Genomic DNA, 57,671 nt, shown 5'->3' on the forward strand with positions numbered 1-57,671 from the left:
CAGCCAATGGATTCCCAGCGGTCTGGTCGCCGTGGTGTTTTCCACCGCCACCCTCTGGAATGCCTTCAACGCACGGGTGTTTTTCGGTCAGAAAATCGCTCGCAACGTATTGATGGGCGGTGCATTGGGTTTGCTCGGATTGGGCCTGTTGTTCTGGCCAGAGCTGGCCGGTCATACCGCCAGCCCTGAAACCATGCTCGGGTTGGGCTTGGCGCTGCTCGGAACCTTATGCTTCTCGGCCGGCAACATGCTGTCGAGTCTGCAACAGAAGGCCGGCCTGAAACCCCTGACCACCAATGCCTGGGGCATGGCTTACGGCGCGGCGATGTTGACGGTGTGGTGTCTGGTCAAAGGCATCCCGTTCGACATGGAATGGAATGCCCGCTACATCGGGTCGTTGCTGTACCTGGTGATTCCGGGCTCGGTGATCGGCTTCACCGCCTACCTGACGCTGGTCGGGCGCATGGGCCCGGAGCGGGCAGCGTACTGCACCGTACTCTTTCCGGTAGTGGCGCTGAATGTGTCGGCGTTTGTCGAAGGCTATCAATGGACGGCACCGGCGCTGGTGGGGCTGGTGTTGGTGATGTTGGGGAATGTGCTGGTGTTCCGTAAACCCAAGGCGCCGATCGTGCAGGGGACCGGCAAATTTGCCTGATGCTTTTCAAAGATTGACCGCGTATTACTCCGCGCTCGATCCTCAACGCCCATATTCTCCATACTCATTATCCGCAGGGGGGTAAGTAAGGAGAATCCATAGCGCTCAATGCCAGTCAGTTAAGGCGCGGAACCTGTGGGAGCGGGCTTGCTCGCGAAAGCGGTGTATCAGGCAACATCAATGTTGACTGTGCCGCCGTCTTCGCGAGCAAGCCCGCTCCCACAGGTTCTGCGCCTTAACTGACTGGCATTGGTCCATAGCGCTAGGTTTTTTCGTCTGCACGTTGTGTAACGAGTGGGCAGGCGTTTGAACCGCCTGCCCTTATTTCGTCAGCCTTTCCAAACTTGTGGGTTCACCAGATCTTGCGGCCGCTCACCCAACAAGGCACTGCGCAAGTTGGCCAAGGCACGGTTGGCCATGGCTTCACGGGTTTCGTGGGTCGCCGAGCCAATGTGCGGCAATGTCACGGCGTTTTTCAGTTGGAACAATGGCGACTCGGCCAGCGGTTCTTTCTCGTAGACGTCCAGCCCGGCGCCGCGAATCCGGTTGTTTTGCAGCGCTTCGATCAGCGCCGGTTCGTCCACTACGGGGCCGCGGGCGATGTTCACCAGAATGGCGCTCGGTTTCATCAGCGCCAGTTCACGGTGGCTGATCAGGTGCCTGGTTTTTTCGCTGAGCGGCACCACCAGGCAGACGAAATCGGCTTCGGCCAGCAACTGGTCGAGGCTGCGAAACTGCGCACCGAGCTCCTGTTCCAGTTCGGTCTTGCGGCTGTTGCCGCTGTAGATAATCGGCATGTTGAAGCCCAACCGACCGCGACGGGCGATGGCCGCGCCGATGTTGCCCATGCCGACAATCCCTAAGGTTTTGCCATGCACATCGCTACCGAACAACGGCGCGCCGACGGTGGCTTGCCATTGGCCGGCCTTGGTCCAGGCATCCAGTTCGGCGACGCGGCGGGCGCTGCTCATGAGCAACGCGAAGGCCAGGTCGGCGGTGCTTTCGGTGAGGACGTCGGGGGTGTTGGTGAGCATGATCCCGCGTTCGTTGAAGTAGGCGAGGTCGTAGTTGTCGTAGCCAACGGAGACGCTGGAGACCACTTCCAGTTTGCTGGCGTTTTCCAGCTGCGCGCGACCGAGTTTGCGGCCGACGCCGATCAGGCCGTGGGCGTGGGGCAGGGCCTCATTGAATTGGGCATTGATGTCGCCGTTTTTCGGGTTCGGCACGATCACGTCGAAGTCTTGTTGCAGACGTTCGATCATCGGTGGGGTGATACGGCTGAAGGCGAGGACGGTTTTTTTCATTGGAGGCGGCTCGTCGGGCTTGGAGAATGCCAAGCACGCTAACATTCTTCTCGGACATTATGCGAGCGCTCGGATTGCCGGGTATACGCCATCCAAACCTGTAGGAGCGAGGCTTGCCCGCGAAGGCGGCCTCACAGCCAACCAATTTCTTGCAGATGTACACGGCTCAACTGTGGGAGCGAGCCTGCTCGCGATGGCGGTGTGTCAGGCGACCTCAATGTTGAAATGTGAGAAAGCCTTCGCGGGCAAGCCTCGCTCCTACAAGGGGTCAGCTGTGTGGCGCGGGTTTGGGTACGTTGAGGTTATCCAGCATCCGGTTCACCGCCAGCTCGGCCAGCATGACGATCTGCTGAATCGCCATGGCCGTATTCCGATGCGGTCCTTCCAGATACCCCGCAAAATCAGTCGCCATCACACTGGCCTGGGCCAACGATTCACAGGTGTGGGCCAACAGGTCTTCGTCTTTGATATCCGGCGCAACCATATACATCGTGCTTGGCTTGCGAGCCACGGGGGATTTGAGAGCGGCTGGATTGAGGTAGTGATCGAGCGCGCGGTTAGCGGCTTCGTGGAGCTTTTTTGAATCGAGGGATTCGTAGGGGGAAACGTCGTCGGTTTCAGGAGGGTTCGGTGTTTCTTTAATCATGCGGAAGTTACTCAATGGTGATGAAGTGGAGCCGCCATCTTTCGCTTTCCAGACGAAAGGGTGGCAGCTGTGCACGGACTGGAAAACCGGACCACCATCAAACCCGGCAGACCCGAAGGTCTCCCGCGCACAGCCGCCATAACAAGGAATTGCGTGCAGAAAAAAGCGCCGCAGTATGCCATGACGTGTGATGAAGGCTGTCAGGTTTCCAGACCTGATCGCTGATTTTGCAGCGACCCCCAAAGCCTACCCATTTCGTTTCCGAAGCAACAACCGTCAAAACCTGTGGGAAACATCCTCAAAAATCACCCCTTCTGTAGGACCTGCCGAAGGCTGCGATTTTTTGATCTTCCGGCGCTATCAATGACGTAAAGACGGAAAGATCACACCCCTTCGGCAGCACCGACAGTGTCGCCATCATGAAAACTCGGACTTCCCCTACACGCAAAAGCGATTCGCCCGGCATCCCCCCTTGAGTCCACTCGCCAAAGTCTCCCATTTCCAAGGAACGGGACGCGAGCGTGACCAGACTCATCCCCCAAAACCAACTCGCCGGCCAACACGGCCAGGTGCTAGACAGCCATCAAGCCGTCACCGACCTGCGCCAGGCCCTGAGCTATCCCTACGACCTGCAGGGCTTCGACGATCTGCTTGGCGCGATCGACGCCAACCGCTCCAACTACATGCAGGCCGCCAACCAGCAGAAACTCATCAACGCTGTTAGCAACGGCGATTGGGTCATGGTGACGCCCCGCATCGATCCCGATAACGGCGGTGCTTCATGGAATGCCTTCAAACCCGAACCACCACCGGCGCAACATCTGGTCGAAGAACACGCCTTCGCTCTGCCCAAACCCGTGGAGTCGGGCTTCTACATCATTCAGCAGCCCATGACCCTCGAAGCCCTTGAGCGCTCACTGTACGAAAACCCGCCAAGCGATGCGCTGCGCCGGGAATTCCGCTCGCTCAATCGCCATCTCGGTGAGCGGGTGAAACCGGGGCAAATGGTGATTTTCAGCGATTCACGGCATTACATGTGCCGCCGCGAAGAGGCGCAAATGATGATCGCGGCGCAGAAGGTCAACGAAGCGCTTAAGGACCTGAGCGAAGAAGAGGCTTCGTTCATGGTCGAAAATCATGAAGTGATTGAGCCGTTTTTGGAGGTGTCGGCGGGGTCGTTGGGTGTGGCGTCCTTCATGGTCGGCCAACACCTGGAAAACCTCAAAGGTACGCTCATCGAGTTAGAGAAACTGCATCAGCAACAATACCGTCAGCACGGCCACTTGCGATCGAGGGATTTCTTTACCCATCGCAAACGGATGATGGCAAAGATCAATGCCAGCCTTGGCCCGCTGGTACGTAAAGGCACAGGCATTCCTGATCATCCCAGGCTTAAACGAGCATTGGGTCTTTCTACTCGCAGAACAATTCACCATTGGAACAAGGCTGGCGCCCCTACCCAACTGCCGGGCTATGCAACGAATATTCAGGGCGTATCCAGAGCGGTGAAGTACTTGAAGGCAGGAGGCTATGTTGGTATTGGATTGGCGATGGGGGCGGCGGCGATGAGAGTTGATGAAGCCTGTCGCAGTGGAAGCAAGGATGAATGCTCCCAAGCTAGATTCGTAGAGGGAGGCAAGTTGGCAGGAAGTATTAGCGGAGGTGTTGCCGCCGGATATGTAGCGAGTAGCGCACTGAAATATGGAGTGTGCGCGGCAATAGGTGTGGAGACATTGGGTGTTGGTGGAATCGTTTGTGCGCTGCTGGTGTCGGGTGCTGTCGCCAGTGCGACGGGAACCAAAGGCTCAGAAATTGGCGGAGAAATAGGTGAAAAAATATATGAGCTCACACAACCATGAGTGGCGCTGAGAATGTGCATTTGATTGGTTGGGTACTTGTTTTTCTGATGATTTTGCTCAGTCAGACCCTCTTATTATTGGGCGCCTACTTCAAACTCGACCAAATTGAAGGTCACTTCAACGCGTCTCATTTGGTGAGTATCAATCGAAACACGGCGGGTGACGGCCCGTTTGGACGGATGAACAGACTTAGGTTGATTGGCGCTTTAACGGGCAGTTTCTATCAACATCAGATGTTGGACCCGTATGCGTTTATGGAGGCTGAAATCTTGCCGGCGCGTCTGAGAAAATGGGCTGAAACTCCAAAAAAAATGATGCGGATTGCGGTCGTCAGCGCTGGACTACTGTTGCTTTGGAGTGGTTTTGTGTCTTTGCGTACGACAATTTCAAACCCGATGAGTGACCTGAAACTACTCTACACAGCCATCCTGATCGGCTTTTTCGCCCTGGTTTCTATCGTTTCGCTGCTGCGTGTGTACATCTGTTTTTTTAAACTCGAAGAACTCGAATTTCACCTCAACGACTCTTACTTCGTTGGGCGCAACCGTCGGGTCATGGGGGATGGTCTGTACGGGCGTCATTACCGCTTGACTCATCTCTCGACCATGCTTCGTGAGGATGATGCATTCCTGCTGAAAAGCGACCCGCATTGTATCGATGAAATAAAGCACTTTCCTTTACACCTACGACGCTGGGTCGTCATTCCCAATCTGATGTTTGCCTATTCAATTGTTGGCCTTTGTGCGTATTGGCTCTGCGGAACGTACGCTGGACTGCTGGGCTAACCCGCAGTCCACACACCTCAATTCGCCAACCGCGCCCCACCCAAACTCCCACTCAACTCATACGCCGCCAATTCCGCCTGATGCGCCGCCAATATCTCCGGCAACGACCCGCGCAAGTATTCCACCCACGTCTTGATCTTCGCATCCAGATACTGCCGCGACGGGTAGATCGCATACAGATTCAATTCCTGTGAGCGATAGTTCGGCATCACCCGCACCAACGTGCCGTTGCGCAGCCCTTCTATCGCCGCGTACACCGGTAAAACGCCAACCCCCATGCCGCTGGTGATTGCAGTCTTCATCGCATCAGCGGAGTTCACCAAAAACGGTGAGCTGTTGATGGTGACCATTTCCTGGCCGTCAGGGCCATCGAAGGCCCATTTCTCCAGCGGGATGACCGGGCTCACCAGGCGCAGGCAGGCGTGGTTGAGCAAATCGCTGGGTTTGTGCGCGCAGCCGTTGGCTTTTACATAGGCGGGCGACGCGCAAACGATGCTGTAGGTGATGCCCAAACGCTGGGAGACGAAGCCCGAGTCCGGCAGTTCGCTGGCAAGCACGATGGACACGTCGTAGCCCTCGTTGAGCAGATCCGGCACGCGGTTGGCCATGGTCAGGTCGAAGGTCACGTCCGGGTGGGTTTTGCGGTAGCGGGCGATGGCGTCGATTACGAAGTGCTGACCGATGCCGGTCATGGTATGCACCTTGAGTTGCCCGGCCGGGCGCGCGTGGGCGTCGCTGGCCTCGGCTTCGGCTTCTTCGACGTAGGCCAGGATCTGCTCGCAACGCAATAGATAGCGCTTGCCGGCCTCGGTCAGGGCGATGCGGCGGGTGGTGCGGTTGAGCAGGCGGGTTTGCAGGTGGGCTTCCAGGTTGGAGACCGCGCGCGAGACGTTGGCCGTGGTGGTGTCGAGTTGCACGGCGGCGGCGGTGAAGCTGCCGGCCTCGGCCACGTAACTGAAGGCGCGCATGTTTTGCAAAGTGTCCATGGGGTGCTCTCTTGGCGAATGGCAAATTGTGACACGAAGTTGCTGATTCTTTACAGGCGACTAAAGACGAGACCAAGGGATTATCGCGTTAACGGTAACAAAGATTCACAAAAATCCCGGCTTATCGCCAACAAGGCCCACCCCTAGAATTGCGCCGGTCCCATGTAGGAGCGAGGCTTGCCCGCGAAGGCGTCTTATCAAGCGACAACATGGTGCCTGTGAGGATGCCTTCGCGGGCAAGCCTCGCTCCTACAGGATCTCCCCCTATTTTAGGAATTTGCAGCAGTGCCGCGTCGCATCAACAGAGCGCTCAAGACGCTCAGTGTTTTGGCTTTAACCCTGGCAATCAGCGGCTGCATCGGCACCGCAGGTATTGCCCCGCAAGACAAGGCACTGGAGGCCAATTCATTGGCCACCGACGATGCCATTCAGAGCGCCGAGCAAGACGCTCATTGGCCCACCGCTCAATGGTGGCAAGCCTACGGCGACCCGCAACTGAACCGCTGGATCGACCTTGCCCTGCAAGGCAGCCCGAGCATGGCCATGGCCGCCGCGCGAGTGCGTCAGGCGCGGTCGATGGCCGGCCTTGCCGAGTCCGCCGAGTCGTTGCAGATCAATGGCCAATCCACCCTCAAGCGCCACAACTGGCCCACCGATCAGTTCTACGGCCCCGGCGAGTTGGCCAACACCACCACTTGGGACAACAACGCCGCGCTGGGTTTCAGCTATGCCCTCGACCTCTGGGGGCGCGAAAGCAACGCCACCGAACGCGCGGTGGACATGGCCCACATGAGCGCCGCCGAAGCACGGCAGGCCCAGCTCGAATTGCAGAACAACATCGTGCGCGCCTACATCGAGCTCTCGTTGCATTACGCGCAACGGGACACCGTTGCGGCAACGTTGAAGCAGCAACAGCAAATCCTCGACCTGGCACAGAAGCGTCTGGACGGCGGCATCGGCACCCATTTCGAAGTCAGCCAGGCCGAAACACCCTTGCCGGAAACCCATCGGCAGATCGATGCCCTGGACGAGGAAATTGCCCTAAGCCGCAACCAACTCGCCGCGCTGGCCGGTAAGGGACCGGGGGAGGGCGCACAGTTGCAACGGCCGACGCTGTCGTTGGGCGCGGCGCTGAAGTTGCCGTCGTCTTTGCCGGCGCAACTGCTCGGTCAACGCCCGGACGTGGTTGCCAGTCGCTGGCAAGTGGCGGCGCAGGCGCGGGGCATCGATGTCGCTCACGCGGGCTTCTACCCCAACGTCGATCTGGTCGGCAGCCTCGGCTACATGGCCACCGGCGGTGGTGCGCTGGAGTTTTTGACTGGCAAGAAGCTCAACTACAGCGTCGGCCCGGCGATTTCGTTGCCGATCTTCGACGGCGGCCGCTTGCGTGCGGAGTTGGGCGAGGCCTCGGCGGGTTATGACATCGCGGTGGCGAAGTACAACCAGTCCCTGGTCAACGCGCTGAAGAACATCTCCGACCAGCTGATTCGCCGCGAGTCGATGGACAAGCAACAAGCCTTCGCCGCCGAGTCGGTGGCCACGGCGCAGAAAACCTACGACATCGCGATGATCGCCTATCAGCGCGGGCTCACCGATTACCTCAACGTGCTCAATGCGCAGACCTTGTTGTTCAAGCAGCAGCAAGTGCAGCAGCAGGTTCAGGCTGCACGCTTGAGTGCTCATGCGGAATTGGTGACTGCTTTGGGCGGAGGACTCGGGGCTGGCAACGACGGGCCGAACGCCGAGAAAACCCAACCCCCGAAAACCCCGGTTCTTTTGCGTTGAACACAAACCCTATGGGAGCGGGCTTGCTCGCGAAAGCGGTGTGTCAGGCGAAATCCGCATTGACTGACACTCCGTCTTCGCGAGCAAGCCCGCTCCCACAGGGGCCGAGTCCTCGCTGCACAAGACCATTGAGCAAAATTCCATGACTCCCTTGCCCGCACCTTTGCGCTGGCTGTATTCCCTTGAATGGCGCCGGGGTTTCTTCGACTGGGCACGCAGCGACGGCGTGACCTGGGTGTACATTTTCAAGGTGCTGTTCGCGGCGTTCCTGACCTTGTGGCTGGCCATGCGTCTTGAATTGCCGCAACCGCGCACCGCGATGATCACTGTGTTCATCGTCATGCAACCGCAAAGCGGTCAGGTGTTCGCCAAGAGTTTCTATCGCTTCCTCGGCACGTTGGCCGGGTCGGCGGTGATGGTCGCGTTGATTGCCCTGTTTGCGCAGAACACCGAGCTGTTCCTCGGCTCGCTGGCGATCTGGGTCGGCCTCTGCTCGGCCGGCGCGGCGCGTTATCGCAACTTCCGCGCCTACGGATTTGTGCTCGCCGGTTATACGGCGGCGATGATCGGACTGCCTGCACTGGCTCACCCCGACGGCGCGTTCATGGCAGCCGTCTGGCGTGTGCTGGAAATCTCTCTGGGGATTCTCTGCTCGACGCTGGTGAGCGCCGCGATCCTGCCGCAAACCGCCAGCGCCGCGATGCGCAATGCCTTGTATCAGCGCTTCGGCGTGTTTGCCCTGTTCGTCACCGATGGCTTGCGCGGTCGCAGCCGGCGCGAGGCATTTGAAGCGAACAACGTGCGGTTTATCGCCGAGGCGGTAGGTCTGGAAGGACTGCGCAGCGTCACAGTGTTCGAAGACCCGCACATGCGTCGGCGCAACGGGCGGCTCAGTCGCTTGAACAGCGAGTTCATGGGCATAACCACGCGCTTCAATGCGCTGCATCAGTTGCTCGAACGCCTGCGCAACAGTGGCACCGATCATGTTGTCGCGGCGATCAAACCGGGTTTGCAGGATCTGGCTGAAGTGCTCGACGGCTTCAGCGGTCGCGCCTTGACCAGTCCCGACGCTGCACGCCTGGCCAGCGCTTTGGCGACCTATAAGGAAAACTTGCCGGCGCGGGTCCGCAGCCTGCGGGCGAGCTTTCAGGAGAGTGATCCGAGCGACGCCGAGCAGCTGGATTTTCACACCGCCTACGAGCTGCTTTATCGCTATGTCGACGACCTGCACAGTTATGCACAGACCCATGCGTCCCTGGCCGATCACAGCCACGAACGGGAACGTTGGGACGAGCCCTTCACCCCGCAAACCAATTGGCTGGCCTCGGCGGCATCGGGCATTCGCGCAGCATTCATTCTCGTGGTGCTCGGCAGTTATTGGGTGGCCACCGCGTGGCCGAGCGGGGCGACCATGACCCTGATCGCCGCCGCCACCGTCGGCCTTTCAGCGGCGACACCGAACCCCAAACGGATGGCGTTTCAGATGGCCTGCGGGACGTTGCTCGGGGCGCTGATCGGCTTCGTCGAGATGTTCTTCATCTTCCCCTTGATCGACGGTTTTCCGTTGCTCTGCGTGATGCTCGCGCCGGTGATCGTGATCGGGGCGTTCCTGACTTCACGGCCGCAATACGCCGGGGTTGGCCTGGGGTTGCTGATCTTCTTCAGCACCGGTTCGGTGCCGGACAACCTCACGGTTTACAACCCTTACGCCTTCATCAACGATTACATCGCCATGATCATGGGTATGTTGGTGTGCGCGGCGGCCGGGGCGATCATTTTGCCGCCCAACAGTCGCTGGTTATGGCGGCGCCTGGAGCAGGATTTGCGCGGGCAGGTGGTGTACGCCATCAGCGGCAAACTCAAAGGTTTGGCATCGAGTTTCGAAAGTCGCACTCGCGATCTTTTACATCAGGCCTATGGCCTCGCAGCGGGACAGCCGCAGGTGCAACGGGACTTATTGCGCTGGATGTTCGTGGTGCTGGAAGTCGGCCATGCGATCATCGAGTTGCGCAAGGAACAGGCGATTCTGCCGGTACACCCGGCCTATGCCGAATCCCAACCGTGGCGTCAGTCAATCCGGGCGATGGGGCGTTCGCTGGTGCGACTGTTTCTGCAACCCGGCCCGAGCAATCTGCAGCGTGCGCTGGTCGCGGTCGACCACGCGATAAGCCGCGTGCAGGCCACCGATGAGCCCTTCGCGCCGCACTTCGATACCTCGGCGTTGCGTCGGGTGAAGAGTTACCTGCACTTCATCCGCACCTCGCTGCTTGACCCGCAATCGCCACTGGCCGGCTACATAAAAGCTAGTGCCATCGCCAAGCCCCAAGGACTTGAACATGCCTCGTGAAATCGCCTTCCACGGCGTGTACATGCCGACCATGACCCTGATGTTTTTCATTGCCGCGGCGCTGGCCTGGGCGCTGGATCGGTTCCTGTCCGGGTTCGATCTGTACCGCTTCTTCTGGCACCCGGCGCTATTGCGCCTGAGTCTGTTTACCTGTCTGTTTGGCGCTCTTGCGCTGACTGTTTACCGTTGACTCTCTACCACTGAGAATGCCCTGATGAAAAAGCTTTTCAGCCTGCTCGCAACCCTGTTGGTGTTGGCCCTCGCCCTGTGGATCGGCCGGACCCTGTGGGTGCATTACATGAACACGCCCTGGACCCGCGACGGCCGGGTGCGCGCCGACATCATCAACGTTGCCGCCGACGTTACCGGTGAAGTGGTGGATGTGCCGGTGCGCGACAACCAGTTGGTGAAAAAGGGCGATTTGCTGATGCGCATCGACCCCGAGCATTACCGCATCGCGGTGAAACAGGCACAGTCGCTGGTGGCCTCGCGCAAAGCCACGTGGGAGATGCGCAAGGTCAACGCCCATCGCCGCGCCGACCTCGACAACCTGGTGATCTCCAGGGAAAACCGCGACGATGCCACCAACATCGCCGACTCGGCCCTGGCCGATTACCAGCACGCCCAGGCACAGCTGGAAGCCGCCGAACTGAACCTCAAACGCACCGAAGTGCGCGCGGCTGTGGACGGCTATGTGACCAACCTCAACGTCCATCGCGGCGACTACGCGCGCATTGGCGAAGCGAAAATGGCTGTGGTCGACATGAACTCGTTCTGGGTTTATGGCTTCTTCGAAGAAACCAAACTGCCGCATGTGCGCGTGGGCGATAAAGCCGACATGCAATTGATGAGCGGCGAAGTGCTCAAGGGGCATGTGGAAAGCATTTCTCGCGGCATCTATGACCGGGATAATCCCGAAAGCCGCGAGCTGATCGCCGATGTGAACCCGACCTTTAACTGGGTGCGCCTGGCGCAGCGGGTGCCGGTGCGGATTCATATTGATGAAGTGCCGGAGGGTGTGCTGTTGGCGGCGGGGATTACTTGCACCGTTGTGGTGAAACAGGCTGTCGAGGGGTAACTGACAGACCGAGCCGTCTGCTTCGCGAGCAAGCCCGCTCCCACACTTGATCTACTTTGTGCACATATTTTGTGTTCACTGAAGATCAAATGTGGGAGCGGGCTTGCTCGCGAATGAGGCAACTCGGTCCCTCAGGTAGATGTTCGACAGTTCACTCCTTGCAAAACGTCTCATGCAAATGCCGCCAAACCACCTTGCCATCGGCCAGTTTCTCGAACACCACCGAAGACCGTCGATCAGAATGCAACCCCGTCGCATCGGTCTGCTGCTCGCGGTAACTCACCACCGCGCCACCGTCGTATAGCGCAACACCGCGCAACTCGCTGAGCTCAATCCTGAACCCGAGCTTCTTCCCGCCCGCCAGCAGAAACAGTTCATTCAACGCCTCGAAATCCAGCACCCGGCCCAACGGCGAGATCATGGAAAACTGTGGTGAAAAACGCATGAGCAATTGTTCAAGCTCGGATTCGTCCCGTTCTTCGGCCAACCAGTGCTCGATGGCTACGTGGGCCTGGATCACTTCGTCAAAGTATTCGGTGTAGTCGGTCATGCTGTTTCCTGAAGTTCTGTGGTGTCTGTTCCGACGCCTTCGCGGGCAAGCCTCGCTCCTACAGGTTATGCACCCATTTTGAGATGGCGCTCATCCTGTAGGAGCGAGGCTTGCCCGCGAACGCGTCAACCCGGTTTCAAAGCTGCCCGCGCAACCCGAACCGCTTCATCAGCCCCGACTCCAGCAACCCTTTGGGCAACAACCCCGCCATCAACGGCAACGCCCGGCTGCCATTACCCAAACGCACCAGACGCGGCGGTTTATTCTGCTGCACGGCCTTCAATAAACCGGCGGCAAATTCACTGGCCGGCGTCGGTTTGTCCTGAGACGCCTTGGCCCGTGCGCGAATACCTTCACGCAGCGGCCACCATGGCGATTGCTCGGTGATCAGTTGCTCAGCCTCTTGGCCGGCGTTCTTGGCGAAGCTGGAGGCGATAGCCCCTGGCTGAACTTCCATGACTCGCACGCCGAACGGTGCCAATTCCATGCGCAGCGCATCGCTCAAGGCATGCACCGCGGCTTTCGAGGCGCAGTAGGCGCCGGCAAACGGCGTGACCAGAACCCCGGAAACGCTGCCGATGTTCACCACCAGGCCCCTGGCCCGGCGCAGCACCGGGAACATCGCGCGAGTGACGCCGACGATGGCAAACACATTGGTTTCGAATTGCCGCTGCATGGCCGGCACACCGCCGTCGAGCAGCGGCCCCATGGCGCCGTAACCGGCGTTGTTGATCAATACATCAAGGCCGCCGCGTTGCTGATTGATCCGCTCGCTCAGTTGTTCGAGGGCCGGGCCATCGTTCACGTCCAGTTGCACGGCGGTGAACCCGGCGGCGGTTAGAGCGGCTACGTCTTCGGCTTTGCGGGCGCTGGCCCAGACTTCGTACCCGGCACTTTTGAAAGCGTCGGCGAGGGCGCGGCCAATGCCGCTGGAACAACCGGTAATCAACGCAACGGGCATGGCGCGGTCCTTGTGCAAAAAGAAAAGGGATCAGTCGGAGAAGCTACCCTGCAAACGCTCGGCGCGAAACTCCAGGGTTTGCGGGCGATAACCGGGGCGAAGGGGCGGCATAGGCAAGCAGTCTTCCCAATTGCCGCCGGCCTGCAATTCGCCGGGCCCGCGATAGCGCGGTGCGGCGTATTGATTGTCAGCCAGATTGACCGTATCGCCCGGTGCATAAGCGGCGATTCGCCAGCGCAGTTCGGTCAGCGGTACGTCGTTGCCGTTGTTCATCGTCAGCTTCAAGGGGCGATCCGCCGGGCAGTGCTCGGGCGCGTAGGTGATGCGCAGCTCCAGGCGCGCCAGTTGCTTGACCTCGCGGGTGTCCAGCCAGAACACCCACACCGCCACCAGGCCCAACCCGACAGCGGCGGCCATGGACACCGGCACGGCCTTGGACGGGTAGCGCAGCAGCAGGATCAGCCAGGTGATGACCAGCAGGACGCCGATGAACATGTGTGAACGCTCCTTGAACTCATAAACACCATCCTACCGAAGGGGCGCGGGAATGGACATTCGTGGAGCAAGATCGGTGGCCGTTGGTCGGTACTCTCATTTCTGATAGTAGCCAGGCATGTCCACGAACAGTTAGATGAGGACATACAGGCATGCAGGTCTTGACGATGGGAATGCACCACAAAACACCAAAGTTGTCCGTCGTCGACCCGCGCGGCTTGACCATCCGTACGGTGGACTATTGGCGTGCCGTCGAAAACCTGCCCACTGAAGCACGCATCAATCGCACGGCCCATGATGCTGCGGGCCACCCGATAAAACAGTGGGATCCGCGACTTTGGGCATTGCAGGTTGAAGATCCTCTGACTCCCCCCAATTCAACGACCGTGCATTCGCTGTCCGGCCGTGCGCTGTGTACCGTCAGCGTCGATGCTGGATTGCAACTGAGCCTGCCCGGTCTGGGCGACGAGATTTTGCTGGCATGGGACAGCCGAGGTACACGACGCGAGGTTGAATACGACGAGCTGCTTCGTCCTGTGGCAGTGTTCGAGCAGGGCGCAACTGAGGCGCGAAGGTCCGTTGAACGCATGACCTATGGCGGTCCCGATCAGGGCGACCAGAATCAATGCGGGCAGTTGATCCGTCATGATGATCCCGCCGGGACGGTGCTGTTCGAGGCATTTTCGATCACCGGCCAATGCGTGAGGCAAGTCCGTCACTTCACCCTGGACCCTGTTGCCCCCGACTGGCCGGAGCTGGAAGCCGATCGCGAACGGCTGCTTGAGCCTGGTGACGGTGCGTCGTCGACGTGGCGTTTCGGTCCACAGGGTCATGTGCTGGAACAGGCCGATGCCAAGGAGAATCGCCAGGTCTTCCACCTGACGCTTGATGGGCAGTTGCGTGAGGCGCGACTGCAACTCCATGGGCTGACCACCTGGCAAACGCTGGTGCGCGATATTCGGTATAGCGCGCAGGGGCAGGTCGAACACGAAACCGCTGGTAACAACGTACAGACGACCCTCGTTTACCGCCCCGAAGACGGTCTGCTGATGGAGTGCCGGGCACAGGATGCCAGTGTCGGACTGTTGCAACACCTGATCTACGATTATGACCGGATGGGCAATGTTCTGAGCATCGAGGACAGGGCACTGTCGGTGCGTTACTTCAACAATCAGCGCATCGATCCCCTCAGTCGCTTTATCTACGACAGCCTGTATCAATTGATCGAAGCCTACGGCTGGGAGGAGGGCACTCTCCAGCAAGGGCCGGCGTCGGTGGGACGGGTCGATCCGGCGGCGGTCAGCAACTATCACCAGACCTACCGCTATGACGAGGGCGGGAACCTGCTGACGCTGACACACGTCGGCACGCAGAGTCGGGGGCGCGAACTGAAAGCGGCGCGCTACAGCAATCGTTGTCTGCCCTGGCACAACGGCGTGCCGCCGACCGAAGAGGACATCGCCGCGGCGTTCGACGCCAAGGGCAATTTGCTGGAGCTGGATCAGGGGCGGATCCTGAATTGGGATCTGCGTAATCAGTTGCAGTCGGTCAGCCCGGTGGAGCGCGTCTCCGGGCTCAATGACCGGGAGTCCTATGTCTACGATGGCGGTGGGCAGCGGGTACGCAAAATCCGCTCATTGCAGACCAATGCCCGGACCGTGGTGGCTGAAGTGCGTTATCTGCCGGGGCTTGAGATGCGCAGCGATAACGGCACGGGAGAAGTATTGCAGGTCATCACCGCCCAGGCGGGACTCAATAGCGTGCGGGTGCTGCATTGGGAAACAGCGCCACCGTCCGGTATCGCCAACGATCAATACCGCTACAGCCTGGTCGATCACCTGAAATCCTGCACGCTGGAACTCGCCGATGACGTGCGAATTATCAGTCAGGAAACCTACTATCCCTTTGGCGAAACGGCTTGGTTTGCCGGGGCGGGCGTCGTTGAAGCGAGTTACAAAACGATTCGTTATTCGGGCAAGGAGCGGGATGCGACGGGGCTTTATTACTATGGGTACCGCTATTACATCCCGTGGTTGCAGCGCTGGGCTAATCCGGATCCGTCGGGTGATGTCGATGGTTTGAATCTGTTCTTGATGGTGCTGAATAACCCGGTGACGTTCATTGATTCATTTGGCCTGCAACACGATGTAGTAGGGAATTACGAAATCGACATCGGCAGGCTTCAGCGAATGGGATTGAAAGCTAAGGCACTGAGCGCAAAAGTCATGATATTTGACGAAAAGACCGAAAAATTCAAACCCAGCTCCGGGTTCAAAGCGGTGGAGGTGGGTGTGGATATCAAGTACGCCGTTGGCAAGGATGAGCTGAAACGCAGCTTGACGGAGTACAAGCGCGTGTTCAAGCATGCTTCGAGGATGTTTATGGACTCCGAGACAGGTGACACCCGGATGAATCTGGTGCTTGGAGAAGGCATCTCATCAGAGATGTTGAAGTTGGCGAATAAGGATTTTCAGAAGCCCCAGATTACCGAGGCGGATCCTGGAGGTGCCTGGCCAAAAAAAATCGTCGAGAACAGGTTCTTTGCGATTTTGAAGAAAGAGGACAAGCTGAAAGCTGCGGGAACCCGGCAAATCTACGCAATTGCGGCAATTTCCACCACGACGCGCATGGGGGCGGCCAGTAATGACACAGAGGCCAAGGTGGAGTATTTGGTGGCCAACCCCGCTTCCCAGCTGAAGGCAAACGAACTGAAAATTGCCGCGGATGTCGGGGTCATGTCGAAAGACGTCTCGAATGTACGAGGCGTGGGCAACTTTCTGACGCTCAAATCGCTGAACAGAATAAACAAGACCAGCAAGTTGGTAAAAATTACTACCCGAGCGGTCAACCCAAGGTCAGCGGCCATTGCCTCGAAATCGGGTGCCATCTGGATGGGATAGAAAAAGCCCCCGCCCAACCCACTGCGGATAGGGAACGCAGCGGGCTGGATGGGGGCTTCTTGTCTTACTGAGCGTTACTGCGCGATGGTTTTCACCGACACGCCACGCTCGATGGGGTTGGAGCGACCGTAGATATCTTCAAACCGCTCGATATCGTCTTCACCCAGGTAGCTGCCCGATTGCACTTCGATGATCTCGAGTGGAATCTTGCCTGGGTTGCGCAGACGGTGAACCGAGGCGATCGGGATGTAGGTCGATTGGTTTTCAGTCAGCAGGAACACGTTTTCGTCGCAGGTCACTTCAGCAGTGCCACTGACCACGATCCAGTGTTCGGCGCGGTGGTGGTGCATCTGCAGCGACAGGCATGCGCCCGGCTTGACCGAGATGCGCTTGACCTGGAAGCGACCGCCCATGTCGACCGAGTCGTAGGAGCCCCACGGACGATAGACTTCGCAGTGGGTCTGGGTTTCGCTGCGGCCCTGCGCGTTGAGGGTGTTGACCATCTGTTTCACGCCTTGGACCTTGTCCTTGTGGGCGATCATCATGGCGTCCTTGGTTTCGACGACCACGATGTTTTCCAGGCCGATCACCGACACCAGTTTTCCGTTGCCGTGGATCATGCAGTTCTTGCTGTCCTGGATGACCACATCGCCTTTGGTGACGTTACCGTTGGCGTCTTTTTCATTGACTTCCCACAGCGACGACCAGCAACCGACGTCGCTCCAGCCTGCGGTCAGCGGCACGACGCAGGCGCGCTGGGTTTTTTCCATCACCGAGTAGTCGATGGAATTGTCCGGGCAGCAGGCGAAGGTGGCAGCGTCGATGTCGACGGTGTCGGCATCCTGTGCGCTACGTTCCAGCGTCAGTACGCAGGTGTCGTAGATGTCCGGATCATGCTTTTTCAGTTCTTCGAGGAAACGGCTGGCGCGGAACAGGAACATGCCGCTGTTCCAGAAGTAACCACCGGACTGAACGAATTCGGTGGCGCGTTTCACGTCAGGTTTTTCGACGAAGTGCGAGACACGGCTGACGCCTTCCGGCAGCAGGGCATCGTTGGTGGACTTGATGTAGCCGTAACCGGTTTCCGGTTTGGTCGCCGGCACGCCGAACAGCACCATCTCGCCACGCTCGGCTGCCACAGTGGCCAGGGCCAGGGCGCGTTGCAGGGCTTTCTGGTCTTCCAACACGTGGTCGGCCGGCAGCACCAGCATCAACTCGTCGCGACCTTCATTGACCAGCATCATCGCGGTCAGGGCCACGGCCGGCGAAGTGTTGCGGCCAAAGGGTTCCATCAGCACGCGCTGCACGTCCAGGTTGCGGGCGCTCAACTGCTCGTTGACGATGAAACGGTGTTCCTTGTTGCAGACCACGATCGGGGTGTCCATGCCTTCGAACACCAGGCGCTCCAGGGTTTGCTGGAACAGCGTTTGTTCGCCGGTCAGGGCGAGGAATTGCTTGGGGAATTGCTTACGCGAAAGCGGCCAAAGACGTGAGCCGCTACCACCTGACAAGATCACCGGAATCATGTTGTTACTCCTTCAAAATCGATTGGTTAGAGCTACTGCGTTCTGTCGTTTCACTCTTGTTCTTGTTCCGTGTCCGAATTGACACCTCGGTCCCTTGTGGGAGCGGGCTTGCTCGCGAAAGCGGTGGGTCAGCCAACATCATCGTTGAGTGTGAAACCGTATTCGCGAGCAAACCCGCTCCCACAGGGATATGGGTCAATCCGGCAAATGTGTTAGCGCGTCGAAACCGGGCGTTTTACCCACACTGGCGACAGGCTGCTGCCGCTACCGGTGACGTACAGCACCGCGGCTTCGCCTCGTTCCAGGGCAACCGGTTTCACGTCGCCGACTTTGGTGGCGCCGTCGTACAGGGCCAGGCTGACTTTCACCGGGTTGATTTCACGCTCGCCACGGCCCTTGGCTGCCACAGACGGGACCACTTCGGTCTTGCCGTCGGCAGTTTTCAGGGTCAGGGCCTTGTCGCTGAGGTTCTGTACGCGAACCAGGGATTTCTGCTTGTTCTTGAACGGCGGCTCTTCGATCAGTTGTGGTGCGCCGCTGGCGTTGTTGACCAGGGTGTAATAGTGGTCGCCGGCCAATTTCACCGGCAGGGTCTGGCTGCCGACCTTGGCGCTGTAATCGCCGCCCGGCATGAAGCTGAAGTCGGTGCTGGACAGCGGCGCGACTTCGCTCAGGTTGGTGGTGCCAACAGTGGCGCTGACTTCAGCGTTACCGGCGTTGTAGACACGCACGAAACTGGAGCCTTTCGGTGCGGTCGGGCCGTAGAGTGCGGCGTCACCGGCGAAGGCCTGCATCGACAGCACGCTCATGCCGGCGACGAGAGCAACTGCTTTTAGGGAGCGAGCGGCGAGACGGCGAGGAGTAGTAGTGAAAGTCATGGTGTACCTCTCTTTCAGTTTTGCGCCCGGTCGGGCGTCTCGGATTTAGTGTTTGCAGCTACGTTTTGTTGGTTTACGCCGGCTTGTTTAAGCTCTGCGACCCACTGCGGGTCGGCGTCACCGATTTCGTTGTTCACAGGCAGATATCGTTCAGGGAACTCCCAGATCAGCACTTGTGGCGGGCTGTTCTTGAAGGCATCGCTTTTCAGGTAGCTGAGCATCGGCAGAATCGGGCCATGGCCGTCTTCGGCGTAATTGACCACGTCGCTGTGCAACGCTTCTTTCAGCGCACCGACGAAGTTCCAGTTCGGGTTGGCGCTGTAGCTGGTGCCAATCAGGGCCACCGGCACTTCAGTGTTGGCAAACAGGGCGTCATCACCGGCAGGCTGATCCTGGGCCGCCACGGTGTTGCGCTTCTGCAAAGGCTCCTGCGCCGGCATCAGGTTTTCGAACAGAGGGTCCAGCGGCAGGAACAAACGCAGGTCGCCCTTGTGCGTCACCTTCTCCGCAGGTTCGGTGACGAAGTTTTGCGGTTCGCCGCTGAGCGGAGCTTTGTCGGCGATGGTTTTGGCCAGAGTCTGGGCAGCGACTTGCGCGCCTTCCGGGGTCCAGTGGGTGTCGGTGCGCAGGAACACTTGCTGACCGTCTTGCTTGGCCTTTTGCAGCGGGCCGAGCAGGTCAGGGGCGAGGATCTTGTCGGCCGCCACACGAGCGTGGAAGTCCTTGTACAGATTGGCGTGGATACTTGCCGGCTTCTCTTCACCCAGATGTTCCGGGTACAGACGCGTCTTGGCCGGGACAATCGCCATCACCAGTTGCACGCCTTGTTTTTTCAAGGTCTGGCGCACGCCTTCGACCAGCGCGTAGTTGCCCTGCAGGTTCAACTCTTCGTTGACGATCGGGTGGAACTCTTCATCGCTGTAGAGCCACTGATCGCGACCGAGCACCACGCCCGGACGACCTTCGTTGAACAGTTTGAAATCCAGCGCGGCCCAAAGATTTGTGCCCAGGCGCTTGATCGGGAACTCGTCGTCGTAGTGCGTCTCGACGGCTTTGGTCCAGCGACCGTTGAGCACGGTCGCATCGGCGTTGGTACTGAAGCCGAAGAAGCTGCGTACCGACCACACGCCCAGGACCAGCAAGGTCACCAGGAACAGGGCGATGTAGAAGATGCGTAATGAGCGGGTCATAGTCAGATCCCTCAGAACTGGAAGTAAAGGAACGGCGAGAAGCTTTGCGCCGAGAGTTTGAGAATCGAGGCGATGAACAGCAGCAGTACCAGGGCGCGCATCACGTAACGGGACCAGTCAGCGGTCCAGTAGGCCGGTTGCACAGTCGCTTCAACGCCGACGGTGTAACCCGGTTCGTGGATGCTGGCCGGGTTGTCACCCGGTACGGCTTTGATCATTCCAGGCGTAGCCGCGGCAGGGCCATCGGCCTCGACGTTGACGGCAGGCTTGGTCTTGACCGGCGGCCGGTTGGTGTAGAAATCACGGATGCCGAAGAACGCCAGGGTGACGTAGGCCACCACCAGGGTTGCTACTTGCAGACCGGTGAGGCTGGCCTGGTTGAGTTCCGACAGCGACCATTCGCCGAAGCTGAACATCGCACCGTACATGCGACCGGCGACGTGCAGGTTTTCCGAGCGGAAGATCACCCAGCCCATGACAACAAGCAGGAAGGTCAGCGCCCAACGGATCGGGTTGATGCTGCGCGGCGAAGTGTTCAGGCCGAGGGCCTTTTCGATCGCCAGCCACATGCCGTGCCAGGCACCCCAGACGATGTAGGTGATGTTCGCGCCGTGCCACAGACCACCGAGCAGCATGGTCAGGAACAGGTTGCGATAGGTCATCAGCGTACCTTTACGGTTACCGCCGAGGGTGATGTACAGATAGTCACGCAACCAGGTCGACAGGCTGATGTGCCAGCGACGCCAGAACTCGGTGATCGACTGGCTGATGTACGGCTGTTTGAAGTTTTCCATGAAACGGAAACCCATCATCAAGCCCAGACCAATCGCCATGTCGCTGTAGCCGGAGAAGTCGAAGTACAGCTGCGCGGTGTAGGCCAGGGCGCCGAGCCAGGCATCGCCCGTGGTCGGGTTCTGCAAGGCGAAGCAATGGTCGGCCACCACCGCCAGGGTGTCGGCGATGAAGACCTTCTTGATGAAGCCCTGCATGAACCGCGTGGCACCTTCGGAGAACTTGTCGAGGGTGTGGGTGCGGTTGTTGAACTGGTCGGCCAGATCACGGAAACGCAACACGGGACCGGCGATCAAGTGCGGGAAGATCGCCACGAATGCGGCAAAGTCGATCAGGTTGCGGGTCGCCGGGGTATCACCACGGTAGACGTCGATGATGTAGCTGATGGACTCGAAGATGTAGAACGAGATCCCGATCGGCAACAACACGTGAGTCAGGATGAACGGCGACAGACCGACCGAGGTCATCATCGCGTTGATGCTGTCCACACCGAAGTTGGCGTACTTGAAGTAGCCGAGGATGCACAGGTCGACGCCCACGCCCAGGAGTAGCCAGCGCTGGGCCGGTTTGGTCCGAACGCCTGCCGCACCGACTTTCAGGCCGATCCAGTAGTTCCACAGCGTGACGGCTGCGAACAGCGCAAGGAAGTCCACACGCCACCAGGCGTAGAACACGTAGCTGGCGATCAGCAGCAGCAAGTTGCGATAGCGTATTCCGCTCAAGTAGTACATGCCGAGAAAGATCGGCAAGAACAGAAACAGGAACACGTTGGATGAAAATACCATCCCGATCTCTCCATGTTTAACCAACAGTCAAGGGCCAAGGCCCCCCCAAACCCCCCATCAAAATCCTGGGTGGTTGCATTACATTTCAAACCGCCGCGAGCCTCGCTCCTACAGGGTTTGCGTGTGTCCTAAGAACCTTTGTTGCCTTTCTCGCTGGCCGGGTCGTAGACCTTGGTCAAATCCCCGCCGAGGCGGAAGGTCTTGAACGGCTGCATTTTGTGTTTCTGTGCCAGCACATCCGGCGTGCAGGTGTAGAGCGAGCAGAACGGTTCGAGCCAGGCGAATTTCGAATCGACCTTGAGGTCGGTCATGTCCTGTTCTTTACCGTTCTTCTCCTCGAATTCATCCGGGTCTTCCACGCCTGCAAGCACGCGATCACCCAGGCGTTTCAAGGCGCCGTTGTTTTCCTGGCGCAAATCGACACCGTTGACCTGAGCGAAACTGGCGATCATCGCCAGTGGCGGCAGGGCATAGTTGTGATAGGCGAGGGCGCGTTGCTGGCGCTTGAGCTCGTTGGGCAGGAAGCCTTGGGCGTCGACCTGATTGACGCCGACCTTGTATTCCTTGACGGCCCAATCGAACAGATCGCGGCGGTTGGTGGCGACCGACGTGGCCATCACCGACCAGGCGGCCCAGTACGAGTGGTTGTTGGTTTGCTCGAGCGGCAGGTTGTCCCAGTCGCTGACCACCTGATCAGCCATTTTGCTGAACCAGGCTTCAATCACTTGCGCTTCTTCCTGGTGGGTAGCCAGTGGGTGCGAGTCAGAGAACTTCAGGCGGACATAGGACGAAGCCATGCTGCCCAAGGCCCATTTGCGCATGGACTTGCCGGTATGGTTGAAGTCCTTGGACATCAACGCGTCGGCCTTCGCCCAGGCAGTCAACCAGTTGAGCGTGCATTCCAGTTGTTCCGGACGACCGTCACGCATGAACTGCATCACCCGCTTGCTGGTGGCGCGCTCGATCTTGGTGATGTCGGCGGTGGTGTCGCGGAAGGCTTTTTCCGATGCCTCGTTCAGGGTCGAACGGGCCTTGTCGGAACCTTCGTATTTACTGCGAAATTGCAAGGCACCGGTGTAGGGCGTCGGCATCGCGTCGCAGCCTTCACTCTTGTCGCCGGTTTTGACTTTTTCAATGGGCGCAAAGTAACCCTGGGGCGGGCGAAGTGGCGCGGCAGCCTGGGTGGCGCCGGCGAACATCGCCAGCGTCAGCAGGGAGGGCGCGAGTAACTTTTTCAGCGTTCGGGTTTGCATGCAGTTCATAAGAGGTAGCCTCATTGCCCGGCTTGAGCGGTACGCTGCTCGGCGCCGGAGAACACGTTGCGTTTGCAGATTTTCGCTTCGACTTTCTGAGGCGTGGTACCTGGTTTTTCAGGTCCCTGGACTTCGACGGCCAGCAGATTCTGCGAGGCCCAGTCTTCGTCCGTGCGCAACTCGAAGGCGAAACGCCCGTCGGTTTCGGATGTTTCCGGTTTGTCGATCTTGATGTCCTCATGGCGCCCGTTCATGTACCAGAGGGTGGCTTGCAAGGTTTTCACCGAGGTGTCGGCGAAGCGGATATCGACCTGGTGGCTGCTGTTGCGCAGGTCCAGGTTCTTGCTGTTGACCATCAATTCGTTTTTGCCCGGTTTCAGCGTGGCGCTGGCGCTCATCTGCGCATCTTTGCCTTCGCAACCGTTGTCCAGCAGCGCCATCATTTGGCGGTAGATGGTTTCCTGATCGAGGCGATAAAGCGGCGAGAATTCCCAGATGAGGATTTTCGGCGGTTTGGTCTGGAACTCTTCACTGCCCAGGTACTGCAGCATCGAACCTTCCAGGCCACCGCCGGGGAACGCCACGTTGAGGATGTCGGCGCCGATGGCCTCTTCGAGGAAACCGGCGAAGTTGTAGTTCTTGCCACTGTGGCTGGTGCCGACCAGGGTGATTTCCGGATTGCCGGAATCACTGAACAGGTCGCCATCGCCCGCTTCGCCTTTTGGCTCGGTGGTGAACTGATCCATGTACTGGATCGCGTAGCTGGTGCCACAGAGTTGACCAGCCATGTTGTGTAACGTTCCGGTCTTGCCCATGCGACCCGACTTATGGGTCTCGAATTCACGCTTGGGAACGTCGGCGAAGGCCGGCAATTGCTTGACCTTCTCGGCAACGATTTTCGCTGTGCGCTGGGCGCCATACGGCGTCCAGTGTTGGTCGCCGCGGAAGTAGAAATCGTGAGCCGGCAGGGTGTCGGGCAGCGATTCGTTGGTCAGCGGCGACAGGTCCGGGACCACGTAGCCCATCTGCGCGAAACGCCCGAGCATGGTTTTGTAGTTCTTCAGCGCCTTGTCGAAATCGTAGCTCGCCTTCTCTGCCGGGTTCAGCTTGTTGCGGTTCACCAGGCCACGGGTCGGCTGGTAAACGATGACCAGTTCCACGCCTTTGCTCTTGAACGCATCGTGCAGTTGTTTCATGCGTTTGTAGCCAGCGGGTGTGGTGTCGAATTCGGTGCGCAAGTCTTCTTGCGTACGGAACAGCCAATCGCCCTGCGCCTGCACCAGTGTGGTGAAGTTCTGCTGATAGCGGGTGGTGTAGTTCTTCGGGTCGTGGGCTTCAGGGCAGAGGTTGCAGCAATCATCGGCCTTGAAGCTGGGGGCTTTGGCGTCTTCGGCACGTACGCCAGTGCTCGCCGCAAGAATGCCAGCGGTCAGGGCCGACAGGCTGAGTAATTTGATCAAGTGTGGGTGCATAAAATTATCCTCAGTCCTGCATTTTGGTCTGGCGTTCGACTGGGTCGATCAGCACGGCTTTCTGCTGGCGCACCAGCAGGTCGAGAATTTCATCCTGGCGTTCGCCGAGGATCCCCGAGAAGCTGATGCCGCTGGATTTGGTCGGCGCGAGCATCGACACGCGATACAGCTCCACGCTCAGCGGCGAGTCGATCGACAGTGGTCCGCTGCCATTGGCGGCCAGCTCACCACCGACCACAATCAGGGACACCTGGGCGTCGAACGGGTCGAGCTTGATGTCCCGGTCGGTGTCGCTCAGGTCTTTGATGTGCCCGTAGACACCGGTCAGGCCGTTGGCCATCGAGACGTTTTCATACAGGCGAATGTTCACGCTGTTACGAATACGGATGCCGTGGCGCTTGTTGCTGATCACCTTGTTGCCCCACAACAGGTTGTCGGCACTCTCGTAGAGGGTGATGCCGTCGGTGTGGTTCTTGTAGATCTCGTTGTAGGCGATCAGGTTGTTCACACTGTTACGGTCGATCACCAGACCCGACAACTTGTTGTCGTAGCTGCGGTTGTTGAAGATGAAGCTGTCATTGACCTCACGGGAAATAATGATCCCGTGCTTCTTCTTGGTCCCGAACACCGTATTGTCGGCGATGATCAGACCGTGGGAACGGTCATGGGGGTCGATGCCGTAGACGATGTTGTCTTTGTAGGTGTTGCCCTTGACCACGAAGTCGCGGGTTTCGTAGCAGTAGAAGCCGTACCACATGTCCGAGAACTCGGAGCCGACGATCCAGCCGGTCGGTTCAGGGCGCTTGAGCACCTTGGCCATGTTCGGCGTGTATTGGGAAATACTCACGCCGTAGGACTTACTGTTGGCGTAACCGAAACTGGCGATCTTGCTGTTGGCAATGTAGGTCTCGGTGCCACCCCAGGACAGCAGGAACGGACGGAACTCCTTGGGCGACTTGAAGGTCGCCGGGCCGTTTGCCTTCTCGCTCCAGCCAGTGATTTTGCTGTCACGCACGAACAGCTGGCCGTCGTTGACCAGGAACGAACCGGCCTCTTGGGACAGGCGCAATTCCTGGGTCTGCTTGTCGATTTCCAGAATGCCCTTGTTACCCACCACGATCGGCAACTTCGCCAGGAACACGCCCGGCGAGGTTTCGCTGAAGTACTGCTTGGGCAGCTTCTTCGCCAGGTCCTTGAGGTTCATGTAGCCGTCGTCGACGAAGATCGCCTGCGGGATGCCATGCTGACGCACCACCCACTCGGCCATCTTGTTGTCGCCGCCGATGAAGTCCTTCAGGGCGTTTTCCTGCATCATCCGGCGCACGCTGATCTTGCCGGGTTTGGTGCGCACGATTTTCGCGGCGATGGCTTCGGCGGTGTAGCCAGAGGTGTCCGGCAGTTTCGGCTTGGCCAAGTCCAGCGGCGCGGTTGGCGCGCTGCTGACGGTGTAGGTCTTGGCCTGTTGCAGCCCTTTAGCTATGGTCGCCGATTTGCCCTGTTGCACAGGCTTGGCCGGTTCGACGGTGGCGAAGGCGGCTGCGCTGGCGAGCAGCAGCGCGCCGGCCAGCAGGCTGATCGAGCCTTTCTTGGCACTGTTCATGTCGGGCACTCCCTTCGCGGTTTGCATCAGAAGCGCCAGACCACGTCGACAAACGCGCGGTGCATGTAGGAGTCGACTTCTTTGCCATACGCATCGCCAGGCTTGAACACACCACCACGGAACCGTACCAGTGCTGAAGGCTCATCGATCGACTGGCTCAACGCTGCTGGCAGCAGGCCTTGCTTGAAGTACTTGGTGACCACCAGGTCCATTTCCTGACCGAGGTCTTTGTTGCCATCTTCCAGCGGCAGAGAGGTGCTGGAGAGGATTGCGCCGGTCACGTCGTCGGTGTTGTTTTCGACGGCGTTGATGCCATTGCTGCCCACCGGCTTGTTGCCGTCCACGCGCCAGAACTTGTGGTAGATCAGACTGGCGTCGTATTCGTCGTTGAGCATCCACGAGCCGAACAGGGTAGCGGTCTGCATATTGTTCATTTCGCCACGGAAGGCTTCGCCGAAACGGTGAACCCGCGAGCGTGTACCGGTGTAGTTCGAGCGATTGCTTTCCAGACCGGTCTGTTCGTACTCGGCGCTGGCACGGGCATAGGCCGCACCGACTTGCCACTGCGGATCGAGGCGCAGACGCAGGCCGATATCGGTGGCCCAGCCATTGAGGTCTTCACCACGTTTGGCTTCGGTCGGGCGCGTGCCATCGGCGTTCAGCGGGTTGACCGTGTCGGTGTCGCCGCTCATGCCGGTGATGCTGCCCCAGTAATTAACGGTGTTGGTGTTGCGCCAGTTGTAGGCATCGCTATCGGCGGTAAGGCCGAGCCAGCTGATGTCGCCATTCTGTTTTTTATCCAGCGAATCGCCGGCAACGCCCGGCTCCGGGTAGTCGAGCTTGCCGTCATCGTGAGTGTGATGACCGCGAATGCCGACCCAGTTACCCGGCGACCATTGAGTGGCAACGTCGCCGAAAACGTGCAGGCGATCTTCGTCCTTGGGTGCCAGCTCTTTCAAGTCGGTGCGGTATTCGCTGAAGCGTTCGGCGATACCGACGTTGGCGCGCAACAGGGTGGTGTCGAAGGTCCAGTTCAGGGCTTCGATGTTGGTGTCGCGCCATTGGCCGTCGTCGTTGCGCAGGCGTTGGCGACCGAGCTTGAGGATCTCGCCAGGGTAGGGCGTGAGGCCGCTGTAGCCGACCCAGAACTCGCGCATCGCCAGGTAGTTCTTCTTGGTTTTGCGATCACCGTTGTCGGTGGTCTGGGTACCGTCGCTGTCGGACTGTTGCAGGGTGTCCGTTTCGATGATGTCGGTGGACGTCACGGCCTGGCCCATGGCGTAGGCGCTCCACGCGCCGCTTTCGCCGTATACCCATGGACGCAGGTCGAGGCCAACGCCGTTAACGTCGCCGCCACTGGCAGTGCCCAGGTCACGGTCGTCTTCGGACTGGCCGGTAACTTTGACTTCGAGGCCGAAGTTCTTGTCTTCGGTCAGGGCCGCCAGGGTCGGGCACGACCACAACAGGGCGAATGTAAGGCCAATACCGGCCTTCACGAATGGATTAAGCTTCATAGGGATTCCTCGCCGTCTTCTTCTTGCAGGGCGTGCAGTTCCAGCGTGTCCGGACTCACGGCACTACGAATGGCCTGCTCTTGTTTCAGCAGGCGTTGGGCCTCGGCCAGCCGGTCAGGCGGCAGTTGCGCTTCGATGGTTTGCGCAAGCTCATTGGCTTGTGGGGTGTTTTGAGCCTTCGCCAATTGGCTGAAGACATAAGCGTTGACCGGGTCGGGTCGGGTGCCCTTGCCTTGGGAGAACAGTTGGGCAATGGCGAAATCGGCGCTGTTCTGGCCGTTACGCGCAGCGGTCAGCAAGTGATCCAGGGCTTTTTGCGGATAGACCTTGCCCAGATAACCACGACGGTAAATCTGGCCGAGGTAGTAATCGGCGGCGACTTCCCGGCCGACGGCTTTCTTGAAGTGCTCTTCGGCGACCTTGGCGTCGGCCGGCACCATTTTGCCTTCGAAGTAGAGCTTGCCCAGCAACAGTTCGGCGCGGGGCTGATCAGCGGCGCGGCCGTTGTCCAGGTACTTCATCATGGTGTCGACGTCGCCCAGTTCCGGGAAGTCGTAGAGCAATTGCGCCAGGCTGACCCAGGATGCCGGGTAGCCAGGTGCGATGCCTTCGAGCAGCGACTGAGCGGTTTTCTCGTCGGTCTTGCCCAGGCTTGCATCGCCCAGTACGCGAGCCACGCTGTCCACACGTTGCGCAGTGACGACGCCACGGCTTTGACCCGCCTGCATCTGCTTGATCAGTTCTGCCTGTTGCTCTGGCTGGCCGCGTTTCTGATAGACCGTGGCCAGTTCGACGTAGCAGATGTCGGTGGTGTTCAACGCGGCTTTGCAGATCTTTTCCACGTCATCCAGGTGTTGGTCGTAAGTGCCCTGAGTGCGATAGAGCAGCACTTGCGCCAGACCGGCTTCCGGTTTGCCTTCGGTGCGCCATTGGCTGATCTGCTGCTGCGCGTTGACGTTCGGGAAACTGTGCGGGTATTGCAGGTACAGCATCGCCAGCGGGATCAGGGTGTTGCCTTCGCCATTGGCCGAGGCTTTCTTCAACAGCGCTTCGGCTTCGAGATGTTCGGCTTCGGTGGCACCGGGTTTGGCCACCAGCAGACGACCCAGGCGAGCCTGAGCCCGCGGCGAGACGCTGGCCGCGGCACGGTAAGTCGCCTCGGCCTTTTTGATTTGCGCCGGGTCACGGCTGTCGACTTGCAGATCGGCCAGGCCAACCTGAGCTTCGCTGTAACCCAGGTCTGCCAGCTGCTGGTAGTTCTGCGCCGCCAGCGCGGTGTCGCCGCGCTTGAGGGCTTCATTGGCCAGACGCTGGTCGGGCAGGCCGGCGCAGCCGCTGAGGCTCACCGCTAACGCCAATGCACAGAGTGCACCCTTGTGGGAGCGGGCTTGCTCGCGAAGCAGGCGCTGCGGTGCATCAGGCAGACCGTGCTGATCCCTTCGCGAGCAAGCCCGCTCCCACAAGGTGTGCGGTGTGTTCAGGATTTTTGTGATGGTCACGGGCATGTCCTCTGTTTAAAGACCGGCGGCCATGGCTTTGTTGATCAGCCAGCTCAGGTTCGGGCCACGGGTGCTGTTCACTTCCACCGGGCGACCGGCGAAGGCGCTGTCCAGCGGCTCGTCAGGTTTGATCTGCACGCGGATGTCGGATGACAGGTCGGCGCTTTTCAGGCTGGTGCTGCTGACGATCTTGCCGGTACGGGTTTGGTCTTCGCCGGCGATCTGGAAGCTGACGGTGGTGCCAGGACGCACGTCGCCGAACTGGCGATAGGAGAAACGCGCTTCAACGTTGGCTTCGGTGTTACGCGGCACCAGTTGGAAGATCACGTCGCCTTTGCTGGCGTACTGACCGTTAGCCACCAGTTGCTGAGACACGGTGCAATCGCACGGCGACGTCAGGGTGCCGGTCATTTGCTTGCCGAACAGTTCTTCAACCTTGGATGGTTGCAGTTGACCTTCGTCCAGATGGCCCTTGAGTACGTCGAGCATGCTGGTGCTGAAGGTCGCCAGTGGGGCGCCTTTGGCGGCAACGCCGTCAGCCTTGATCAGGCTCTGCACGGTGCCGTCGCGCGGCATGGTGATGTTCATGCCCTGCACGCTGACCAGTCCGGCCTGGGCGTGGCTGACGAAGTACATGCCGTACACCGATTTGAAGATGAAACCGAACGCCACCAGGCCGACCACGAAGATACCGGCGCTGAAAGTCACCGCTTTCAGACGGCCCAGCGGGGTCATGCCGTGGCCGCCATCCTTGACCTTGCGCGCCTTGGTGAAGTTGTCGCGCTGCAGGGTCGCCAGCATTTCACCCACACTGACGATGTCGCCGGCCAGGTGCGAGGTGATCAGGTGGCGCAGGGTGGAAATGTCACGGGGTTCCAGGTTCTGGAACTGGCAACCGATGCGACCGGTCTGGCGATCCACGGAGCGGATTTGCAATTCCACGTCCATGGCCAGGCCGAGGTTATCGATCACGAATTGCAGGCGGGCCTTATGCACATCGCCGACCTTCAACGGCAGCTGACCGGCGTTGAACGCCAGGCCGCCAGCGGAAAGGTCGATGAGCCGGGCTTCAACCGGAATCCGGTCTGGACCGAAGAAACGCAGCTTGGCCGGGATTTTCACGCGAGCGTGTTGGCGCTGGGCTTCGGATTCGTGCACTACGTTGGAGTTGACGGCGGTATTCATATGGGCGATTTCCTAGTTAATTCAGGCGAGTTCGGTCAGACCATCAGCAGCAGCACGGCGACAAAAATGCTGCCGGCGGAGAAGGTCATGGTCCGAGACGACCAAGTGTTGAACCAACCTTGAAAGCTGGCGAGATCACGGGTCAGGGAAGTGGGCTGGCGACTCCAGGACTGTCGGTCGAGGCGGAAGAACACGTAGATCTTCACCAGCGCGCCGACGATCTGGTTGTAATAGAGAATCGCCGGGTAAGCCGGGCCGATCCGGTGACCGGAGCAGGACAGCAGCACGGTCAGGATCAGGCGGGTGATGCCGATCCACAGCAGGTAAACCAGGATGAACGCGCTGCCGTACTTGAAGGTGGCGAGGATGGCCACGGTCAGGCCCAGCAAGGACGTCCACATCGACACGCGCTGATCGAACAGCACCACCGACGTGAACAGGCCGAGACGTTTCATCCCCAGGCCCAGGGCGCGGGAGTTCTGCCGCAGGTTGTTGCCGTACCAGCGGAACATCAGTTTGCGACTGGCTTTGATGAAGCTCTTTTCCGGCGGGTGTTCCACGGTATGGATCGCGGCATCCGGCACGTAAAACGTGTCGTAGCCCAGACGCATCAAGCTGAACCAGCTCGACTTGTCGTCACCGGTCAGGAACTTGAAGCGGCCCAGGCGCCAGTGTTGCAGCGAGTCGCTTTCCACATCGGCGATGAAGTCCGGGTTGGTGACCACGGTGGCGCGGAATACCGACATCCGGCCGGTCATGGTCAGCACGCGCTTGGACAGGGCCATGGAGCACATGTTGATGTGGCGCTGGGCGAATCGCAGTTTGTGCCATTCGCTCATGATGTAGCCGCCGCGTACTTCGCAGAACTCGTTGGTGGTCAGGCCGCCGACATTGCCGAACAGCTGGAACCACGGCACGGTCTTGAGCACAACGCCTTCGGCCAATACGGTGTCGCCATCGATCACGGCAACCACGGCGCGGTCGTCCGGCAGGTGGCGTGAGATAGCGCGGAAACCGTAGGCAAGGCCATCGCGTTTGCCGGTGCCGGGAATGCGCACGAAGTCGAGCTTGACCCGTGGCGGTGGGTTCATGCGTTTCCAGAGGCTCTTGACCAGCAGCTCATCGGACATTTCGACGATGGAGCAGACCACGGTGGTCGGCAGTTCGCAGTCGATGGCCTCGCGGATTACCGAGCTGTAGACCTGAGCGGTGGTCAGCGCGTCGATACGGAAGCTGGTGACCATCAGAAATACATGGGACGGGTCTGCCGCTTTGCCCAGCTTGCGCACTTTGCGCCGCAGGTGCGGGTAGACCACGTACAGAAACAGCATGCCGCGCAGAAAGTGCGTGGCACCCATCGAGTAGCGCCAGATACCGACGATACCGATCAGGAAGATGAAGTCCTTCGACTCGGAGTCGAACGTGGACGTAGGCAGCGCCATGGCGATGCCCATCAGTAAACTTAGGTAAAACAGCCAACCGGCGGCCTGAAGTAGGCCGTGCTTTAGCCTGTGCATAATCTGCATCCGTCTCGATCTCGGGCGAGCCTGTGGGGTGGCCCGATGGGGTTAAGGCAGGCGTAGAAAGCCAAGTCGATCTCATCAGACCTGTAGGAGCGAGGCTTGCCCGCGAAGGCGGCGTACCTGACACATCACGTCGCCTGGTTCGCCGGCAAGCCTGGCTCCTACGAGGAAGGTGTGTTACCAGCAGATGCCTTCAGTCCGGCCGCTCACGCTGGTGGCTTTGGACATGAAGCCAACCAGGTCGACCACTTGCTTGCCGTGTGGAGCTTCCAGCGCCAGGGCGCGGAATTTCTCGTCACGGTTGCCGAGGATGATCACGTCGGAGTTTGCGATCACATCGTCGAAGTCGGCGTTGAGCAAGGACGAGACGTGAGGGATCTTCGACTCGATGTAATCCTTGTTCGCACCGTGGACACGGGCGTATTCGACGTTGCTGTCGTAGATGCTCAGGTCGTAACCCTTGCCGATCAGCATTTCCGCCAGATCAACCAGCGGGCTTTCGCGAAGGTCGTCGGTGCCGGCCTTGAAGCTCAGACCCAGCAGGGCGACTTTGCGCTTGTCGTGGCTGGAGACGATGTCGAACGCGTTCTGCACCTGGGACTCGTTACTGCGCATCAGCGAGTTGAGCAGCGGTGCTTCCACGTCCAGGGAACCGGCGCGGTAGGTCAGGGCGCGCACGTCTTTTGGCAGGCAAGAGCCGCCGAACGCAAAGCCTGGGCGCATGTAGTACTGGGACAGGTTCAGTGTCTTGTCCTGGCAGACCACTTCCATCACTTCACGACCGTCAACACCGACGGCCTTGGCGATATTGCCGATTTCGTTGGCGAAGGTCACCTTGGTGGCGTGCCACACGTTGCAGGTGTACTTGATCATCTCGGCAACGGCGATGTCCTTGCGGATGATCGGTGCGTCGAGTTCTTCGTACAGCGATTGCAGAACGTCACCCGAAGCCTTGTCGAACTCGCCAATAACGGTCATTGGCGGCAGATCGTAATCGGCGATCGCGGTGCTTTCACGCAGGAACTCAGGGTTGACCGCCACGCCGAAATCGACGCCGGCTTTTTTGCCGGAGCAGTCTTCGAGGATCGGGATCACCACGTTTGCCACGGTGCCCGGCAGGACGGTGCTGCGAACCACGATGGTGTGGCGGGTGGTCTTGTCACGCAGGACAAAACCGATCTCGCGGCACACGGCTTCGATGTAGTTCAGTTCCAGGTCGCCGTTCTTCTTGCTCGGCGTGCCGACGCAGATCATCGACAGGTCGGTGTCGCGAATCGCCTCGGCGAAGTTGGTCGTGCCGCGCAATTTGCCCGTCTCGATGCCCTTCTGCAGAAGTTCGCCCAAACCCGGTTCAACGATCGGCGATTTGCCGGCGTTGATCATATCGATTTTGTCTTTGGCAACATCGACGCCAACGACGTCATGGCCCCGTGCAGACAGGCAACCGGCACATACTGCGCCGACGTAACCCAAACCAAATATGCTGATGCGCATCGCAATTACCTCTCAGTTAATCAAACCTGTGTTCATCAAGCCATTACATGGCCGGATTTAATGGTGTTCAGCGGTCATAGTGCACTCGCAAGTGCGTCTTAAAGGCGCCACAATGCCGTGTGCAGGCATACTAAGTTCCGAGTGTCTAAATAAGTGCACTCAAGATGTGCGCAATCAGGCCTTATTGTTATGACTTGCCCTGTTATGCAGCCGATCCTCTTTTGAGAAGACTTCCGTGCAAAGGTCTTGCGCGCTCAATGCCAGGCCCGAAAGCCCGTAAATCAAGCGGTTGGGTGCTCAGGTGAGCACGTTTATAGGGGCGCAGCCGTGGCCTTGTAGGGGATAGTAATGGTGCGTTATCTCCTGTCCTTCATGTGTTGCCCAAATAAGTGATCAGTAAGCCAAAGTAAGTGTGACAACTTCGCTACATCGATCTCTTGTCTGTGTAAGTTATCTCGCACAATCACCGAGAGAATCGTTACCGGTGGTATGAGCGGCGCATTTGGACATAGTTCCTGTCCGCCCATCGCGAATTCTGAAATTTCTTGAAATATTGAAAAAGATGGCACTGCTTTCATATTGATAGCACTTGCCCTTTGGCCCTTTATATATGGGGCGATTGTCGCGCTGGATATGTTTTTGCCACTACGAGTAAAAATTTTCAGTGCCACTACTGAAAAAAATGATCAATGTCGAGTGAAACTAAAGTTAGAAAATGGAGTGCTTGAATATTGGCGCCAATAAAGCGGCGAAAAGGAAAGGATTGTTCGACGATCGAAGGGGGGGGGGGCGCACGACGAAGTAATGGGTGTCGTGCGCTGACTTAGTGCAGGCTCCATTACTCCGGTGCGTGATCGCGCAGGAACACCAGATTGTCCGGTTTAGACTGTTCGGCGCTGTAGCGATAACCCTGAACGTCGAACTGCTTGAGGGCGACCGGGTCATTGATGCGTTCTTCAATGACGAAGCGACTCATCATCCCGCGGGCCTTTTTCGCGTAGAAGCTGATGATTTTGTACTGGCCGTTCTTCAGATCCTTGAACTCGGTATTGATGATGCGCGCGTTCAAAGCACTGCGTTTGACCGCCGAGAAGTACTCGTTGGAGGCCAGGTTCAGCAGCACGTCATCGCCTTGATCGGCCAAGGCTTCGTTCAGCCATTCGCTGATCCGTGTACCCCAGAAGGCGTACAAGTCCTTGCCCCGGGCATTGGCCAGTTTGGTGCCCATCTCCAGCCGATAGGGCTGCATCAGGTCCAAGGGGCGCAGCAGACCATACAGGCCGGAGAGCATGCGCAAGTGCTGCTGGGCGTAATCGAAATCGGCTTCGCTGAAAGTTTGTGCATTCAGGCCGGTGTACACATCGCCCTTGAATGCCAGCAACGCCTGCTTGGCGTTGGCTGGGGTGAAGGCCGGGGTCCAACTGCCGAAACGCGCGGCATTGAGACCGCCGATCTTGTCGGAGACGTGCATCAATTCGCTGATCTGCGCCGGTGTCAGGTCGCGCAGTTGCAGGATCAGTTCCTGGGAATGGTCGAGGTATTGCGGCTGAGTGAAGCGCTGGGTCGCCGGCGGTGTTTCGTAATCGAGGGTCTTGGCGGGGGAAATCACCATCAGCATGAAGTCGTCTCCTTTAATCGTGGGGGCGATTCTAGGGGGTTGTCCTTGTTGACTCCAGCTATCAAGTCCATAGGTGATCGGTAGCTATGTACAAAACCTGTAGGAGCGAGGCTTGCCCGCGAAGGCGATGTATCAGTCGGCATCATCGGTAACTGGCACACCGCCTTCGCGGGCAAGCCTCGCTCCTACGGGAGATCAGTGCTGCTGCGGGAATGTGAGCGGGATCAGCTATAGTGCCGCGCGGGTTTTGTTATGGAGACATCCCATTGCGTATCGTTTTTCTATTCTCGGCCTGGCTCTTGAGTTTTGGTGCCATCGCTGCGCCGGGCGATGTGGCGACGCTGGATCGCAGCACCTGGCCTGAGCAGCTCAGCAGCCCGACGCTGTTTGACGTCGCCTCGCGGGCCGAAATCCTCATGTTTGCCCGGGTTCTGCTGGCCAGTGAATCGCTGGATGAAGCGAGCCTGGCTCAACGCCTGGGTCTGCGCACCCTCAATCTGGAGTCGGTCAACCAGCTGCGCCAACGCCTGTGGCAGCGTTTGCTGACCAATTACAACTTCGCCCAGCAGAGTTGCGATCAGGATGCCTCCTTCTGTTTCCTGGTCGAGGACATGGCCACCTTGCGTGAGCAAGCGACGAAGTTTCAGGTGAGCGACGACAGCTATTACATCAAGTGGGCCGAGCCGAGCCGGTTGTTCCATGCCCAGTACCTGGACGAGCAGTTACGCAAGGCCGCGCTGTTTCCGCAGACCAGCAGCGAAGTCGATCGTTTTGGCGACTATGAGCGCAATGGCGAGGCCATGAATGATCGTCTGTTTCTGCTGACCTTCGACAGCGCCGCCAATGCCACGCCCGATAACACGGCCTGGGTCACCGAGTACCTGCGCAAATCCAGCATGAGCGCTACGTTCTTCGTCCTCGGCAAGGACATCCAGGCCCGCCTGGCCGATCGTTCGGTGGCCAGCCTGCAAGGGACTTATTCGCAGCAATGTGTTGGCGTGCAAGGCTGGGAGTTTCGCTCCCACAGCCACTGGCAAGACTGGCAGGACTCGGTGCGACGCAGCGTCGAGCTGGTCAAAGGCAAGCTGCCGGAGAATTACGTGCCGCTGTTTCGCCCGCCCGAGGGGCAGCGTCGATCCGATGCCGAGGGCTTCTTCACGTCTCAGGGCTTGCGGGTGGCATTGTGGGACATCGATGCCCAGGACGGCGCCGGCAAGCTCAAGGGCAGCCAGAGCGCACAACGAGTGTTAACCCTGATGCTGCTGTGGCGGCACGGGGTGATCAATTTCAATGTGAAGCAGGATGCGCTGAAAACGGCGATGCCTTGGCTTGTTACGCAAACGGCGCCAAGCGGGATCGGTTGGGCAGACTGTCAGGACGCGTTTCGCTGAAAACGACAAAAGGCCGTAAACATTGAGCGAAGAACGATTTTTTGAGGGAAATAGGTGCAGGCGGACTTCCGACTTTAACGGCACATTGCCTGCACGCCAAGGGCTATTCGTCACTCTGAAAAATAAACTTCAAAAAAGCGTCAAAGTGCTTTTTTCTGTCACAGGTTTTGGGGTATTACGAAGACAGACCGCCGAAACCTGCAACACAGGTGGCGTCTCCCAAGACCCCAGTTTGTGTGCAGTTCACTTGACTCCTCGCAGGTGAATTCGGCGGCCACTTCGAGGCGCAGCACCGTCATGGTATTGCGTCGACTGGCTCCCACAAAGGTGACCGAGTATGGATGATCACGGACGTAGCCCTTCTTCCAACCAGCCAATCCTTTATGTACTCGATACCAACGTATTGATTCACGATCCAAACGCCCTGCTTAATTTCGAAGAACACCACGTCGCCATCCCGATGACCGTGCTTGAAGAGCTGGATAAGCTCAAGAGCGGGCATCACAGCGTTGCCGCGGAATGCCGCCAGGCGATTCGCCTGATCGACAAGACGTTGGGCGATGCCAGCCCCGAAGACGTCGAACTCGGCGTACCGATCCAGCGCGGCAAGAGTGGGCCCAAGGGTTTGCTGTCAATTCTGATGAGCAAGCGCACTGAGCCGAACATCATTCTGCCCGAGCATCTGAACGACAACATCATCATCAACCAGTTGATCGACCTGCGCGCGCGCGATGCAAAACTGCCCGTGGTGCTGGTCACAAAAGACATCAACATGCGCCTCAAGGCCCGGGCTTGCGGGATTGCGGCCGAGGACTACAGCACCGACCAGTTGGTCGACGACGTTTCGTTGCTGCCCAACGGTTATCACAACATGACCGGTTCGTTCTGGGATCGGGTGAGCAAAGTCGAAACCCGGCAGGATCATGGTCGCACCTGGCACCAGGTGCAGCTGATCGACAACCTGCCCGCGGTACACGTCAACGAGTTCATCATCGACGAACAGGGCTTTGTTGGCTGGATCAAGGAAATCCAGGTCGACAAGTTGCTGATCCTCGACCTGCATCAGGAGCCTCTGTTGCACCAGGAAGCCTGGGGCCTGAAACCGCGTGACATCTATCAGAGCCTGGCGCTGTACGCCTTGCTTGATCCGGACATTCACCTGGTCAACCTGTCCGGCGCGGCCGGTTCCGGTAAAACCATCCTGGCCCTGGCGGCGGCCATCGAGCAGACCATGGTCAGCAAACGCTACCGGCGCATCATCGCCACCCGCAGCGTGCAGGGGCTGGACCAGGAAATCGGCTTCCTGCCTGGCACCGAAGCGGAAAAAATGGAGCCTTGGCTGGGCGCCATCACCGACAACCTCGAAGCGCTGCACATGGACGACGAAAACACCCATGGCAGCGTCGACTACATCCTCAGCAAAGTGCCGTTGCAGTTTAAATCCCTCAACTACATCCGAGGCCGCAGCTTCCAGCAGAGTCTGATCCTGATCGATGAATGCCAGAACCTTACGCCGCACCAGATGAAAACCATCATCACCCGTGCCGGCGCCGGTTCCAAAGTGGTGTGCCTGGGCAACCTGGCGCAGATCGACACCCCTTATCTGTCCGCGACCAGTTCCGGGCTGACGTACTTGACCGAGCGCTTCAAGGACTTCCCCAACGGGGTACACATCACCCTGCAAGGGGTGCCACGTTCGATTCTGGCCGAATACGCCGAATCGCACCTGTAGCCCTCACCAGAACCGGGCGGCCCAAAGCCGCCCGTTTTTTTGTACCCGACACATAACCCCTTGTAGGAGCGAGGCTTGCCCGCGAAGACGTCGGCACATCCGACATCAATGTGACTGACACATCGCTTTCGCGGGCAAGCCTCGCTCCTACAGGGGCATGTCTATCCGATAATCAAACGTGCGGAAATCTGACCCGCAGGTTTACAATCGATGCTCCTGATCAGGAGTATCCCTGTGCTGACTCATCTCGATTCCCAAGGTCGCGCCCATATGGTCGACGTCACTGAAAAAAACGTGACGTTCCGTGAAGCGACGGCCCAAGCGCTGGTGCGCATGCTGCCCGAAACCCTGCAGTTGATTGTCACGGGCGGCCATCCCAAGGGTGACGTGTTCGCCGTGGCGCGGATCGCCGGCATCCAGGCGGCGAAGAAAACCAGCGATCTGATTCCTCTGTGCCACCCGTTGATGCTCACCGGCGTCAAGGTCGAACTCAGTGCCGAAGGCGACGACACCGTGCGCATCGTGGCGTGCTGCAAGTTGTCCGGGCAGACCGGCGTCGAAATGGAAGCGTTGACCGCAGCCAGCGTTGCGGCGCTGACCATTTATGACATGTGCAAGGCCGTGGATCGCGGCATGACCATCGAGAGCGTGCGGCTGCTGGAGAAACTCGGCGGCAAGAGCGGCCATTTTCGGGCGGATCAGCCATGAACATTACCGTGAAGTTTTTCGCCCGTTACCGTGAAGCGCTCGGTGTGGACTCGGTGAAGGTCGAAGGTGATTTCGCCACGGTCGACGATGTGCGCACGCTGCTGGCCCAGCGTGACGGCGCCGAGGTACTGAGCGAGCAAAACCTGATGTGCGCCCGCAACGAAGACCTCTGCCAGCTCGACGAGCCGGTGAGCGATGGCGATGAAGTGGCGTTTTTTCCGACCGTGACCGGGGGCTGAGCCATGGCTATTCGCGTGCAGCCTACGCCGTTCGATCCGGGTACTGAAGTCAACGCCATGCACGCAGCCAACGTGGGCGTTGGTGCGGTCGTGAGTTTTGTCGGCTACGTGCGCGACTTCAATGACGGCCTCGATGTCGCTGGGATGTTTCTGGAGCACTACCCGGGCATGACCGAAAAAGCCCTGGGCAAGATTGCCGCGGAGGCCGAGCAGCGCTGGCCACTGTTGAAGCTGGAAGTGTTGCACCGCATCGGCGCGCTTGAGCCGGGCGAGCCGATCGTTTTCGTCGGCGCCGCCAGCGCCCACCGTCAGGCGGCGTTCGATGCCTGTGCCTTTGTCATGGACTACCTGAAAACCCGCGCGCCGTTCTGGAAGAAAGAAAATACCCGTGATGGGCCGCGTTGGGTGGAAGGGCGTGACAGCGATCATGCGGCGGCGGATCGGTGGAAGCAGTAAGCAACCCTTCGCGAAGACCGCGTCGCGGTTTCGATTATTAACAATCGCTTAAAGGTTAATCCGTGCTTAACCGGTTTATCGTTTATTCCCCCGACTTCAGCGGCCCGTTCAAGGCTCTCAAAGGGCAGGGGCTGCGTGTAGACTTTCGGACAACCGATATCCACGGACACAAAAGGGAAACGCGATGAGCGAGGAAACCATGCGGTTGGGACGTGAGCGGCGCTATCTGGTGTTGCTGGGCATTATCTGCCTGGCGCTGATCGGTGGCGCGCTGTACATGCAAGTGGCTCTGGGCGAGGCACCGTGCCCGCTGTGCATCCTGCAACGCTACGCGTTGTTGCTGATTGCGCTGTTCGCCTTTATCGGCGCAGCGACACGCACCCGCCGCAGCGTCACGCTGTTCGAAACGTTGGTGGTGATCTGCGCCATTGTGGGCGCCGGGGTGGCCGGGCATCACGTCTATACCCAGTTTTACCCGGCGGTCAGTTGCGGCATCGATGTGCTGCAGCCAATCGTCGACGGCCTGCCGCTGGCGAAGATCTTCCCGCTGGGCTTCCAGGTCGATGGCTTCTGCTCTACGCCGTACCCGCCGATCCTCGGCTTGTCCCTGGCACAGTGGGCGCTGCTGGCCTTCGTGCTGATCATGGTGCTGGTGCCGCTGCTCATATCGCGTAACCGCAAAGCGCTGCGCTGAGGCTGTACGTCGTACTGTTGCAGGAAGCAAAAAAACGCCCCGGTTCTCGTTGAGAGGCCGGGGCGTTTGCATATTCGCAGGTCAGGTAAAAAGACCTTGATGCTCGACAAGGAAGGGTGCGACACGTATGCGACATGTTGTCACAGCTTGAGTGTCGCAAGGCATTTCAAATCGCTGATTCAGGGCATCGCTTTGCAGCAAAAACCTGCTCTTCCAGGCACTGTCGGTTTCAGCGCTCGTCAGTCGAAACAGGCAGTTTTAACAGGGCCTGGCAAATTGGCAAAGCCCTTGTCACATAGGGGGTAGAGCAGGGTCGAAGGCGAGCGCAGAGCCTTGGAAGCTGTCTGAACTTCGCGTGGTAGACCTACTATTTTTGGTGTTTTTGTTGAGAATGTATTTCGATACCATGGCGCACTTTTGCAAAAGCCGTGAATGATTGTTGTCGGATCGGATATAAATTATTTCGGGATGAGACATGGTTTATGAATCGTTACATATCTACAATCGCCCGCACTGAATTCCCGGCACTGCTCACCCTTACTCAGGTGCATGAGCAGAACCAGGGTGTCGAGAGGTCTGATGGCTTCATGCGACTCCCAGGTGTCGGTGCCTTCCGACTATCCGCACCAAATGGAATTGGTCTGTAACAAGGCCCTTGACCACGAATTCGAATAAGAACTCACCGCAGGCCCAGCAATTGTCGAACAGCGTCTGACGCGCGACGGGCAGGCCCTTATTCAATCCAAGAAAAATGCCAACCCTTGGCAGGGTGAAGTGTTGGCGATCAAAACCCAACTGCATTGCGCAAGCTGCTTTAGAGGTCGTGAGATGAGTAAAAACAGGTACCCCAGACTACTAGGCTTATTGCCGCTGCTCGGCACGTTGTTGCTGGGAGGCTGCAACATGACCTTGCTCGATCCCAAGGGCCAGGTCGGCCTGGATGAGCGAAACCTGATCATCACCGCAACGCTGCTGATGCTGTTGGTCGTCGTGCCGGTCATCGTCATGACCTTCCTGTTCGCCTGGAAATACCGCGCCTCCAACAAGGACGCCGTTTACACGCCAAAATGGTCCCACTCCACCAAGATCGAAATCGCGGTGTGGACTATTCCGGTACTGATCATCATTGCCCTGGGTTACGTCACCTACAAGTCGACCCACGCCCTGGACCCATACAAGCCACTGGAATCCGACGTCAAGCCGATCACCATTGAAGTGGTCGCGCTGGACTGGAAGTGGCTGTTCATCTACCCGGAACAAGGCATTGCCACGGTCAACAAGATCGTGTTCCCGGCGCACACCCCGATCAACTTCAAGATCACTTCGGATGCCGTGATGAACTCGTTCTTCATCCCGGCCCTGGGCGGCCAGATCTACGCGATGGCCGGCATGCAGACCAAGCTGCATCTGATCGCCAACCAGAACGCTGAAATGGACGGTATCTCCGCCAACTACAGCGGCGCGGGTTTCACCGGCATGAAATTCAAAGCTATCGCCACTTCTCAGGAAGATTTCGACGCCTGGGTAAGCGAAGTCAAAAAGGCACCTAAAAAGCTTGAACAAGCTGAATACGCAGCCCTTGCCAAGCAAAGCCAGAACAACCCAGTCGAGCTCTACTCCTCGGTCACGCCGAACCTGTTCCAGATCATCGTCGACAAGTACGAAGGCATGAAACCGGGTCCGAAGGTCAAGCACGAGAAGAAAGAGAAAGAAGTGGCCGCTACGCAAGGAATGGACATGAACTCGCATTCAGCTGCCGGGGCAGAGGAGTAAACGATGTTTGGTAAATTAAGTTGGGAAGCGGTCCCGTTCCACGAACCGATCGTGATGATAACCATCGCCATGATCGCGCTCGGTGGTCTGGCGCTGTTCGCTGCAATCACCTACTTCAAGAAGTGGACCTATTTGTGGACCGAGTGGTTGACCTCGGTCGACCACAAGAAAATCGGCGTGATGTACATCATCGTCGCCATGGTCATGTTGCTGCGTGGCTTTGCCGACGCCATCATGATGCGTACCCAGTTGGCCATGGCCACCGAGGGTTCGCCTGGCTACCTGCCGCCTGAACACTATGACCAGATCTTCACCGCTCACGGTGTGATCATGATCATCTTCATGGCGATGCCATTCTTCACCGGCCTGATGAACCTTGCAGTGCCGCTGCAGATCGGCGCGCGTGACGTTGCCTACCCGTTCCTGAACTCCCTGAGCTTCTGGCTGCTGGTTTCCGGCGTAGTGCTGATCAACCTGTCCCTGGGCGTTGGCGAATTCGCCAAGACCGGCTGGGTTGCTTATCCGCCGCTGTCGGGCCTGCAATACAGCCCGGGCGTGGGGATGGATTACTACATCTGGGCGTTGCAGCTATCCGGGCTAGGTACGACGCTGACGGGGGTCAACTTCCTGGCCACCGTGCTGAAAATGCGTACCCCGGGCATGAAGCTGATGGACATGCCGATCTTCACCTGGACCTGCACCTGGGCCAACGTCCTGATCGTGGCTTCGTTCCCGATCCTGACCGCTACCCTGGCACTGCTGACCCTCGACCGTTACATGGATTTCCACATTTTCACCAATGAACTTGGTGGCAATCCAATGATGTACGTCAACCTGTTCTGGGCCTGGGGCCACCCCGAGGTTTACATCCTGATTCTGCCGGCGTTCGGGATCTTCTCCGAAGTCATCTCGACCTTCACTGGCAAGCGTCTGTTCGGCCACCACTCGATGGTCTACGCATCGGGCGCGATCTCGATCCTGGGCTTCATGGTCTGGCTGCACCACTTCTTCACCATGGGTTCGGGGGCCAGCGTCAACGCCTTCTTCGGTCTGGCGACGATGCTGATTTCGATCCCGACGGGGGTGAAGCTATTCAACTGGCTGTTCACCATCTACCAGGGCCGTCTGCGTTTCACCAGCCAAGTGCTGTGGACCCTGGGCTTCATGGTGACCTTCGCCATCGGCGGCATGACCGGCGTACTGCTGGCCATCCCGGGTGCTGACTTCGTTCTGCACAACAGCCTGTTCGTGATCGCGCACTTCCATAACGTGATCATCGGCGGCGCGGTATTCGGCTACATCGCAGGTTTCGCCTTCTACTTCCCGAAAGCGTTCGGCTTCAAGCTGCACGAAGGCTGGGGCAAGGCAGCGTTCTGGTTCTGGATCACCGGCTTCTTCGTCGCGTTCATGCCGCTCTACGTACTGGGCTTCATGGGCATGACCCGTCGTCTGAACGCCACCACCAACCCTGAGTGGGTACCGTACCTGTACGTTGCCATGTTCGGTGCGGTGATGATCGCCTTCGGTATCGCCTGCCAGCTGATCCAGCTGTACGTCAGCGTGCGTGATCGCAACAAGCCAGAGAACATGTGCGAACACGGCGACCCGTGGAATGCCCACACCCTGGAATGGTCGACCTCCTCGCCACCACCGTTCTACAACTTTGCCGTGCTGCCAAAAGCAGAAACCATCGACCCGTTCACCGAGGCCAAGGAAAACGGCACTGCGTACAAGGCTCCGGCCAAGTACGAACCGATCCACATGCCAAACAACACCGCCACCGGTGTGGTCATGGGTGCTCTGTTGACCGTGTTCGGTTTCGCGATGATCTGGCACATCTGGTGGCTGGCCATCGTTAGCCTGGTCGGCACTGTGGGCTACTTCGTGATCCACGCTGCACGCGATGATCAAGGCTATATGGTGCCGGTCGACGTGATCGAGCGCATCGAAGCCGAGCAGCACAAGCGTCTGGTAGCGGCCGGGAAAGTTCCAGCCACCGCCACCCGTGTTGAAACCTCGTTGGAACAGGCTTAAACCATGTCGAACTTAGTGACCAATGCTGGACACACCCATGTCGATGGACATGGGCATGATGACCATCACCACGACTCGGGCGAGATGACCGTATTCGGTTTCTGGCTCTACCTGATGACCGACTGCATCCTGTTTGCGTCGATCTTCGCGGCGTACGCGGTACTGGTTAACAACGTAGCGGGTGGCCCGTCGGGCCACGACATTTTCGAACTGCCATACGTACTGGGCGAAACCGCTCTGCTGCTGTTCAGTTCGATCACCTACGGCTTCGCCATGCTGGCGTTGTTCAAGGGCAAGAAGAACCAGGTCCTGGGCTGGTTGGCCATGACCTTCCTGTTCGGCGCCGGCTTCATCGGCATGGAGATCAACGAGTTCCATATGCTGATCTCCGAGGGCTTCGGTCCTAGCCGCAGCGGTTTCCTGTCCGGGTTCTTCACCCTGGTCGGCACCCACGGTCTGCACGTGACCAGCGGTCTGATCTGGATGGCGATCATGATGTACCAGGTGCAGAAAAACGGCCTGACGGCGACCAACAAGACCCGTCTGAGCTGCCTGAGCCTGTTCTGGCACTTCCTGGACGTGGTGTGGATCTGCGTATTCACCGTTGTTTATCTGATGGGGACTATGTAAATGGCTAACGCTCATTCCCACGATAGCCACGACGCCGGCCACGGCAGCGTCAAGTCTTATGCTATCGGTTTCATCCTGTCGGTGATCCTGACCGTCATTCCTTTCGGCCTGGTGATGTACCCGTCGCTGCCGAAAGCCCTGACCCTGTGGATCGTACTGGCCTTCGCAGTCATCCAGGTGCTGGTGCACCTGGTGTACTTCCTCCACCTGGACCGTTCGGCGGCACAGCGTAACAACGTCATTGCGTTTGTTTTCGCCGCGATCGTAATCGTCCTGTTGGTAGGCCTGTCGCTGTGGATCATGTTCAGCATCCACACCAACATGATGGCGCACTGAGGTAAGTCCGGATGTCCTTGAAGCACTTTATCCAAATCACCAAACCGGGGATCATTTTCGGTAACGTGCTTTCAGTGGCAGGCGGATTTTTCCTGGCCTCCAAAGGGCATGTCGATCTGGCCATTTTCCTGGCCGCGATGATCGGCACGTCCCTGGTGGTCGCTTCCGGTTGCGTGTTCAACAACTGCATCGACCGCGACATCGACCTGAAGATGGAACGTACCAAAAACCGTGCGCTGGTCCAGGGCCTGATCTCCCTGAAACTGGCCCTGGCTTTTGCGACCATCCTTGGTGTTTTCGGCGTTGCACTGTTGTACAAGGTGGCCAACCCGTTGGCTGCACTGTTCGCGGTGATCGGTTTCGTCATCTACGTCGGTTTCTACAGTCTGTACCTCAAGCGCAAGTCGGTTCACGGCACGCTGGTGGGCAGTCTGTCGGGGGCGATGCCGCCGGTGATTGGCTACGTGGCTGTGACTAACAGCTTCGACATGGCCGCACTGACGCTGCTGGTGATGTTCAGCCTGTGGCAGATGCCGCATTCCTACGCCATCGCAATCTTCCGCTTCAACGATTACCTGGCCGCATCGATTCCGGTGTTGCCGGTGAAGCGCGGGATTCAAGTGGCCAAGAAGCACATCCTGCTCTACATCCTGGCGTTCCTCGTGGCGACCTTGATGCTGACCTTCAGCGGCTACGCCGGCATGAGCTACCTCGCCGTCGCCGCGGCCATGGGCATGTATTGGTTGTACATGGCCTGGACCGGTTACAAGGCAGTGGATGACACGGTCTGGGCACGCAAGCTGTTCGTGTTCTCGATCTTCACCATTACCGCGTTGAGCGTGATGATGTCGCTGGATTTTAAAGTGCCGAGTGAGCTGTTGCTGACTTACGCGCCTTAAGCGTCGGATGCTGTAAAGAAAAGCCCCGCCCTTCGAGAGAAGGGCGGGGCTTTTTGTTGGGTTGTCCTGATAGACCGCGTCGCCACCTTCGCGAGCAAGCCCGCTCCCACACTGGATCGGCGTTGCCACATTTTTTGTGATCGATGCCGAGCCAATGTGGGAGCGGGCTTGCTCGCGAAGGCTGCGCCGCGATGTATCAGAAAAAAGTTAATAGGCGAACAGGCAATAAAAATCCCCGCTCTGATGGCGGGGATTTTTGTGTGCAGCGTATAGCGTTACTGCGCGGCGATGCTGTAGCCGTCGAACGCGGTTTGCTGTTGAAGCGCGGTGATGATGTTCTTGCGGTTGACCGCTTGTTCGGCCCCGGCATTGTCCAGGAACGTCTCGCTTTCCAGCTCCGCCTCATCGCCGTCGCCGACGAAAGTGAAGCCCAGGAACTCCAGCGCTTCTCGGTCAACGTTCAGGCGCGAGCGCGGGGTGCGCAGGGGCAGGGTGACGCTGATGCCGTCCTTGCTGATGGTGAACACTTCGACGTCTTTCTTGGCGCGAGCCGCTTTGCTCTTGCCGCTGCTCGGGTTGCTGATGGCCTGGTGAGTCTGGTTCAGTACCTTCAGCGCCAGGCCGTAGACGATTTCCTGGAACGCCGGGTCGTCCTTGAAGCTGGACAGAATACGGCTGATCGGGAATTTGCTGCTCAGGTCTTCCAGGGCGGCAATGTCGGCCGCTTCGGCATCTTTCAGTTGCTTGAGTTCGCCCATCAATTCGTAGGCTTTATCGTCGTCGAAGCTGTCGTGAGCCTGGCGAATCGCGGCGCGCAGTTCGCGGATCTGGTCGCTTTCGCGGGTGGATTGAAAAGCATCCAGAACCATCTCGCTGATGGTCTTGGCCTGAGGCACGTGTTGTGAAAGATTGATGGAGTTTTCGTATTCCGCTTTGGACGACAAGGTGACTACGGATTCAGCGGTGTTGGAATCGGACATTGAAATTTCACTACTTCTTTTAACTTGGATTGAGGCGAGAAAGCACGAAGCCTTTTCAGGCCGCCTAATCTATTGGACCGAGGCTGCGTTGTCACGGATGAACAGGCGGCTGGTCAGCATTTTTGGCGAGGGATTTTTAACTGGCAGCCATTTTGGAGCGTTGCGCCTGAAGCTCCAGCAACAGCCGATAAAGTTTCAGCGACCGTCCGCAGATCAATCCATAGACAAACCCCGACGCTGAAGCCTTGAACAGCAACACCTCAAGCGTAGCGGCCTGTTCTGGATGCACGTCGTCCTGATAACCGAAGTAAAAGTTTACGGCAAAAAACAGCTGGTAGAGCACCAGCGTCTTCCAACTGCCAGGCACGATCAACCCGGTTTCCGGATCATCCAGCTCCACGCCCTTGCGTGAAAAAAACACCAGCGCCGCGAGGCTGCCCAGCAGAAACGTGACCAACCAGCAACCCACCGAGAGCGGAGGGTTCAGCGTGAGGTTCAATGAAAACAGGGACCATGCCAGCAAGGCCGGCGGAGTGACAAGTAATGCGGCTTTGCTTTCATGGGTCGGATATAGCGCTTTGACCCCGAAGTAACACAACACCAAAAAAATCACGTAAACCCACAGCGGGATGTTTTGCAGGGTGATGAGCATTGCGCAGCGTTCCTTGCCGAAAAATGAGGACCGGGATAATAGCCGTTGCTGTGGCCAAAGCTGTCGACTATTTCCTCATTGCGTTCGGATTCGTCGACCGAACGGCCCAGTGCTCGGCGGTCTGCTCATCCACCGGTAACGAGAAGCGAAAGGTCGCGCCGCGTCCGGGAATATCTATCAGATGGATCTCTCGACCGTGCAATTGCAGGATCCGATGCACGATCCGCAGCCCCAATCCGCCATCGCGCCGTGCGCCGCCAATGTTGAACGGGCGCAGGAACAGACCTTCGCGCAGTTCTGGAGCGATTCCCGGGCCGGTATCGCTGACGGTGACTTCGATGAAAGACCCTTGAGGGCGCAGGCTGAGTTCGATTTCTCCACCTTGGGGCGTATGGCGCAGCGCATTGTCGAACAGGTTGGTCAGTACCCGCTCGATCAACCCAAGATCTGCGCAGGCCGCCGAGACGTTGGGGGCGAAGGTGGCCTTGAGTTCGATCTGGCGCGCTTCGGCGCTGAGTTCGAATTTCTGAAAGATGTCCTGCACCAGATCGGTCAGCGAAAAGCGCTCCAGCACCGGTTGGACGAAACCGTGCTCCAGCCGCACCAGTTCCAGCAGCGATTGCGCCAGGCCGCCGACCTTGCGGCTCTGATCCAGGGCGATCCCCAGATAACGGCGGCGGTCGGCGGGGGACAATGTGGCGTCCTTGAGCGACAGGGTCTCCAGGTAACCGTGCAGCGAGGCCAGCGGTGTGCGCAGGTCGTGGGAGATGTTTGCCACCAGTTCGCGACGTTCCTGATCCTGACGGGTCAGCGAGCGCCATTGTTCGCCGAGGCGCGCTTGCATCTGCCGGAAGGCTGCGTCGAGGATGGCAATTTCATCGTGGCTGGCGGCTTTTTCTACCGGTTCAGGCTCTGGTTCGGGCGAGGCGGACGGCACGCCGTTGATGTCGAACTGACTGACTTTTTCGGTCAGGCGGCGCAATGGCCGGGTGATCAGGCCAAATGCGGTGAGGCCGGCAATCAGGCATAGCAACGCCACCAGCCCAATGGACAACAACGCTGTATTGAGCGCCGCGCTGGTGGCGCCGCGTTCGGCGAAGCGATCGTGCTCTTCACTGAGCAACACCACATAGAGATAACCGGCCGGCTGACCATTGACCCGCAACGGCGCAGCACTGAAAACCTTGCTGCCATCAATGCTGCGCGGATCGTCGCCGAGAATCGGCAGGGCCTCGCCTTTGAGCAAACGCAGGATTGGCGCCAGGTCGACTTGCTCTCGGCGTATTCGACCCTCGGGCGCGGCGCTGCCGACAATTCGACCCCCGGTGTCGAGCAGATAGACCTCGACACTGGGATTGACCAGCATCAGCTGGCTGAACAGTTCGCGCACGGCATTGGGCATCGGGCCATTGCGGTCCATCAGCACGGTGTCGTGGGCGATGTGTTGCGCCAGATCCCGCGACAACCCCTGCACCACTTCCAGTTCATGCATCTGGTTGGAGCGCACCTGCAACCAGGCCGAAGTACCGCAGCAGACCAGCAACAACACGGCGAATACCAGGGACAGGCGTTGGGTCAGGGTCAATTTCATGGCTGCTCTCCGCTCGTGGCGAATTTGTAACCACGACCCCACACGGTGAGGATGCGCGCCGGTTGCGCCGGATCGGCCTCGATCTTGGCCCGCAGGCGGTTGATGTGGGTGTTGACCGTGTGCTCGTAGCCTTCATGGCTGTAGCCCCACACCGCGTTGAGCAGGTCCATGCGCGAGAAGACCTTGCCGGGCTGGCGGACGAAGAAGTACAGCAAGTCGAACTCCCGCGGCGTGAGGTCAAGACGACGGCCATCGAGGGAGACTTCACGTGTGATCGGGTCGATGGACAGGCCATCGCTGATCAGGCTGCCAGCGTCCATTTTCAGGTTGCGGGCCATGGCGTCGACCCGTCGCAGCAATGCTTTGACCCGCGCCACCAGTTCGAGCATGGAAAAGGGTTTGGCCAGGTAATCGTCGGCACCGAGTTCCAGCCCCAGAATCCGATGGACTTCGCTGGAGCGCGCACTGGTGATGATGATCGGTGTGTAGCGGGCCATGGCCCGGGCGCGGCGGCAGATTTCCAGGCCGTCGACGCCGGGCAGCATCAGGTCGAGAATCAGTGCGTCCCAGCTTCCTTGCTGCAGCAGTCGCATGCCCTCATCGCCATCGGCGCAGTGCACCACCTCGAACTGCTCATCGCGCAGATGCAGGCAGATAAGGTCGGCGATAGGCAGGTCGTCCTCGACCACCAGGACGCGTTTGGTCGGTTCCATGGAGCTCAATCCCTCGTGACGCAATGAACAACATTGTGCGGCTTTTCCTGAGGCTGAGTTATCACGAATTGTTTAACTCCTCGTGAGGATTTGGCGATCAACTCAAGCCTAGGCTGTGTTCCATGCAAGGCACCTGGAATTTTGGAGAAGGCCATGTTTTCACGGCGACAGTTTCTTGTAGCGAGCGGCGGGCTGGGGGCTGCGGCCCTGGTGGTTGGTGTATTGCCAAAATTTTCCGCAAGCGTCGTGCTGTTCGATGAGGCCCACGCGAAGGAGGTTTTCGAGGTGACTCACAGCGATAGCGAGTGGCGCACGCTGCTTAGCGCCGAGCAGTACGAGATCCTACGCGAAGAGGGCACCGAGCGGGCCTACAGCAGCCCACTGAACAACGAGCACCGCAAGGGCGTCTTTGCCTGCGCCGGTTGTGATCTGCCGTTGTTTTCTTCCGACACCAAGTTCGACAGCCGCACTGGATGGCCGAGCTTCTGGGCGCCACTGGACAACGCGGTGGCCACCCGTCAGGACCGCTCCTTCGGCGTGCTGCGCGAAGAGGTTCATTGCCGTCGTTGCGGCGGTCACTTGGGCCATGTCTTCGAGGACGGGCCAAAGCCCACCGGTCTGCGTTACTGCATGAACGGTCTGGCGCTGACTTTCAAGCCACAGGCGTAATCCATGGGCACTTCCTTCCACTCACTTCACGCAGGTCGACGTTATGTGGCTTCTGGTCCTCGCTTATCTCGGTGGTGTGCTGACGATCGTCAGCCCGTGCATTCTGCCGGTATTGCCCTTTGTCTTCGCTCGCACCGGGCAGCCGTTTATCAAGAGTGGCTTGCCGCTGCTGGCGGGGATGGCGCTGACCTTCGCGCTCGTCGCCTCATTGGCGGCGGTGGGCGGCGGTTGGGTGGTGCAAGTCAATCAATACGGTCGCTGGCTCGCGTTGCTGTTCGTTGCACTGTTCGGGCTGACGCTGTTGCTGCCTCGGTTGGCCGAGCGCCTGACGCGTCCATTGGTGGCGGCCGGTGGTCGGCTGTCGGAAGCCGCGGCTCTCGATACCCGGCCGCGCCCCGGCGCTTCGTTGCTGATCGGTGTCGCCACGGGCCTGCTCTGGGCGCCCTGCGCCGGGCCGATTCTGGGCCTACTGCTGACTGGCGCGGCGCTGCAAGGGGCAAACATCGCCACCACCTTGTTGCTACTGGCTTACGCGGCTGGCGCCGCCACCTCTCTCGCCGCGGCACTGCTGCTGGGCGGTAAAGTCTTCGCCGCGATGAAGCGCTCGATAGGCGCAGGCGAGTGGCTGCGTCGAGGCTTGGGAGGCGCGATGCTGGCGGGTGTAGTGGCGATCGCCTTGGGGCTGGATACCGGGATTCTGGCGCGGGTCTCGACAGCCTCCACCGGCGATATCGAGCAGGCGCTGGTAAATCGGCTGGCCGGTCAGTTGCCGACCGGCAGTGGGGCGATGATGTCGCAGATTCCACGGGGCGGCGATCAACCTGCCGGCAGCATGAAAATGACCGCCAAGATACCGGGCGAACTGCCGATTGAAGGCAACCTTCCATCGCTGGACGGCGCTGTGCAATGGCTCAATTCACCCCCACTCACCGCCCAGGCCTTGAAGGGCAAGGTCGTGCTGGTGGATTTCTGGACTTACTCCTGCATCAACTGCCTGCGCACCCTGCCGTATGTGAAGGCCTGGGCCGCGAAGTATCGTGATCAGGGCTTGGTGGTGATCGGCGTCCATACGCCCGAGTTTGCCTTCGAACGTGATTTAGGCAACGTCACCAAAGCCATGAAAGACCTGGGTGTCACTTATCCGGTGGCAATCGATAACGACTACAAGGTCTGGCGTGCTTTCAACAACCAATACTGGCCGGCCCACTATTTTGCCGATGCTCAGGGGCGCATTCGTTACCACCACTTTGGCGAGGGCAAATACGCCGAATCGGAGCGAGTGATTCAACAACTGCTGCGTGAGGCGGGCGCCGAGAAGGTCGCAGACGGGCTGATCAATGCTCGTGCCGAGGGCGTCCAGCTCGCCCCGGACATGAGTGAAGTGCAATCGCCGGAAACCTATATCGGCTACCGACGGGCGGAGCATTTCGTTGCTCAAACCGATCTGGCGCCAGACAAGATGACGGCCTATAGCCCGCCGTCCCGACTGGCCCTCAATCACTGGAGCCTGGAGGGCCAATGGACGGTCGGTCCGGAGCGGGCCGTTTCGAACGCACCGGCCAGTCGAATCGTCTACCGCTTCCATGCTCGCGATCTGCATCTGGTATTGGGCCCCGGCGCTGACGGCAAACCGGTGCGTTTCAACGTGTTGATTGACGGCAAGCCCCCAGGTAGTGCCCACGGTGTTGACGTGGCGCCGGATGGCAGCGGCAGCGTTACCGAGCAGCGGTTGTATCAATTGGTACGCCAGACCGCAGGTGTAAAGGACCGGACATTCAGCATTGAGTTTCTCGATCCGGGTGTGTCGGCGTATGCATTTACGTTTGGTTGATAGCCGTTTGGTCGATAACCCATTCAGGAGACAAGCCATGAAAACCTTATTTAACTGGCGTCGCACCCTGCTGGGATTGGCCGCGGCCAGTGTTATCGGTCAGTGCGCCGCGTTTTCTTTCGCAGGCGTCGAAGAGGCGGTCATCATTGCGCCACCAACCCTCGACGAGAACACTGAAGCCCGCAGTGAAACGGCAATTTTTGCCGGCGGTTGCTTCTGGGGCGTCCAAGGGGTATTTCAACACGTCAAAGGGGTGAAGAACGCTGTCTCCGGTTACGCGGGTGGTACAGCCGACACCGCTCAATACGAGCGGGTCAGCAATGGCGATACCGGTCATGCGGAGGCCGTCGAAGTCACCTACGATCCGGCTCAAGTCAGTTATGGCAACCTGTTGCAGATCTATTTCTCGGTGGCCCATAACCCCACCGAACTCAACCGCCAGGGGCCGGACCGCGGCACTCAGTATCGGTCGGCGCTATTCCCGAAAAGCACCGAACAGCAACGCGTCGCCCAGGCTTACATCGCCCAGCTAGACGCTGCCCATTCGTTCAACAAACCCATCGTCACCAAACTGGAAACCTACAACGGCTTCTACCCGGCCGAGGAAGAACATCAGGACTTCCTGACCGAACATCCGACGTACCCCTACATCGTGATCAATGACCTGCCGAAAGTGGCGCAGTTGAAGAAGTTGTATCCGGATCGGTATCAGGAGAAGCCGGTGTTGGTGAAGGCAGGCATGTAGGCAAGCTCACCCCGAAATCACATTCTTGCCCGCAATCTTCGACCGATACAGCGCCTGATCGGCCCTGGCCAGCAACCCTGTCTGTTGCTCTTCTTCAAAGCGTTGCACCACGCCAAAACTCATGGTGACTTGATAGTCCCCGACCGGCAGCAAGCTCGACAGGCTGTGACGGATTTTTTCAGCGAGTGCCCTGGCGTCGGCCAACGAGGTGTTGGGCAGGATCATGATGAACTCGTCGCCGCCCCAGCGCGCCAACAGATCGCCTTCGCGCACGCAATGCTTCACGCTCTCGATCACCTGCACCAACGCCGCATCACCCAAGGCGTGGCCGTAGTGATCGTTGATGTTTTTGAAGTCATCGATGTCCATGGCGATCAGCGACAGGGGTTGGCGAAAGCGTTGGGCGCGGTCGCACTCCTGGGGTAGGGCTTTTTCCAGGCGATAGCGATTGGCGATGGAGGTCAGTACATCGGTTTCCGCCAGTTTGCGGTTTTCTTCGAGTTGGATTTGCAACTGCTCATTGACCCGAGACAACTCGCGGGTGCGTTCTTCGACGATGGCTTCGAGGGATTGATTGCGCCGTTCCATTTCTTCGAACAGGCGTTTCTTGTCTTCGATACTGCGGTGCGCGCCGACCATTCGTGCCACCGAGCCGTCGGCATTACGTGCCAGCACATAGCCGCGATCTTCGATCCAGATGTAGGTGCCATCGCGCATGCGGCAGCGATACTCGGCTTGATAACCGGGTGCGCGCTGATTCAGGTAGTCATCAAACAGCGCCATGACTCGTGAATAATCGTCGGGATGGATCACGTTTTCCCAGGTCAGCACGTTGTTATCCAGGGAATGAGGCGGATAGCCGAGCATCTCGTACCACCCGGGGTTGCGGTAGACGAACCCGGTGTTGGCGTTCCAGTCCCAGATGCCATCGCTGACCAGTTCCAGAATGGTGTGCAGCATGTCTTCGTTAAAATCTGACAGATTGAACTTCAACGGCTCGATATTCGATGCCTCACCCATCATCGGTCTCCCTGCCGAACTGATATCAACGTGACTCGCCAGTCGAGGAGATTAGTTCATGGGGTATTGCCCCTGCTAGAGGGCGTTCTCAATTAGTTTCCCCAGCGCGGCGGGGAAACTAATTGAGAGCGCCCCCTACTGCTTGCCCCACCTCTGCAGCGCAAAGTCGACGAAGCTGCGCAATTTCGGCAAGCGGTAGCGGTCTTGGGCGTACACCAGGTTCATCGGACGGCTGGGCAGTTGGTAGTCCTGCATCAAGGCCACCAGTTTTCCGTCCTGAAGGTCCTGCTCCACCAAGGCATCGGGCACCATCACGATGCCCATCCCGGTGCGCGCCGCTTGATGCAGCCCCGCCGAACTGTTGATCAGCATCGGCCCGCTGACCTCCACCATGACTTCGCCTTCGGGTCCCCTCAGGCGCCATTGTTTGGCTACCGAGTGCCAGTCGTCTCCGGCGGGGTAGGCGAAGGCCAGGCAGTCATGGTGTTGCAGGTCGGTGGGTTTTTCAGGAGTGCCCCGGCGCGCCAGATAGTCCTTCGATGCGCACAGGGTCATCGTGTAGTCGATGAGCGGGCGGGCGATCATGTTGGACATCTCGGTAGTGCCCAAGCGAATCGCCACATCGAAACCGTTGTCGAGCAGATCCAGGCGCTGGTTGGTCAACACGACGTCGAGTTTGACCTGCGGACAGCGCAAGGTGAATTCGCTCAGGGCCGGCGCCAGCCGTTCGGTGCCGAAGGTCAGCGGTGCGGTGATGCGCAGGGTGCCGCTCGGCTCGTCGAGTGTCTGTTCGGCCAGGCGTTCGGAATCGGCCACCAGCCCCAATACCTCAAGACAACGTTGATAGTACGCCGTGCCGAATTCCGTCAGCCGCTGGCGTCGTGTCGTACGGTTAAGCAGGCGCACACCCAAACGTTGCTCCAGGGCCCGAAGATGATTGCCGACCATGGTCGTGGACATTTCGCACTGCAAAGCGGCGGCGGTCATGCTGCCGGCTTCCACCACTCTTACGTAAACGGTCATTGCCTGGAACAAATCCATTATCAATCCCAGCTTTAAAATGATTGAAGTGTTGCAGTGTTTATCCAGCTCAGGTGGCTAACCATACTGCAAAAACACCGACTATTAATGGAGTTTGATGTCATGACCGCCGCCTGCCTGATGAGCACTTATCAACCCTTGGCCCTGAGTTTCAGCAAAGGCCTGGGCACACGCTTGTGGGATCAGGCCGGTCGCGAATATCTGGACGCGGTGGCGGGTGTGGCGGTGACCAACGTCGGCCATTCCCATCCTCGAATTGTGGCAGCCATCAGCGAGCAGGCCGGGCTGTTGTTGCACACCTCCAACTTGTACAGCATCGACTGGCAACAGCGGCTGGCGCAGAAACTGGTTCGGCTTTCCGGCATGGATCGGGCGTTCTTCAATAACTCTGGCGCCGAAGCCAACGAAACCGCGCTGAAACTCGCGCGGCTTTACGGCTGGCACAAAGGCATCGAGCAGCCGCTGGTGGTGGTCATGGAAAACGCCTTTCACGGCCGTACGCTTGGCACCCTGTCCGCCAGTGACGGCCCGGCGGTGCGTCTGGGGTTTAACGAATTACCGGGGGACTTCATTAAAGTGCCATTCGGCGACCTCGCTGCGCTGGAGGCGGTCCAACAAGCCCACGGTCCACGCATCGTGGCGATTCTGATGGAGCCGGTTCAGGGCGAAAGCGGTGTGCAAGTGGCACCGCCCGGTTATCTGAAAGCGGTACGCGAACTGTGCAACCGGCGCGCCTGGCTGCTGATGCTCGACGAAATCCAGACTGGCATCGGCCGCACCGGCCAGTGGTTTGCGTTCCAGCACGAAGGCATCATCCCGGACGTCATGACCCTGGCCAAAGGCCTCGGTAACGGCATTCCTATCGGGGCCTGCCTGGCCCGGGGCAAAGCCGCCGACCTGTTCACCCCCGGCAGCCACGGCAGCACGTTCGGCGGCAATCCACTGGCATGCCGAGTGGGGTGCACCGTGCTGGAGATCATTGAGGAGCAAGGGCTGCTGGAAAACGCCAAACTGCAGGGTGAACGCTTGCTCGCCAGATTGCGCATCGAATTGGCCGATGATCCCAACGTTCTGGCGATTCGCGGCCAGGGTTTGATGATCGGCATTGAACTCAAACAACCGATTCGTGACCTGACCCTGATTGCAGCCCGCGATCATGGCTTGTTGATCAACGTGACACGGGGCAAGACCATTCGCCTGCTGCCACCGCTGACGATTGATGAGCGGGAAGTGGAGATGATTGTCAGAGGCGTTGGTCGGGCGGTGAGCGCAGCCTGACTTCTATTGAATGTATGCATTCCCCTGTAGGAATCGGTGTTCGCGTGAGTGGAATCGGGAACGATTAGTCGATTTGTTGCATCGTACTGACGAAAGTCGTGACTTCATTCCGATTCATCAGTTGAAGTTTCGAACCGCTAAACCCTGCGAACAAGCGCTGATGCGCGGCAAATCCACTGGAATCGCCGCGCATACGGTAGCTACCCGCCCAGTCCTGTAACGCTATCAGCAACTCGTCACTATCATCGCGCTCTGCTTCACGCTGGCGAATATGACTGACGCAGTCTTCGTCCTCCAGGCACAGCCAGATCAACGTCGTCGCCAGTTCCACCAGTTCACTGACCATCCATCCATACACACCCTCGATAACCCACCGCTCTTCATTCGCTGCCACCCGCGCCATTCCCAATGCTTCGGCGCGGGGACGAGCGATGCTGTGTTCATCGGATATCCAGTGGATCAGGTCGAGATCGATCCAGGGTACTTGCAAGTGCTCTGCCAGTCGTTTGGCCAGCCAACTCTTGCCCGAGCCGGAGTTGCCGATGATTAGGGTTCGGGTGAGGTTCATGGTGTGCAGGTAATAATTGCTCATGGCAACTCGGCCAAAGTCATTCAACCGCTTCGGAAATTTCAGGCGCCACCATCCGCGTCTTCGGCGAACCATCCGCGTTGTGCTGATAAATATCCTGCGGCTGGCCATTTTCATTAAAGAACACCTGGCCGATCCCCGCCGAATTCCATAACCGCTCGCCCGCCTCGGCATGCTCTGGAACATGCGGAACAATGCGCATCCGCCGACGCTTGGTCAGCCAGTTCAGCGGCGAACGGGGAGAGTAGAGCCAGCGGTTGAGGCGGTCGAACCATTCGAGCAGCGCAGGCGGAAACTCGTTTTTGATACCGCTGCTGGTGATCTGCCAGATTCGTGGGCCAGCCTTGCGGTGTCGGATCAATACTTCGTAGACGAAGGAATAATGCACATCACCGGACAGCACCACGTAGTTACCGGGAGTGCGGGAGTGTCGGAAAATGTTCAGGATTACCTGGGCGGCGCCGCGATGGGCCATCCAGTTTTCGGCGTCTACCAGCAACGGATAGCCGCACCAACTAAACACCCGTTGCACGGTTTCGATCAATTTGACGCCGAAAATCGGTGCCGGCGAAACGATGATCGCCGAGGGATGATCGAGCAATTCCTGCTGCAGCTCGCTGAGCGCTTCCCAATCCAGCAGACCGGACGGTTGCTTGAGCGTCATTTCGCTGCGCCAGCGCCGAGTGCGAGTGTCGAGCACCACCACTGCAGGGCGAGTGGGCAGCACGTAATGCCACTTCTGAAAGCTCAGCAGCTCGTCGATCAAGCTATCCTGGACATCGCTGTCCAGGTAAGGATCTTGCCCCGAGGCACTCAATAGGCGGGTTTTTTCCAGCATGCCGCCAAACGCGTCCGGGTTGTTGCCCCAGCCTTGGCACAGCATATAAGCGAGCAGCGCGTTGCCGATGATGCGCTTGGAGAACGGATGGCCGTAGGCCGTTTCCTCCCATTGCGCGGAAAGATTCCAGTCATCGGTAATGTCGTGGTCGT

At 58.9% G+C, this 57,671-nt stretch carries 51 protein-coding genes (2 of these 51 cut by a window edge); 23 read left to right on the top strand and 28 right to left on the bottom strand.

What is annotated here, in order from left to right:
- Window positions 1-655 carry the 3' portion of a DMT family transporter gene (locus KW837_RS23030; RefSeq protein WP_218398728.1) on the top strand. Its footprint begins 248 nt before the window's first position, so 655 of the gene's 903 nt are visible here — the last part of the coding sequence; the start codon falls outside the window, past its left edge; it ends in the stop codon at window positions 653-655.
- A 329-nt stretch (window positions 656-984) separates the two neighbouring features.
- Here KW837_RS23030 and KW837_RS23035 read toward each other — a convergent pair whose 3' ends face one another.
- The 3 genes from KW837_RS23035 to KW837_RS23045 all read right to left on the bottom strand — a co-directional run bounded on the left by KW837_RS23035 (window position 985) and on the right by KW837_RS23045 (window position 3,140).
- The gene (locus tag KW837_RS23035) at window positions 985-1,959 is read right to left on the bottom strand and encodes a D-glycerate dehydrogenase (protein ID WP_063341505.1); all 975 of its coding nucleotides are present in this window, start codon (window positions 1,957-1,959) and stop codon (window positions 985-987) included.
- 268 nt (window positions 1,960-2,227) lie between these two features.
- Window positions 2,228-2,605: a DUF6124 family protein gene (locus tag KW837_RS23040; RefSeq protein WP_123501000.1), complete on the bottom strand. Its 378-nt coding sequence runs from the start codon at window positions 2,603-2,605 to the stop codon at window positions 2,228-2,230.
- Window positions 2,606-2,903: 298 nt separating this feature from the next.
- A complete protein-coding gene (locus KW837_RS23045; protein WP_218398729.1) occupies window positions 2,904-3,140 on the bottom strand; it encodes a hypothetical protein in 237 nt (78 codons plus the stop codon).
- Here KW837_RS23045 and KW837_RS23050 point away from each other — a divergent pair.
- Together KW837_RS23050 and KW837_RS23055 are read left to right on the top strand one after the other, a co-directional pair.
- On the top strand, window positions 3,127-4,464 hold the full coding sequence (locus KW837_RS23050) for a hypothetical protein (protein ID WP_218398730.1): 1,338 nt from the start codon (window positions 3,127-3,129) through the stop codon (window positions 4,462-4,464). The two genes, KW837_RS23045 and KW837_RS23050, sit on opposite strands and share 14 nt — an antisense overlap.
- Entirely contained in the window at window positions 4,461-5,249 is a 789-nt protein-coding gene (locus KW837_RS23055; protein WP_218398731.1) for a hypothetical protein, read from the top strand. The genes KW837_RS23050 and KW837_RS23055 overlap by 4 nt, the downstream gene beginning before the upstream one ends.
- 17 nt (window positions 5,250-5,266) lie before the next feature.
- Here the strand turns inward: KW837_RS23055 and KW837_RS23060 are convergent, their stop codons facing one another.
- Complete coding sequence (locus tag KW837_RS23060) at window positions 5,267-6,235, bottom strand: LysR family transcriptional regulator (protein ID WP_123501008.1); 969 nt, start codon at window positions 6,233-6,235, stop codon at window positions 5,267-5,269.
- A gap of 285 nt (window positions 6,236-6,520) precedes the next feature.
- Between KW837_RS23060 and KW837_RS23065 the strand changes: the two genes are divergently transcribed.
- The 4 genes from KW837_RS23065 (at window position 6,521) to KW837_RS23080 (ending at window position 11,445) form a co-directional block, all read left to right on the top strand.
- Window positions 6,521-8,020, top strand: a complete 1,500-nt coding sequence (locus tag KW837_RS23065; RefSeq protein WP_218398732.1) for an efflux transporter outer membrane subunit — start codon at window positions 6,521-6,523, stop codon at window positions 8,018-8,020.
- Between the two features lie 142 nt (window positions 8,021-8,162).
- Window positions 8,163-10,367, top strand: coding sequence for an FUSC family protein (locus tag KW837_RS23070; protein ID WP_218398733.1), 2,205 nt, complete (start codon window positions 8,163-8,165; stop codon window positions 10,365-10,367).
- Window positions 10,357-10,557, top strand: coding sequence for a DUF1656 domain-containing protein (locus tag KW837_RS23075; RefSeq protein ID WP_007896379.1), 201 nt, complete (start codon window positions 10,357-10,359; stop codon window positions 10,555-10,557). Before KW837_RS23070 ends, KW837_RS23075 begins: the two co-directional genes overlap by 11 nt.
- 24 nt (window positions 10,558-10,581) lie before the next feature.
- Window positions 10,582-11,445 carry an HlyD family secretion protein gene (locus tag KW837_RS23080; protein WP_063341503.1) on the top strand — a complete coding sequence of 288 codons (864 nt, stop codon included), beginning with the start codon at window positions 10,582-10,584 and terminating at the stop codon, window positions 11,443-11,445.
- Between the two features lie 151 nt (window positions 11,446-11,596).
- Here the strand turns inward: KW837_RS23080 and KW837_RS23085 are convergent, their stop codons facing one another.
- The 3 genes from KW837_RS23085 to KW837_RS23095 all read right to left on the bottom strand — a co-directional run bounded on the left by KW837_RS23085 (window position 11,597) and on the right by KW837_RS23095 (window position 13,451).
- Window positions 11,597-11,995 (bottom strand): DUF4440 domain-containing protein, encoded by a 399-nt coding sequence (locus KW837_RS23085; protein ID WP_218398734.1) that lies wholly within the window; start codon window positions 11,993-11,995, stop codon window positions 11,597-11,599.
- Between the two features lie 136 nt (window positions 11,996-12,131).
- Complete coding sequence (locus tag KW837_RS23090; protein ID WP_123358528.1) at window positions 12,132-12,956, bottom strand: SDR family oxidoreductase; 825 nt, start codon at window positions 12,954-12,956, stop codon at window positions 12,132-12,134.
- A gap of 30 nt (window positions 12,957-12,986) precedes the next feature.
- Window positions 12,987-13,451, bottom strand: coding sequence for a hypothetical protein (locus tag KW837_RS23095; RefSeq protein ID WP_008070465.1), 465 nt, complete (start codon window positions 13,449-13,451; stop codon window positions 12,987-12,989).
- Between the two features lie 152 nt (window positions 13,452-13,603).
- Between KW837_RS23095 and KW837_RS23100 the strand changes: the two genes are divergently transcribed.
- Window positions 13,604-16,351 (top strand): RHS repeat domain-containing protein, encoded by a 2,748-nt coding sequence (locus KW837_RS23100; protein WP_256348925.1) that lies wholly within the window; start codon window positions 13,604-13,606, stop codon window positions 16,349-16,351.
- A gap of 74 nt (window positions 16,352-16,425) precedes the next feature.
- Here the strand turns inward: KW837_RS23100 and KW837_RS23105 are convergent, their stop codons facing one another.
- The 13 genes from KW837_RS23105 to yaaA all read right to left on the bottom strand — a co-directional run bounded on the left by KW837_RS23105 (window position 16,426) and on the right by yaaA (window position 34,680).
- Window positions 16,426-17,877, bottom strand: a complete 1,452-nt coding sequence (locus KW837_RS23105) for a mannose-1-phosphate guanylyltransferase/mannose-6-phosphate isomerase (RefSeq protein ID WP_192346122.1) — start codon at window positions 17,875-17,877, stop codon at window positions 16,426-16,428.
- A 212-nt stretch (window positions 17,878-18,089) separates the two neighbouring features.
- Window positions 18,090-18,755 carry an alginate O-acetyltransferase AlgF gene (locus tag KW837_RS23110; protein WP_192346120.1) on the bottom strand — a complete coding sequence of 222 codons (666 nt, stop codon included), beginning with the start codon at window positions 18,753-18,755 and terminating at the stop codon, window positions 18,090-18,092.
- A gap of 14 nt (window positions 18,756-18,769) precedes the next feature.
- Entirely contained in the window at window positions 18,770-19,945 is a 1,176-nt protein-coding gene (locus KW837_RS23115; protein ID WP_218398735.1) for an alginate O-acetyltransferase, read from the bottom strand.
- Between the two features lie 11 nt (window positions 19,946-19,956).
- Window positions 19,957-21,522 (bottom strand): MBOAT family protein, encoded by a 1,566-nt coding sequence (locus KW837_RS23120; protein ID WP_192346116.1) that lies wholly within the window; start codon window positions 21,520-21,522, stop codon window positions 19,957-19,959.
- 128 nt (window positions 21,523-21,650) lie between these two features.
- Window positions 21,651-22,784 carry a mannuronate-specific alginate lyase gene (locus tag KW837_RS23125; protein ID WP_218398736.1) on the bottom strand — a complete coding sequence of 378 codons (1,134 nt, stop codon included), beginning with the start codon at window positions 22,782-22,784 and terminating at the stop codon, window positions 21,651-21,653.
- A gap of 11 nt (window positions 22,785-22,795) precedes the next feature.
- The gene (locus KW837_RS23130; protein ID WP_192346112.1) at window positions 22,796-24,247 is read right to left on the bottom strand and encodes an alginate O-acetyltransferase; all 1,452 of its coding nucleotides are present in this window, start codon (window positions 24,245-24,247) and stop codon (window positions 22,796-22,798) included.
- A 10-nt stretch (window positions 24,248-24,257) separates the two neighbouring features.
- Entirely contained in the window at window positions 24,258-25,847 is a 1,590-nt protein-coding gene (gene algG / locus KW837_RS23135; protein WP_218398737.1) for a mannuronan 5-epimerase AlgG, read from the bottom strand.
- A gap of 26 nt (window positions 25,848-25,873) precedes the next feature.
- The gene (locus tag KW837_RS23140) at window positions 25,874-27,361 is read right to left on the bottom strand and encodes an alginate export family protein (RefSeq protein WP_218398738.1); all 1,488 of its coding nucleotides are present in this window, start codon (window positions 27,359-27,361) and stop codon (window positions 25,874-25,876) included.
- Window positions 27,358-28,860 carry an alginate biosynthesis TPR repeat lipoprotein AlgK gene (algK, locus tag KW837_RS23145; RefSeq protein WP_371317162.1) on the bottom strand — a complete coding sequence of 501 codons (1,503 nt, stop codon included), beginning with the start codon at window positions 28,858-28,860 and terminating at the stop codon, window positions 27,358-27,360. The genes KW837_RS23140 and algK overlap by 4 nt, the downstream gene beginning before the upstream one ends.
- A 15-nt stretch (window positions 28,861-28,875) precedes the next feature.
- Window positions 28,876-30,045 (bottom strand): alginate biosynthesis protein Alg44, encoded by a 1,170-nt coding sequence (locus KW837_RS23150; RefSeq protein ID WP_218398740.1) that lies wholly within the window; start codon window positions 30,043-30,045, stop codon window positions 28,876-28,878.
- A 35-nt stretch (window positions 30,046-30,080) separates the two neighbouring features.
- On the bottom strand, window positions 30,081-31,562 hold the full coding sequence (gene alg8 / locus KW837_RS23155; protein ID WP_371317164.1) for a mannuronan synthase: 1,482 nt from the start codon (window positions 31,560-31,562) through the stop codon (window positions 30,081-30,083).
- A gap of 183 nt (window positions 31,563-31,745) precedes the next feature.
- Window positions 31,746-33,062, bottom strand: coding sequence for a nucleotide sugar dehydrogenase (locus tag KW837_RS23160; RefSeq protein ID WP_123501037.1), 1,317 nt, complete (start codon window positions 33,060-33,062; stop codon window positions 31,746-31,748).
- A gap of 838 nt (window positions 33,063-33,900) precedes the next feature.
- A complete protein-coding gene (yaaA, locus tag KW837_RS23165; protein ID WP_123501039.1) occupies window positions 33,901-34,680 on the bottom strand; it encodes a peroxide stress protein YaaA in 780 nt (259 codons plus the stop codon).
- Window positions 34,681-34,946: 266 nt separating this feature from the next.
- Between yaaA and KW837_RS23170 the strand changes: the two genes are divergently transcribed.
- From KW837_RS23170 to cyoE, 11 genes are all read left to right on the top strand, one after another.
- Window positions 34,947-36,071 carry a polysaccharide deacetylase family protein gene (locus KW837_RS23170; RefSeq protein WP_218398741.1) on the top strand — a complete coding sequence of 375 codons (1,125 nt, stop codon included), beginning with the start codon at window positions 34,947-34,949 and terminating at the stop codon, window positions 36,069-36,071.
- 337 nt (window positions 36,072-36,408) lie between these two features.
- Entirely contained in the window at window positions 36,409-37,803 is a 1,395-nt protein-coding gene (locus KW837_RS23175) for a PhoH family protein (protein WP_007896403.1), read from the top strand.
- Window positions 37,804-38,037: 234 nt separating this feature from the next.
- Complete coding sequence (gene moaC / locus KW837_RS23180) at window positions 38,038-38,511, top strand: cyclic pyranopterin monophosphate synthase MoaC (protein ID WP_218398742.1); 474 nt, start codon at window positions 38,038-38,040, stop codon at window positions 38,509-38,511.
- The gene (moaD, locus tag KW837_RS23185) at window positions 38,508-38,750 is read left to right on the top strand and encodes a molybdopterin converting factor subunit 1 (protein ID WP_218398743.1); all 243 of its coding nucleotides are present in this window, start codon (window positions 38,508-38,510) and stop codon (window positions 38,748-38,750) included. Before moaC ends, moaD begins: the two co-directional genes overlap by 4 nt.
- 3 nt (window positions 38,751-38,753) lie before the next feature.
- Window positions 38,754-39,206, top strand: coding sequence for a molybdopterin synthase catalytic subunit MoaE (moaE, locus tag KW837_RS23190; protein ID WP_192346100.1), 453 nt, complete (start codon window positions 38,754-38,756; stop codon window positions 39,204-39,206).
- A gap of 184 nt (window positions 39,207-39,390) precedes the next feature.
- Window positions 39,391-39,900, top strand: a complete 510-nt coding sequence (locus KW837_RS23195; protein ID WP_218398744.1) for a disulfide bond formation protein B — start codon at window positions 39,391-39,393, stop codon at window positions 39,898-39,900.
- Between the two features lie 828 nt (window positions 39,901-40,728).
- A complete protein-coding gene (gene cyoA, locus KW837_RS23200; RefSeq protein WP_218398745.1) occupies window positions 40,729-41,673 on the top strand; it encodes a ubiquinol oxidase subunit II in 945 nt (314 codons plus the stop codon).
- 3 nt (window positions 41,674-41,676) lie between these two features.
- Window positions 41,677-43,707, top strand: coding sequence for a cytochrome o ubiquinol oxidase subunit I (gene cyoB, locus KW837_RS23205; RefSeq protein WP_008010575.1), 2,031 nt, complete (start codon window positions 41,677-41,679; stop codon window positions 43,705-43,707).
- Between the two features lie 3 nt (window positions 43,708-43,710).
- Complete coding sequence (locus KW837_RS23210) at window positions 43,711-44,337, top strand: cytochrome o ubiquinol oxidase subunit III (protein WP_008010573.1); 627 nt, start codon at window positions 43,711-43,713, stop codon at window positions 44,335-44,337.
- Window positions 44,338-44,673, top strand: a complete 336-nt coding sequence (cyoD, locus tag KW837_RS23215) for a cytochrome o ubiquinol oxidase subunit IV (protein ID WP_008025399.1) — start codon at window positions 44,338-44,340, stop codon at window positions 44,671-44,673.
- Window positions 44,674-44,684: 11 nt separating this feature from the next.
- A complete protein-coding gene (gene cyoE, locus KW837_RS23220; protein ID WP_123501053.1) occupies window positions 44,685-45,572 on the top strand; it encodes a heme o synthase in 888 nt (295 codons plus the stop codon).
- 275 nt (window positions 45,573-45,847) lie between these two features.
- Here the strand turns inward: cyoE and KW837_RS23225 are convergent, their stop codons facing one another.
- The 4 genes from KW837_RS23225 to KW837_RS23240 all read right to left on the bottom strand — a co-directional run bounded on the left by KW837_RS23225 (window position 45,848) and on the right by KW837_RS23240 (window position 49,508).
- Complete coding sequence (locus tag KW837_RS23225; protein ID WP_192346090.1) at window positions 45,848-46,552, bottom strand: hypothetical protein; 705 nt, start codon at window positions 46,550-46,552, stop codon at window positions 45,848-45,850.
- A gap of 136 nt (window positions 46,553-46,688) precedes the next feature.
- Window positions 46,689-47,204: a hypothetical protein gene (locus KW837_RS23230; RefSeq protein ID WP_218398746.1), complete on the bottom strand. Its 516-nt coding sequence runs from the start codon at window positions 47,202-47,204 to the stop codon at window positions 46,689-46,691.
- A 67-nt stretch (window positions 47,205-47,271) separates the two neighbouring features.
- A complete protein-coding gene (locus KW837_RS23235; protein WP_218398747.1) occupies window positions 47,272-48,795 on the bottom strand; it encodes a HAMP domain-containing sensor histidine kinase in 1,524 nt (507 codons plus the stop codon).
- Window positions 48,792-49,508, bottom strand: coding sequence for a response regulator transcription factor (locus KW837_RS23240; protein ID WP_218398748.1), 717 nt, complete (start codon window positions 49,506-49,508; stop codon window positions 48,792-48,794). Before KW837_RS23240 ends, KW837_RS23235 begins: the two co-directional genes overlap by 4 nt.
- 153 nt (window positions 49,509-49,661) lie before the next feature.
- Here KW837_RS23240 and msrB point away from each other — a divergent pair, with 153 nt between their 5' ends.
- The 3 genes from msrB to msrA are packed head-to-tail and all read left to right on the top strand — an operon-like array spanning window position 49,662 to window position 52,753.
- A complete protein-coding gene (gene msrB, locus KW837_RS23245) occupies window positions 49,662-50,177 on the top strand; it encodes a peptide-methionine (R)-S-oxide reductase MsrB (protein WP_218398749.1) in 516 nt (171 codons plus the stop codon).
- A gap of 43 nt (window positions 50,178-50,220) precedes the next feature.
- Complete coding sequence (locus KW837_RS23250; protein ID WP_218398750.1) at window positions 50,221-52,008, top strand: cytochrome c biogenesis protein DipZ; 1,788 nt, start codon at window positions 50,221-50,223, stop codon at window positions 52,006-52,008.
- 37 nt (window positions 52,009-52,045) lie between these two features.
- Window positions 52,046-52,753 carry a peptide-methionine (S)-S-oxide reductase MsrA gene (gene msrA / locus KW837_RS23255; protein ID WP_218398751.1) on the top strand — a complete coding sequence of 236 codons (708 nt, stop codon included), beginning with the start codon at window positions 52,046-52,048 and terminating at the stop codon, window positions 52,751-52,753.
- Window positions 52,754-52,759: 6 nt separating this feature from the next.
- Here msrA and KW837_RS23260 read toward each other — a convergent pair whose 3' ends face one another.
- Both KW837_RS23260 and KW837_RS23265 read right to left on the bottom strand, forming a co-directional pair.
- On the bottom strand, window positions 52,760-53,773 hold the full coding sequence (locus tag KW837_RS23260; RefSeq protein WP_218398752.1) for a sensor domain-containing diguanylate cyclase: 1,014 nt from the start codon (window positions 53,771-53,773) through the stop codon (window positions 52,760-52,762).
- Window positions 53,774-53,908: 135 nt separating this feature from the next.
- The gene (locus KW837_RS23265) at window positions 53,909-54,814 is read right to left on the bottom strand and encodes a LysR family transcriptional regulator (protein ID WP_123501069.1); all 906 of its coding nucleotides are present in this window, start codon (window positions 54,812-54,814) and stop codon (window positions 53,909-53,911) included.
- A gap of 102 nt (window positions 54,815-54,916) precedes the next feature.
- Between KW837_RS23265 and KW837_RS23270 the strand changes: the two genes are divergently transcribed.
- The gene (locus KW837_RS23270) at window positions 54,917-56,092 is read left to right on the top strand and encodes an aspartate aminotransferase family protein (protein WP_218398753.1); all 1,176 of its coding nucleotides are present in this window, start codon (window positions 54,917-54,919) and stop codon (window positions 56,090-56,092) included.
- Window positions 56,093-56,156: 64 nt separating this feature from the next.
- Here the strand turns inward: KW837_RS23270 and KW837_RS23275 are convergent, their stop codons facing one another.
- Entirely contained in the window at window positions 56,157-56,684 is a 528-nt protein-coding gene (locus tag KW837_RS23275; protein ID WP_192346074.1) for an adenylate kinase, read from the bottom strand.
- Window positions 56,685-56,700: 16 nt separating this feature from the next.
- On the bottom strand, window positions 56,701-57,671 hold the 3' portion of the coding sequence (locus KW837_RS23280; RefSeq protein WP_218398754.1) for an alkaline phosphatase D family protein. Its footprint extends 967 nt past the window's final position; only the last 971 of its 1,938 coding nucleotides appear in the window; its start codon lies off the right edge, out of view — the gene reads right to left on this strand; it ends in the stop codon at window positions 56,701-56,703.

It is taken from the genome of Pseudomonas sp. PDM24 (genome assembly GCF_019218905.1).
Classification (GTDB): domain Bacteria; phylum Pseudomonadota; class Gammaproteobacteria; order Pseudomonadales; family Pseudomonadaceae; genus Aquipseudomonas.

Excerpts from the sequence above, each read along its gene's own strand:
- KW837_RS23195 (WP_218398744.1), top strand. The coding sequence starts at position 39,391 with ATGAGCGAGGAAACCATGCGGTTGGGACGTGAGCGGCGCTATCTGGTG.
- KW837_RS23080 (WP_063341503.1), top strand. The coding sequence starts at position 10,582 with ATGAAAAAGCTTTTCAGCCTGCTCGCAACCCTGTTGGTGTTGGCCCTC.
- KW837_RS23085 (WP_218398734.1), bottom strand. The coding sequence starts at position 11,995 with ATGACCGACTACACCGAATACTTTGACGAAGTGATCCAGGCCCACGTA.
- algG (WP_218398737.1), bottom strand. The coding sequence starts at position 25,847 with ATGAACAGTGCCAAGAAAGGCTCGATCAGCCTGCTGGCCGGCGCGCTG.
- KW837_RS23120 (WP_192346116.1), bottom strand. The coding sequence starts at position 21,522 with ATGGTATTTTCATCCAACGTGTTCCTGTTTCTGTTCTTGCCGATCTTT.
- KW837_RS23040 (WP_123501000.1), bottom strand. The coding sequence starts at position 2,605 with ATGATTAAAGAAACACCGAACCCTCCTGAAACCGACGACGTTTCCCCC.
- cyoE (WP_123501053.1), top strand. The coding sequence starts at position 44,685 with ATGTCCTTGAAGCACTTTATCCAAATCACCAAACCGGGGATCATTTTC.
- KW837_RS23070 (WP_218398733.1), top strand. The coding sequence starts at position 8,163 with ATGACTCCCTTGCCCGCACCTTTGCGCTGGCTGTATTCCCTTGAATGG.
- KW837_RS23160 (WP_123501037.1), bottom strand. The coding sequence starts at position 33,062 with ATGCGCATCAGCATATTTGGTTTGGGTTACGTCGGCGCAGTATGTGCC.
- KW837_RS23235 (WP_218398747.1), bottom strand. The coding sequence starts at position 48,795 with ATGAAATTGACCCTGACCCAACGCCTGTCCCTGGTATTCGCCGTGTTG.
- KW837_RS23150 (WP_218398740.1), bottom strand. The coding sequence starts at position 30,045 with ATGAATACCGCCGTCAACTCCAACGTAGTGCACGAATCCGAAGCCCAG.
- moaE (WP_192346100.1), top strand. The coding sequence starts at position 38,754 with ATGGCTATTCGCGTGCAGCCTACGCCGTTCGATCCGGGTACTGAAGTC.
- KW837_RS23125 (WP_218398736.1), bottom strand. The coding sequence starts at position 22,784 with ATGAACTGCATGCAAACCCGAACGCTGAAAAAGTTACTCGCGCCCTCC.
- KW837_RS23175 (WP_007896403.1), top strand. The coding sequence starts at position 36,409 with ATGGATGATCACGGACGTAGCCCTTCTTCCAACCAGCCAATCCTTTAT.
- KW837_RS23210 (WP_008010573.1), top strand. The coding sequence starts at position 43,711 with ATGTCGAACTTAGTGACCAATGCTGGACACACCCATGTCGATGGACAT.
- KW837_RS23130 (WP_192346112.1), bottom strand. The coding sequence starts at position 24,247 with ATGCACCCACACTTGATCAAATTACTCAGCCTGTCGGCCCTGACCGCT.
- cyoB (WP_008010575.1), top strand. The coding sequence starts at position 41,677 with ATGTTTGGTAAATTAAGTTGGGAAGCGGTCCCGTTCCACGAACCGATC.
- KW837_RS23270 (WP_218398753.1), top strand. The coding sequence starts at position 54,917 with ATGACCGCCGCCTGCCTGATGAGCACTTATCAACCCTTGGCCCTGAGT.
- KW837_RS23090 (WP_123358528.1), bottom strand. The coding sequence starts at position 12,956 with ATGCCCGTTGCGTTGATTACCGGTTGTTCCAGCGGCATTGGCCGCGCC.
- KW837_RS23115 (WP_218398735.1), bottom strand. The coding sequence starts at position 19,945 with ATGACCCGCTCATTACGCATCTTCTACATCGCCCTGTTCCTGGTGACC.
- KW837_RS23100 (WP_256348925.1), top strand. The coding sequence starts at position 13,604 with ATGCAGGTCTTGACGATGGGAATGCACCACAAAACACCAAAGTTGTCC.
- KW837_RS23250 (WP_218398750.1), top strand. The coding sequence starts at position 50,221 with ATGTGGCTTCTGGTCCTCGCTTATCTCGGTGGTGTGCTGACGATCGTC.
- KW837_RS23225 (WP_192346090.1), bottom strand. The coding sequence starts at position 46,552 with ATGTCCGATTCCAACACCGCTGAATCCGTAGTCACCTTGTCGTCCAAA.
- KW837_RS23055 (WP_218398731.1), top strand. The coding sequence starts at position 4,461 with ATGAGTGGCGCTGAGAATGTGCATTTGATTGGTTGGGTACTTGTTTTT.
- alg8 (WP_371317164.1), bottom strand. The coding sequence starts at position 31,562 with ATGCACAGGCTAAAGCACGGCCTACTTCAGGCCGCCGGTTGGCTGTTT.
- KW837_RS23035 (WP_063341505.1), bottom strand. The coding sequence starts at position 1,959 with ATGAAAAAAACCGTCCTCGCCTTCAGCCGTATCACCCCACCGATGATC.
- KW837_RS23060 (WP_123501008.1), bottom strand. The coding sequence starts at position 6,235 with ATGGACACTTTGCAAAACATGCGCGCCTTCAGTTACGTGGCCGAGGCC.
- yaaA (WP_123501039.1), bottom strand. The coding sequence starts at position 34,680 with ATGCTGATGGTGATTTCCCCCGCCAAGACCCTCGATTACGAAACACCG.
- KW837_RS23105 (WP_192346122.1), bottom strand. The coding sequence starts at position 17,877 with ATGATTCCGGTGATCTTGTCAGGTGGTAGCGGCTCACGTCTTTGGCCG.
- KW837_RS23265 (WP_123501069.1), bottom strand. The coding sequence starts at position 54,814 with ATGGATTTGTTCCAGGCAATGACCGTTTACGTAAGAGTGGTGGAAGCC.
- KW837_RS23140 (WP_218398738.1), bottom strand. The coding sequence starts at position 27,361 with ATGAAGCTTAATCCATTCGTGAAGGCCGGTATTGGCCTTACATTCGCC.
- moaD (WP_218398743.1), top strand. The coding sequence starts at position 38,508 with ATGAACATTACCGTGAAGTTTTTCGCCCGTTACCGTGAAGCGCTCGGT.
- KW837_RS23110 (WP_192346120.1), bottom strand. The coding sequence starts at position 18,755 with ATGACTTTCACTACTACTCCTCGCCGTCTCGCCGCTCGCTCCCTAAAA.
- cyoA (WP_218398745.1), top strand. The coding sequence starts at position 40,729 with ATGAGTAAAAACAGGTACCCCAGACTACTAGGCTTATTGCCGCTGCTC.
- KW837_RS23095 (WP_008070465.1), bottom strand. The coding sequence starts at position 13,451 with ATGTTCATCGGCGTCCTGCTGGTCATCACCTGGCTGATCCTGCTGCTG.
- KW837_RS23045 (WP_218398729.1), bottom strand. The coding sequence starts at position 3,140 with ATGAGTCTGGTCACGCTCGCGTCCCGTTCCTTGGAAATGGGAGACTTT.
- KW837_RS23230 (WP_218398746.1), bottom strand. The coding sequence starts at position 47,204 with ATGCTCATCACCCTGCAAAACATCCCGCTGTGGGTTTACGTGATTTTT.
- msrB (WP_218398749.1), top strand. The coding sequence starts at position 49,662 with ATGTTTTCACGGCGACAGTTTCTTGTAGCGAGCGGCGGGCTGGGGGCT.
- KW837_RS23240 (WP_218398748.1), bottom strand. The coding sequence starts at position 49,508 with ATGGAACCGACCAAACGCGTCCTGGTGGTCGAGGACGACCTGCCTATC.
- cyoD (WP_008025399.1), top strand. The coding sequence starts at position 44,338 with ATGGCTAACGCTCATTCCCACGATAGCCACGACGCCGGCCACGGCAGC.
- KW837_RS23260 (WP_218398752.1), bottom strand. The coding sequence starts at position 53,773 with ATGGGTGAGGCATCGAATATCGAGCCGTTGAAGTTCAATCTGTCAGAT.
- msrA (WP_218398751.1), top strand. The coding sequence starts at position 52,046 with ATGAAAACCTTATTTAACTGGCGTCGCACCCTGCTGGGATTGGCCGCG.
- KW837_RS23275 (WP_192346074.1), bottom strand. The coding sequence starts at position 56,684 with ATGAGCAATTATTACCTGCACACCATGAACCTCACCCGAACCCTAATC.
- KW837_RS23075 (WP_007896379.1), top strand. The coding sequence starts at position 10,357 with ATGCCTCGTGAAATCGCCTTCCACGGCGTGTACATGCCGACCATGACC.